This window comes from Mesorhizobium sp. M0615 (assembly GCF_040320805.1).
In the GTDB taxonomy this organism is placed as follows: Bacteria; Pseudomonadota; Alphaproteobacteria; order Rhizobiales; family Rhizobiaceae; genus Mesorhizobium.
Genome location: NZ_JAMYQI010000006.1, coordinates 228,817 through 285,056 on the forward strand (window position 1 = coordinate 228,817; position 56,240 = coordinate 285,056).

Annotated in this window: 56 protein-coding genes and 1 pseudogene (2 of these 57 only partly in view); 35 read left to right on the forward strand and 22 right to left on the reverse strand. The window is 62.7% G+C overall.

Going from position 1 to position 56,240, the window contains the following annotated elements; all coding sequences use genetic code 11:
* The 7 genes from ybeY to trmB all read left to right on the forward strand — a co-directional run.
* A protein-coding gene (ybeY, locus tag NKI46_RS12585) for an rRNA maturation RNase YbeY (RefSeq protein ID WP_023682012.1) crosses the window boundary here: on the forward strand, nt 1–255 show its 3' portion. 252 nt of this gene lie to the left of the window's left edge; 255 of the gene's 507 nt are visible here — the last part of the coding sequence; its start codon lies off the left edge, out of view; the stop codon is at nt 253–255.
* A 28-nt stretch (nt 256–283) separates the two neighbouring features.
* Nucleotides 284–1,378: a hemolysin family protein gene (locus NKI46_RS12590; protein WP_023682011.1), complete on the forward strand. Its 1,095-nt coding sequence runs from the start codon at nt 284–286 to the stop codon at nt 1,376–1,378.
* A 20-nt stretch (nt 1,379–1,398) separates the two neighbouring features.
* Complete coding sequence (locus NKI46_RS12595) at nt 1,399–1,869, forward strand: VOC family protein (RefSeq protein WP_023738178.1); 471 nt, start codon at nt 1,399–1,401, stop codon at nt 1,867–1,869.
* Nucleotides 1,870–1,946: 77 nt separating this feature from the next.
* Nucleotides 1,947–3,539 carry an apolipoprotein N-acyltransferase gene (gene lnt / locus NKI46_RS12600; protein WP_023715302.1) on the forward strand — a complete coding sequence of 531 codons (1,593 nt, stop codon included), beginning with the start codon at nt 1,947–1,949 and terminating at the stop codon, nt 3,537–3,539.
* A 136-nt stretch (nt 3,540–3,675) separates the two neighbouring features.
* A complete protein-coding gene (locus NKI46_RS12605; protein ID WP_023669550.1) occupies nt 3,676–4,095 on the forward strand; it encodes a helix-turn-helix domain-containing protein in 420 nt (139 codons plus the stop codon).
* Nucleotides 4,096–4,318: 223 nt separating this feature from the next.
* Nucleotides 4,319–5,584, forward strand: coding sequence for a methionine adenosyltransferase (metK, locus tag NKI46_RS12610; RefSeq protein ID WP_023669551.1), 1,266 nt, complete (start codon nt 4,319–4,321; stop codon nt 5,582–5,584).
* A 139-nt stretch (nt 5,585–5,723) separates the two neighbouring features.
* Entirely contained in the window at nt 5,724–6,425 is a 702-nt protein-coding gene (trmB, locus tag NKI46_RS12615; protein ID WP_023699459.1) for a tRNA (guanine(46)-N(7))-methyltransferase TrmB, read from the forward strand.
* Nucleotides 6,426–6,467: 42 nt separating this feature from the next.
* Here trmB and NKI46_RS12620 read toward each other — a convergent pair whose 3' ends face one another.
* A complete protein-coding gene (locus tag NKI46_RS12620) occupies nt 6,468–6,632 on the reverse strand; it encodes a hypothetical protein (protein WP_023669553.1) in 165 nt (54 codons plus the stop codon).
* Between the two features lie 335 nt (nt 6,633–6,967).
* Between NKI46_RS12620 and rimP the strand changes: the two genes are divergently transcribed.
* From rimP to NKI46_RS12670, 10 genes are all read left to right on the forward strand, one after another.
* Nucleotides 6,968–7,612 carry a ribosome maturation factor RimP gene (rimP, locus tag NKI46_RS12625; protein WP_352746437.1) on the forward strand — a complete coding sequence of 215 codons (645 nt, stop codon included), beginning with the start codon at nt 6,968–6,970 and terminating at the stop codon, nt 7,610–7,612.
* Between the two features lie 47 nt (nt 7,613–7,659).
* Complete coding sequence (nusA, locus tag NKI46_RS12630; RefSeq protein WP_023669555.1) at nt 7,660–9,255, forward strand: transcription termination factor NusA; 1,596 nt, start codon at nt 7,660–7,662, stop codon at nt 9,253–9,255.
* Between the two features lie 38 nt (nt 9,256–9,293).
* Nucleotides 9,294–9,944, forward strand: coding sequence for an RNA-binding protein (locus NKI46_RS12635; RefSeq protein WP_352746439.1), 651 nt, complete (start codon nt 9,294–9,296; stop codon nt 9,942–9,944).
* Nucleotides 9,941–12,505, forward strand: coding sequence for a translation initiation factor IF-2 (infB, locus tag NKI46_RS12640; RefSeq protein WP_023669557.1), 2,565 nt, complete (start codon nt 9,941–9,943; stop codon nt 12,503–12,505). The genes NKI46_RS12635 and infB overlap by 4 nt, the downstream gene beginning before the upstream one ends.
* A gap of 161 nt (nt 12,506–12,666) precedes the next feature.
* Nucleotides 12,667–13,086 (forward strand): 30S ribosome-binding factor RbfA, encoded by a 420-nt coding sequence (gene rbfA, locus NKI46_RS12645; protein ID WP_023669558.1) that lies wholly within the window; start codon nt 12,667–12,669, stop codon nt 13,084–13,086.
* Nucleotides 13,086–14,057 (forward strand): tRNA pseudouridine(55) synthase TruB, encoded by a 972-nt coding sequence (gene truB / locus NKI46_RS12650; protein ID WP_352746442.1) that lies wholly within the window; start codon nt 13,086–13,088, stop codon nt 14,055–14,057. The genes rbfA and truB overlap by 1 nt, the downstream gene beginning before the upstream one ends.
* Nucleotides 14,058–14,101: 44 nt before the next feature.
* Entirely contained in the window at nt 14,102–15,196 is a 1,095-nt protein-coding gene (gene corA, locus NKI46_RS12655) for a magnesium/cobalt transporter CorA (protein WP_023682006.1), read from the forward strand.
* A gap of 95 nt (nt 15,197–15,291) precedes the next feature.
* Complete coding sequence (rpsO, locus tag NKI46_RS12660) at nt 15,292–15,666, forward strand: 30S ribosomal protein S15 (protein ID WP_280790898.1); 375 nt, start codon at nt 15,292–15,294, stop codon at nt 15,664–15,666.
* 277 nt (nt 15,667–15,943) lie between these two features.
* The gene (gene pnp, locus NKI46_RS12665; protein WP_023682005.1) at nt 15,944–18,091 is read left to right on the forward strand and encodes a polyribonucleotide nucleotidyltransferase; all 2,148 of its coding nucleotides are present in this window, start codon (nt 15,944–15,946) and stop codon (nt 18,089–18,091) included.
* An 85-nt stretch (nt 18,092–18,176) separates the two neighbouring features.
* Nucleotides 18,177–19,190, forward strand: coding sequence for a class I SAM-dependent methyltransferase (locus tag NKI46_RS12670; protein ID WP_352746446.1), 1,014 nt, complete (start codon nt 18,177–18,179; stop codon nt 19,188–19,190).
* A 16-nt stretch (nt 19,191–19,206) separates the two neighbouring features.
* Here the strand turns inward: NKI46_RS12670 and NKI46_RS12675 are convergent.
* The 4 genes and pseudogenes from NKI46_RS12675 to fabA form a co-directional block, all read right to left on the reverse strand.
* Nucleotides 19,207–20,756 (reverse strand): annotated as a pseudogene (locus NKI46_RS12675) (putative bifunctional diguanylate cyclase/phosphodiesterase).
* 183 nt (nt 20,757–20,939) lie between these two features.
* Nucleotides 20,940–21,752, reverse strand: a complete 813-nt coding sequence (gene fabI, locus NKI46_RS12680; protein WP_023669564.1) for an enoyl-ACP reductase FabI — start codon at nt 21,750–21,752, stop codon at nt 20,940–20,942.
* 34 nt (nt 21,753–21,786) lie between these two features.
* Nucleotides 21,787–23,007 carry a beta-ketoacyl-ACP synthase I gene (gene fabB, locus NKI46_RS12685; RefSeq protein ID WP_352459197.1) on the reverse strand — a complete coding sequence of 407 codons (1,221 nt, stop codon included), beginning with the start codon at nt 23,005–23,007 and terminating at the stop codon, nt 21,787–21,789.
* 123 nt (nt 23,008–23,130) lie between these two features.
* Nucleotides 23,131–23,646, reverse strand: coding sequence for a 3-hydroxyacyl-[acyl-carrier-protein] dehydratase FabA (gene fabA / locus NKI46_RS12690; protein WP_023738185.1), 516 nt, complete (start codon nt 23,644–23,646; stop codon nt 23,131–23,133).
* Between the two features lie 345 nt (nt 23,647–23,991).
* On the opposite strand from fabA, the gene irrA reads away from it, so the two are divergent.
* Both irrA and NKI46_RS12700 read left to right on the forward strand, forming a co-directional pair.
* Nucleotides 23,992–24,423, forward strand: a complete 432-nt coding sequence (gene irrA, locus NKI46_RS12695) for an iron response transcriptional regulator IrrA (RefSeq protein WP_352459195.1) — start codon at nt 23,992–23,994, stop codon at nt 24,421–24,423.
* Nucleotides 24,424–24,433: 10 nt separating this feature from the next.
* Nucleotides 24,434–24,793, forward strand: a complete 360-nt coding sequence (locus NKI46_RS12700) for a DUF4260 domain-containing protein (protein ID WP_352459194.1) — start codon at nt 24,434–24,436, stop codon at nt 24,791–24,793.
* A gap of 13 nt (nt 24,794–24,806) precedes the next feature.
* Here NKI46_RS12700 and NKI46_RS12705 read toward each other — a convergent pair whose 3' ends face one another.
* Nucleotides 24,807–25,364, reverse strand: coding sequence for an SH3 domain-containing protein (locus tag NKI46_RS12705; protein WP_023669569.1), 558 nt, complete (start codon nt 25,362–25,364; stop codon nt 24,807–24,809).
* Between the two features lie 157 nt (nt 25,365–25,521).
* On the opposite strand from NKI46_RS12705, the gene NKI46_RS12710 reads away from it, so the two are divergent.
* Entirely contained in the window at nt 25,522–26,523 is a 1,002-nt protein-coding gene (locus NKI46_RS12710; RefSeq protein WP_352459193.1) for a 2-hydroxyacid dehydrogenase, read from the forward strand.
* A gap of 12 nt (nt 26,524–26,535) precedes the next feature.
* On the opposite strand, the gene NKI46_RS12715 is transcribed toward NKI46_RS12710, so the two are convergent.
* From NKI46_RS12715 to dnaA, 7 genes are all read right to left on the reverse strand, one after another.
* Nucleotides 26,536–26,949 carry an aconitase X swivel domain-containing protein gene (locus NKI46_RS12715; RefSeq protein WP_352459192.1) on the reverse strand — a complete coding sequence of 138 codons (414 nt, stop codon included), beginning with the start codon at nt 26,947–26,949 and terminating at the stop codon, nt 26,536–26,538.
* Nucleotides 26,946–28,199, reverse strand: a complete 1,254-nt coding sequence (locus tag NKI46_RS12720; protein WP_352746453.1) for an aconitase X — start codon at nt 28,197–28,199, stop codon at nt 26,946–26,948. The genes NKI46_RS12715 and NKI46_RS12720 overlap by 4 nt, the downstream gene beginning before the upstream one ends.
* Nucleotides 28,196–28,684 (reverse strand): GNAT family N-acetyltransferase, encoded by a 489-nt coding sequence (locus tag NKI46_RS12725; protein ID WP_023715306.1) that lies wholly within the window; start codon nt 28,682–28,684, stop codon nt 28,196–28,198. The genes NKI46_RS12720 and NKI46_RS12725 overlap by 4 nt, the downstream gene beginning before the upstream one ends.
* A gap of 4 nt (nt 28,685–28,688) precedes the next feature.
* Entirely contained in the window at nt 28,689–29,444 is a 756-nt protein-coding gene (locus NKI46_RS12730; protein ID WP_352609096.1) for a molybdopterin-synthase adenylyltransferase MoeB, read from the reverse strand.
* A 31-nt stretch (nt 29,445–29,475) separates the two neighbouring features.
* Nucleotides 29,476–30,621, reverse strand: a complete 1,146-nt coding sequence (gene recF / locus NKI46_RS12735) for a DNA replication/repair protein RecF (protein ID WP_023715308.1) — start codon at nt 30,619–30,621, stop codon at nt 29,476–29,478.
* A gap of 58 nt (nt 30,622–30,679) precedes the next feature.
* The gene (dnaN, locus tag NKI46_RS12740) at nt 30,680–31,798 is read right to left on the reverse strand and encodes a DNA polymerase III subunit beta (RefSeq protein ID WP_023669575.1); all 1,119 of its coding nucleotides are present in this window, start codon (nt 31,796–31,798) and stop codon (nt 30,680–30,682) included.
* Between the two features lie 301 nt (nt 31,799–32,099).
* A complete protein-coding gene (gene dnaA, locus NKI46_RS12745) occupies nt 32,100–33,644 on the reverse strand; it encodes a chromosomal replication initiator protein DnaA (RefSeq protein ID WP_031195619.1) in 1,545 nt (514 codons plus the stop codon).
* A 569-nt stretch (nt 33,645–34,213) separates the two neighbouring features.
* Between dnaA and NKI46_RS12750 the strand changes: the two genes are divergently transcribed.
* Nucleotides 34,214–34,465, forward strand: coding sequence for a hypothetical protein (locus NKI46_RS12750; protein ID WP_155921597.1), 252 nt, complete (start codon nt 34,214–34,216; stop codon nt 34,463–34,465).
* Between the two features lie 26 nt (nt 34,466–34,491).
* On the opposite strand, the gene rpsT is transcribed toward NKI46_RS12750, so the two are convergent.
* From rpsT to NKI46_RS12770, 4 genes are all read right to left on the reverse strand, one after another.
* Nucleotides 34,492–34,758, reverse strand: coding sequence for a 30S ribosomal protein S20 (gene rpsT, locus NKI46_RS12755; RefSeq protein WP_023681995.1), 267 nt, complete (start codon nt 34,756–34,758; stop codon nt 34,492–34,494).
* A gap of 159 nt (nt 34,759–34,917) precedes the next feature.
* Complete coding sequence (locus NKI46_RS12760) at nt 34,918–35,691, reverse strand: enoyl-CoA hydratase (protein WP_352459189.1); 774 nt, start codon at nt 35,689–35,691, stop codon at nt 34,918–34,920.
* A 41-nt stretch (nt 35,692–35,732) separates the two neighbouring features.
* The gene (mutM, locus tag NKI46_RS12765) at nt 35,733–36,623 is read right to left on the reverse strand and encodes a bifunctional DNA-formamidopyrimidine glycosylase/DNA-(apurinic or apyrimidinic site) lyase (protein WP_352459188.1); all 891 of its coding nucleotides are present in this window, start codon (nt 36,621–36,623) and stop codon (nt 35,733–35,735) included.
* Entirely contained in the window at nt 36,616–37,854 is a 1,239-nt protein-coding gene (locus NKI46_RS12770) for a phosphopentomutase (RefSeq protein ID WP_352459187.1), read from the reverse strand. The genes mutM and NKI46_RS12770 overlap by 8 nt, the downstream gene beginning before the upstream one ends.
* 175 nt (nt 37,855–38,029) lie before the next feature.
* Between NKI46_RS12770 and NKI46_RS12775 the strand changes: the two genes are divergently transcribed.
* Nucleotides 38,030–38,983 carry a PhnD/SsuA/transferrin family substrate-binding protein gene (locus NKI46_RS12775; protein WP_352746460.1) on the forward strand — a complete coding sequence of 318 codons (954 nt, stop codon included), beginning with the start codon at nt 38,030–38,032 and terminating at the stop codon, nt 38,981–38,983.
* A gap of 25 nt (nt 38,984–39,008) precedes the next feature.
* Here NKI46_RS12775 and NKI46_RS12780 read toward each other — a convergent pair whose 3' ends face one another.
* The 3 genes from NKI46_RS12780 to NKI46_RS12790 all read right to left on the reverse strand — a co-directional run bounded on the left by NKI46_RS12780 (nt 39,009) and on the right by NKI46_RS12790 (nt 40,865).
* Nucleotides 39,009–39,644: a TadE/TadG family type IV pilus assembly protein gene (locus NKI46_RS12780; protein WP_352459185.1), complete on the reverse strand. Its 636-nt coding sequence runs from the start codon at nt 39,642–39,644 to the stop codon at nt 39,009–39,011.
* Nucleotides 39,645–39,669: 25 nt separating this feature from the next.
* The gene (locus tag NKI46_RS12785; protein WP_031196259.1) at nt 39,670–40,287 is read right to left on the reverse strand and encodes a TadE/TadG family type IV pilus assembly protein; all 618 of its coding nucleotides are present in this window, start codon (nt 40,285–40,287) and stop codon (nt 39,670–39,672) included.
* A gap of 155 nt (nt 40,288–40,442) precedes the next feature.
* Nucleotides 40,443–40,865, reverse strand: coding sequence for a pilus assembly protein N-terminal domain-containing protein (locus NKI46_RS12790; RefSeq protein ID WP_023681988.1), 423 nt, complete (start codon nt 40,863–40,865; stop codon nt 40,443–40,445).
* A gap of 345 nt (nt 40,866–41,210) precedes the next feature.
* On the opposite strand from NKI46_RS12790, the gene NKI46_RS12795 reads away from it, so the two are divergent.
* The 9 genes from NKI46_RS12795 (at nt 41,211) to NKI46_RS12835 (ending at nt 50,320) form a co-directional block, all read left to right on the forward strand.
* Nucleotides 41,211–41,381 carry a Flp family type IVb pilin gene (locus NKI46_RS12795; protein WP_023681987.1) on the forward strand — a complete coding sequence of 57 codons (171 nt, stop codon included), beginning with the start codon at nt 41,211–41,213 and terminating at the stop codon, nt 41,379–41,381.
* A gap of 149 nt (nt 41,382–41,530) precedes the next feature.
* Complete coding sequence (locus tag NKI46_RS12800) at nt 41,531–42,049, forward strand: A24 family peptidase (RefSeq protein ID WP_023703464.1); 519 nt, start codon at nt 41,531–41,533, stop codon at nt 42,047–42,049.
* 205 nt (nt 42,050–42,254) lie between these two features.
* Nucleotides 42,255–43,067 carry a Flp pilus assembly protein CpaB gene (gene cpaB, locus NKI46_RS12805; RefSeq protein ID WP_023681985.1) on the forward strand — a complete coding sequence of 271 codons (813 nt, stop codon included), beginning with the start codon at nt 42,255–42,257 and terminating at the stop codon, nt 43,065–43,067.
* Nucleotides 43,064–44,596 (forward strand): type II and III secretion system protein family protein, encoded by a 1,533-nt coding sequence (locus NKI46_RS12810; RefSeq protein ID WP_023681984.1) that lies wholly within the window; start codon nt 43,064–43,066, stop codon nt 44,594–44,596. Before cpaB ends, NKI46_RS12810 begins: the two co-directional genes overlap by 4 nt.
* Nucleotides 44,597–44,610: 14 nt before the next feature.
* Nucleotides 44,611–45,348, forward strand: coding sequence for a CpaD family pilus assembly protein (locus tag NKI46_RS12815; protein ID WP_352746462.1), 738 nt, complete (start codon nt 44,611–44,613; stop codon nt 45,346–45,348).
* Between the two features lie 54 nt (nt 45,349–45,402).
* Entirely contained in the window at nt 45,403–46,686 is a 1,284-nt protein-coding gene (locus NKI46_RS12820; RefSeq protein WP_352746464.1) for a CpaE/TadZ family protein, read from the forward strand.
* 29 nt (nt 46,687–46,715) lie between these two features.
* Complete coding sequence (locus NKI46_RS12825; protein ID WP_023738191.1) at nt 46,716–48,221, forward strand: TadA family conjugal transfer-associated ATPase; 1,506 nt, start codon at nt 46,716–46,718, stop codon at nt 48,219–48,221.
* A 29-nt stretch (nt 48,222–48,250) separates the two neighbouring features.
* Nucleotides 48,251–49,264 (forward strand): type II secretion system F family protein, encoded by a 1,014-nt coding sequence (locus NKI46_RS12830; protein ID WP_023703461.1) that lies wholly within the window; start codon nt 48,251–48,253, stop codon nt 49,262–49,264.
* Nucleotides 49,265–49,303: 39 nt separating this feature from the next.
* On the forward strand, nt 49,304–50,320 hold the full coding sequence (locus NKI46_RS12835; protein ID WP_352746466.1) for a type II secretion system F family protein: 1,017 nt from the start codon (nt 49,304–49,306) through the stop codon (nt 50,318–50,320).
* A 113-nt stretch (nt 50,321–50,433) separates the two neighbouring features.
* Here the strand turns inward: NKI46_RS12835 and NKI46_RS12840 are convergent, their stop codons facing one another.
* Nucleotides 50,434–51,255, reverse strand: coding sequence for a tetratricopeptide repeat protein (locus tag NKI46_RS12840; protein ID WP_352746545.1), 822 nt, complete (start codon nt 51,253–51,255; stop codon nt 50,434–50,436).
* A 240-nt stretch (nt 51,256–51,495) separates the two neighbouring features.
* On the opposite strand from NKI46_RS12840, the gene NKI46_RS12845 reads away from it, so the two are divergent.
* From NKI46_RS12845 to NKI46_RS12855, 3 genes are all read left to right on the forward strand, one after another.
* Nucleotides 51,496–52,857, forward strand: coding sequence for a leucyl aminopeptidase family protein (locus NKI46_RS12845; protein WP_352746468.1), 1,362 nt, complete (start codon nt 51,496–51,498; stop codon nt 52,855–52,857).
* A 63-nt stretch (nt 52,858–52,920) separates the two neighbouring features.
* A complete protein-coding gene (locus NKI46_RS12850) occupies nt 52,921–53,271 on the forward strand; it encodes a MarR family winged helix-turn-helix transcriptional regulator (RefSeq protein WP_023669596.1) in 351 nt (116 codons plus the stop codon).
* A 29-nt stretch (nt 53,272–53,300) separates the two neighbouring features.
* Entirely contained in the window at nt 53,301–54,161 is an 861-nt protein-coding gene (locus NKI46_RS12855; RefSeq protein ID WP_352651314.1) for a C40 family peptidase, read from the forward strand.
* A 142-nt stretch (nt 54,162–54,303) separates the two neighbouring features.
* Here NKI46_RS12855 and NKI46_RS12860 read toward each other — a convergent pair whose 3' ends face one another.
* Nucleotides 54,304–54,498: a hypothetical protein gene (locus NKI46_RS12860; RefSeq protein ID WP_245260071.1), complete on the reverse strand. Its 195-nt coding sequence runs from the start codon at nt 54,496–54,498 to the stop codon at nt 54,304–54,306.
* On the opposite strand from NKI46_RS12860, the gene NKI46_RS12865 reads away from it, so the two are divergent.
* Nucleotides 54,406–56,240, forward strand: partial view of a ligase-associated DNA damage response DEXH box helicase gene (locus NKI46_RS12865; protein WP_352746548.1) — the 5' portion only. It continues 655 nt past the right edge of the window; the window shows 1,835 of its 2,490 coding nt (coding positions 1–1,835); the start codon lies at nt 54,406–54,408; its stop codon lies off the right edge, out of view. The two genes, NKI46_RS12860 and NKI46_RS12865, sit on opposite strands and share 93 nt — an antisense overlap.

The following is a 56,240-nucleotide window of genomic DNA, read 5'->3' on the forward strand; positions in this document are numbered from 1 at the left end:
TTCCCGGCTTTTCCGTTCCCCAGGGGTGGCAAGCTGCCGCCGATGCTGGGTGACATCGTGCTCGCCGCCGAGACGGTGGCGCGCGAAGCAGCCCTGGAAGACAAGCCCTTCGAGAACCATATCACCCATCTCGTCATCCACGGCCTGCTGCATTTACTGGGCTACGATCACGAGACCGATGCAGAGGCCGAGGAGATGGAAGCCATCGAGCGCTCAACGCTCGCAAGGCTTGCCATTCCCGATCCCTACACGTAATGACAAAAGACCAATTGACCGGACGACGATGAACGACAAACCAGAAACTGCCGCCCGCCCCGAGGCTGGCAGTGCGACAAAGCCTTCCGATACGACGGAAGAGGGATCGAGTCCGAGTCCCAGTTCCGGCAGCCCCGCTTCTGGTAGCATTGCCAGCGAGCCATCGCCTGCCGGTCCGTCCCTGTTCGACCGCGTCTTGGGCCTTTTCAGGCAGCGGAACGGCACCAGCCTGCGCGAGGAAATCGCCGGCGCGCTTGCCGAAACGACCAGCGATGCCGGGTCTTTCTCGCCCGGCGAACGCGCCATGCTCAACAACATATTGCGCCTGCGCGAGGTACGCGTCGAGGACGTCATGGTGCCGCGCGCCGATATTGAGGCCGTCGAGATCACCACGACGTTGGGCGATCTCCTCGGTCTGTTCGAGCAGTCCGGCCATTCCCGCATGCCGGTCTATTCCGAGACGCTCGACGATCCGCGCGGCATGGTTCACATCCGCGACGTGCTGGCCCACATCACCAAGGTCGCCCGGGTCAAGAAGGGCAGAACATCCAGGAAGACGCCGGCAACGACGCTTCTCGACCTCGCCCAGGTCGATCTCGGCCGCACCATCGGCGACCTCAATCTGATCCGCCCGGTGCTGTTCGTGCCGCCCTCGATGCTTGCCTCCGACCTGATGGGCCATATGCAGACGACGCGAACCCAGATGGCGCTGGTCATCGACGAATATGGCGGCACCGATGGTCTCGCCTCGCTGGAAGACATCGTCGAGATGGTCGTCGGCGATATCGAGGACGAGCATGACGAGGACGAGCCGCTGATCACCCAGACCGGCGAGGGCGTGTTCGTCGTCGACGGCAAGGCCGAGATCGACGAGGTCGCCAAGATGATCGGCGAGGACTTTACCGCCGGTGAGCATGGTGAATATGTCGACACGATCGGCGGCATGATTTTCAACACGCTCGGTCGCGTGCCCGCGCGTGGTGAGGTTGTGCAAGCCATTCCCGGCTTCGAATTCCACGTGCTCGACGCCGATCCGCGCCGCGTCAAGCGGGTGCGCATCGTCCAGAACCAGAAGGGCGAGCGTCGCCGCCGCGTGACCGCCCCCCGCACCGAGCAGGCCTAGGACAGAACGTTGCCCGGCCGATGACGATCGACGATCCCTTCAAGCACTCAACCTTTGGCTCGGGTGTCTTCTACAAGGACCCGCGAGCCGCATTGAAATGGCTCGAAACGGCCTTCGGCTTCGAGCCGAGCATGGTGGTCAGCGATGCCGACGGACGGCTGGTCCATGCCGAAATGCGCTTTGGCGACGGCTACATCATCGTCGATTCCGAATGGGCCGATCATATTGCCAGTCCGGTAAGCGTCGGCGGCAAGAACACTCAGTCGGTCTGTGTGCGTCTGAAAGACGGCCTGGACGTGCATTGTGAGCGGGCAATGGCGGCTGGAGCCCAAATCGTCGAGGAGCCTGCCGACCATTTCTACGGCGAACGGCAGTATCGGGCGCGCGACCCCGAAAGCCATGTCTGGACCTTCTCCCAGACCTTGCGCACCGTGCCGCGCGAGGAGGCCGAGCAACTGAGCGGGCTAACCATCGAGGGATGGCACCGATAGCGCAGCGATCGGCCGGTTCGCGTTTCAATAAATCTGATAAATCTTGGCTCCTGATTCGCGCGACCTGGGAAGTCTGTATGGAGCGCCTTGCCGGCCGGATAATTCTGCTTTGGGGCTGGCGGCGCGCGCTGGTGGCGTTTCTTGCCGGGGCGCTGGCGGTGCTCGCCCAGGCGCCTTACGATTTCTTCGCCGTCTGTTTCGTCTCGTTTCCACTGCTGGTCTGGCTGCTCGACGGCGCCACCGGCGAGGCTTCCGACGGCTGGCTCAGGCGCCTGCGGCCGGCTTTTGCCATCGGCTGGTGGTTCGGCTTCGGCTATTTCCTCGCCGGCCTGTGGTGGATCGGCGAGGCGCTTCTGGTCGAGGCCGACAGTTTCGCCTGGGCCTTACCCTTCGCGGTCGTAGGCATTCCTTTGGCGCTGGCATTTTTCTACGGCTTCGCCACCGTCGTCGCGCGGCTGTTATGGACCAACGATATTGGCCGCGTTGCCGCCCTTGCCTTTGCTTTTGGCCTGACGGAATGGCTGCGCGGCTTCCTGTTCACCGGCTTTCCCTGGAATGCCGTCGGCTATGCGGCGATGCCCGTGCCGCTGTTGATGCAAAGCGTGTCGGTGACCGGCATGGTCGGCATGAACGCGCTGGCGGTCTTTGTCTTCGCCATGCCGGCCTTGCTTGCAGCACGCCGGCATGTCCGTCTCGGTGTGGTCCTGCTTGCCATTCTCGTCGCCGCCCATGCCGGCTTCGGCTATGTCAGGCTCGCGACCCCCGACAAGCCGGCAACCCGCACTCTCGATGTCCGTATCGTGCAACCGGATGTCGACCTCAGCGAAAAATGGGACACTTCGGTGCGCGACCGCATCTTCGCCACGATGATGGGCCTGTCGGCCGCAGCGCCCGATCCCGGCCATAACAAACCGCAGTTGATCCTGTGGCCGGAGACCTCGGTACCCTTCCTGTTCACCGAGCGTCCGGACGCGCTGACCGCGGTCGGCGACATGCTGCAGCCTGGTCAGATGCTGATTGCCGGCGTCGTGCGCGAGGAGCGCGGATCCGGGGCGGATGCCGACAGCCGCTACTACAATTCGGTGGTGGCGATCGATGACAAGGGCGAAATCGCTGATGCCGTCGACAAGGTCCATCTGGTCCCGTTCGGCGAGTATCTGCCGTTTTCCGGTCTGCTCAGCCGCTTCGGCATCGGACAGCTCGTCGCCGGGCCGATGAATTTCGCCGCCGGCAACGAGCGCCATCCGATCGCTTTGCCCGGCGGCATCAGCGCCTTGCCGTTTATTTGCTACGAGGTGATCTTTCCTGATCTTGTGGCTGTTGACGCAACGTCATCCCAGCTTATTGTGAACGTCACCAACGACGCATGGTTCGGCGACACGCCCGGGCCGTACCAGCATTTCAGGCAGGCTCAGATTCGCGCGGTGGAAAACGGATTGCCGCTGTTGCGCGCCGCCAACAACGGCATTTCCGCCGTTGTCGATACGCGCGGACGCATCGTCGACGCATTGGCGGTCGATGCACGTGGCGCCATCGACGTGCGGGTGCCGATCTCCGGCCAAGCCTTCATCTCCGCCGCGCGGCGGCGCATTAACGGAATGCTGATCATGTTGGTGTTTGCCGCAATCGCCCTCAGCTTGAACGTAAGGCAACGGCTACGGGTGAATTGACAGTCGACACATTAGAAACTCATACTGTTACCGCCTAATTTTCTCGAAGTCGGTTGGTGTTTCTGTTGGGGCAGTTGGCTCCGGCTTCGTTGGGCGAGAAAAATAGAAAAGGCCGGAAAAATTCGGCGAGGAAAAAATGACAGAAGAAAACAAGAAGAAACCGAATCCGATCGACATCCATGTCGGAAGTCGCGTCCGCCTTCGGCGCAATATGCTTGGAATGAGCCAGGAAAAGCTTGGTGAAAATCTCGGTATTACGTTTCAGCAGATCCAAAAATATGAAAAAGGAACGAACCGCGTCGGCGCCAGCCGTCTGCAGGCAATAGCCTCGATACTCAGCGTGCCTGTCGCCTTCTTTTTCGAGGATGCGCCAGGGCAGGAGCCGGTGGGTAATAGAGGATTTGCCGAGGACACTTCGATGGCTTTCGCCGTCGAATTCTGCGGCAGTCCGGAAGGGCTTCAGCTCAACCGCGCGTTCGTCAAGATCGCGGATGTGAAGGTGCGCCGCCGGATTATCGACCTTGTGAAGTCCCTTTCTGCCGAAGATGCCGAGTGATTCGGTGGGTCGATTGACCCATTGGGCCCCAGTAATCCCCTGGGTCCGAGTAGCCCAGAGGCTCGACTGCCGGCGGCGCCAAGCCGCCGGTGGTACAAGATATATTGCTGCGGCACTCATGCCAGAACCGCGGCACCGCTTGACGAGCGGCGCCCGGCACCGTTAACACGTGGCGCGCCAAAATCGGCAGCCCTGCCGATCGTTTTTTCAAGAGGGGACACCCGTGACGCGGCAGAACTACTTCTTCACCTCGGAATCCGTGGCCGAGGGTCATCCCGATAAAGTCTGTGACCGCATCTCGGACGAGATCGTCGATCTGGTCTATCGCGAGGCCAAGAAGACCGGCATGGACCCATGGAAAGTCCGCGTCGCCTGCGAGACGCTCGCAACCACCAACCGCGTCGTCATCGCCGGCGAAGTAAGGGTTCCCGATACTCTGCTGAAGCGGGACAAAGCCGGCAACATCCTCAAGGACGCCGCCGGGCATTCGGTCGTCAACCCGGCCAAGTTCAAGTCGGTCGCCCGCAAGGCGATCCGCGAAATCGGCTACGAGCAGGCCGGCTTCCACTGGAAGACGGCAAAGATCGAGGTTCTGCTGCACGGCCAGTCGCCCGACATCGGCCAGGGAGTCGACAACGCCGCCGACCGCCAGGGCGAAGAGGGTGCCGGCGACCAGGGCATCATGTTCGGCTATGCCTGCCGCGAGACCCCGGACCTGATGCCGGCGCCGATCTATTACAGCCACAAGATTCTCGAACTGCTCGCCGCTGCCCGTCACGAAAACAACGGCGAAGCCGGCAAGCTCGGACCCGACGCCAAGAGCCAGGTCACCGTTCGCTATGTCGATGGCAAAGCCGCCGAAGCGACGCAGATCGTGCTGTCGACGCAGCATCTCGACGCGACCTGGGATTCCAAGAAGGTCCGCAAGGTCGTTGAGCCTTACATCCGTGAGGCGCTCGGCGACCTCAAGATCGCCGACGATTGCATGTGGTACATCAACCCGACGGGCAAGTTCGTCATCGGTGGACCGGACGGCGACGCCGGCCTGACCGGCCGCAAGATCATCGTCGACACCTACGGTGGTGCTGCCCCGCACGGCGGCGGCGCCTTCTCCGGCAAGGACACCACCAAGGTCGACCGCTCTGCCGCCTATGCGGCGCGCTATCTCGCCAAAAATGTAGTGGCGGCCAAGCTCGCCGACCGCTGCACCATCCAGCTGTCCTACGCCATCGGCGTTGCCCAGCCGCTGTCGGTCTATGTCGACCTGCACGGCACCGGCAAGGTCGACGAGGCCAAGCTCGAGGAAGCGCTGCGCACGGTGATGGATTTGTCGCCATCCGGCATCCGCAGGCATCTCGACCTCAACAAGCCGATCTACGCAAAGACCTCGTCCTACGGCCATTTCGGCCGCAAGGCCGGCCGAGACGGGTCCTTCTCCTGGGAAAAGACCGATCTGGCCAAGGCGCTCAAGGACGCGATCGCTGCTTAGGCATGATTCCAAAAAGTGGGTACCGGTTTTTTGGAAAAGATCATGCTCCAACAAAGGATTAGATTGAGATGAGATTTCAGCCAAATCTCATCTCAATCCCAAATCTCATCTCAATCTAAGCGCGGCGCGCGACCAGGCCATGGATCCACAGGACAGGCGGAGCCGGGCGACCGAAGGGTTCTTCGGCCGCCGGCACGGCAAGACCATTCGCCCGCAGCAGGCGGCGGCGCTGGAAAGCGGTCTTGGGGCCTATGGCCTCGACCTCTCCGTCCAGGCACCGGCAGAATTGCGCGCGCTATTCTCAGCGGATGTTTCAACGGTTCGGCTGGAAATCGGCTTCGGCGGCGGTGAGCATCTGCTGCACCGTGCCACGGAGGCACCGGCGACCGGCTTCATCGGTGTCGAGCCGTTCGTCAACGGCATGGCCAAGCTGATGATGGCGGTGCGGGAAAAGCCGCTTGCCAATCTTCGCGTTTATGACGACGACGCCACGCGCCTGCTCGATTGGTTGCCGCAGGCGTCGCTCGACGGCATCGATCTGCTCTACCCCGATCCCTGGCCGAAGAAAAAGCACTGGAAGCGGCGTTTTGTCAGCCCGCTCAACCTCGATCGGTTCGCGCGCGTGCTGAAGCCGGGCGGAAAATTCCGCTTCGCATCCGACATCGACACCTATGTGAACTGGACCTTGTTGCACTGTCGGGCGCATGGCGGGCTCCTCTGGCAGGTGCAAGATGGGGCCGACTGGCATCGGCCCTATGAAGGCTGGCCGGGCACACGCTACGAGGCAAAAGCCATTCGCGAGGGCCGACGGCCGGCCTATCTCACCTTCATCAGAAAATAGTTCGATGCGGGAAAGTGTCCCGCATCGACAGCCGGTCTGGCTTCAGAAACGGCCGATCTTGCCGAAAGCGGTCGGGTCCATGCCAAGCCGGCGCAGATCGTTGGCGCGCGGCTTGCGGCCGGCTTCGACGGCCCGCGAGGCGGCAACGGCGCTGCCGAACAGGGCAAAGGCGTCGCCTATGGCGGAAAACACGGTACGGTTGCTCATTGTCTTGACCTTTCGCGCGCCACCGCGCGCTCATCTTTGATTTGTGCAGTGCACCATAGATAGCGATGTGACATCCTGGATCACAGGGCCGTTACCGCATAGCCGGCATGCGCCCCGCGCAATCCTGCCAGCCGTCGCCGGCTGCACTCTGCCCGGCCCCTCAACAGACTTGAAACACTGGCCGGGATCGTCTATATCAGCCTCAAATTCTTGGTCGGTATGACGAAGAGTGGGTCCACCCGGTCCCGCTCTTTTTTATTACCTGCCGGTCAGCCATCAGCAAAGAGATGGTTCGGGACGACGATCATCCTGACCCATAGAACGACAGGAAACGCATGACTGCAACGGCAAGCGAAGCCGACGACCGCATCATCCGCGAAAGCGGTATCGATGCGCGCATCGCGCTGATCGTTCAGCCGGTGTTGCGAGGCATTGGCTTCCGTCTCGTGCGGGTGCATCTGTCGGGCCAGAACGGCCTGACGCTGCAGATCATGGCCGAACGCGAGGACGGCATCATGACCGTCGAGGATTGCGAAGAGGTCAGCCGCGCTGTGTCGCCGGCGCTCGACGTCGATGACCCGATCGAGAAGGCCTATCATCTCGAAGTGTCGTCGCCGGGCATCGACCGGCCGCTGGTACGCAAGTCGGATTTCGTCACCTGGACCGGCCATCTGGTGAAGATGGAAACCTCGGTGCCGGTCGCCGACCGCAAGCGCTTCAAGGGCAAGATCGCCGAAGCCGGCGAAGACGACATGCTGCTCGAGCGCGACAAGGCCGCCTACGGCGAAGAGCCGACGGTTCGCATTCCTTATGACGCGATCGCCGATGTGCGGCTGATCCTCACCGACGACCTTATTCGCGATGCCCTTTCGAAGGACAACCGGGAACGCAAGGAAGCCAAGAAACGCCGCGGCGAAGCTGATGATGCACCCGAAGGTGCTGAAGGCGGCGCGGAAGACGAAATCGAACAGGAACTATGATGAGCGGCCGGGCCTAAAAGCTCGGCAACAAGCTCGGGAGAAATAAGATGGTTGTAAGCGCCAACAGACTTGAACTGCTGCAGATCGCCGACGCGGTGGCGCGTGAAAAGTCGATCGACAAGTCGATCGTCATTGCCGCCATGGCTGATGCGATCCAGAAGGCGGCGCGCTCGCGCTACGGCCAGGAAACCAACATCCGCGCCGACATCAACGCCAACACCGGCGAGATGAAGCTGCAGCGGCTGATGGAAGTGGTCGAGAAGGTCGACGACTACGCCACCCAGATCGCCATTTCCTCGGCCCGCGAGCGCAATCCGGACGCCCAGCTTGGCGACTTCATCGCCGAACAGCTGCCGCCAATGGATTTCGGCCGCATCGCCGCCCAGTCAGCCAAGCAGGTCATCGTGCAGAAAGTGCGCGAGGCCGAGCGCGACCGCCAGTATGACGAATACAAGGACCGCATCGGTGAGATCGTCAACGGCACCGTCAAGCGCGTCGAATATGGCAACGTCATCGTCGATCTCGGCCGTGGCGAGGCGATTATCCGCCGCGACGAGCTGATCCCGCGTGAAAACTACAAGTACGGCGACCGCGTCCGCGCCTATGTCTACGACGTGCGCCGCGAACAGCGCGGCCCGCAGATATTCCTGTCGCGCACCCATCCGCAGTTCATGGCCAAGCTCTTCACCATGGAAGTGCCGGAAATCTATGACGGCATCATCGAGATCAAGTCGGTCGCCCGCGACCCAGGCTCGCGCGCTAAGATCGCCGTCATTTCGCGTGACTCGTCGATCGATCCGGTCGGCGCCTGCGTCGGTATGCGCGGCAGCCGCGTCCAGGCCGTGGTCGGCGAATTGCAGGGCGAAAAGATCGACATCATCCCGTGGTCGCCTTCGGCTGCCTCCTTCATCGTCAACGCGCTGCAGCCGGCGGAAGTCGCCAAGGTCGTGCTCGACGAGGATGCCGAGCGCATCGAAGTGGTGGTTCCCGATGACCAGCTGTCGCTTGCCATCGGTCGTCGTGGCCAGAACGTGCGTCTTGCCTCGCAGCTCACCGGCTGGGACATCGACATCCTGACCGAGGCCGAGGAGTCTGAGCGCCGCCAGAAGGAATTCGTCGAACGCTCGTCGCTGTTCATGGAAGCCCTTGATGTCGACGAGATGGTCGGCCAGGTGTTGGCCTCCGAAGGCTTCACCAGCGTCGAGGAAGTTGCCTACGTCGATTCGGGCGAGATCGCCTCGATCGACGGTTTCGACGAAGACACCGCTTCGGAGATCCAGACCCGCGCCCGCGAATATCTGGAGAAGATCGAAGCCGAGCATGACGACAAGCGCAAGGCGCTGGGCGTCACCGACGAACTGCGCGAGATCCCTGGCGTCACCACCGCCATGATGGTGACGCTCGGCGAGGATGGCGTGAAGACGATCGAGGATTTCGCCGGCTATGCCGCCGACGACCTGACCGGCTGGAAGGAACGCAAGGACGGCGAGACCAAGGTATTCCCGGGTGTGCTCGCCAATCACGGCGTGTCGCGCGCCGACGCCGAGCAGATGGTTCTGGCAGCCCGCCTCAAGGCCGGCTGGATCACCGAAGACGAGCTTGCAGCCGAACAGGTCCCGGCTGACGAAGCCGTTGGTGCGTGAGGTGAAACCGCATCGCACACAACCCGCCCCAGGACGAGATGAACGATCGCACCTGCATCGTCACGCGCAAGCAAGCCGAGCCGGATGAGCTGATCCGTTTCGTCGTCGGCCCGGATTCGGCCGTCGTTCCTGACCTGAAGAGAAATCTGCCCGGCCGTGGTTGTTGGGTGAGCGCCGACCGCCTACATATCGACAAGGCGGCGGCGAAGAACCTGTTTGCCCGCGCCTTCAAGGCGCAGGTCGTCGTGCCGCCCGATTTCGGCGGCATGGTCGACGGACTGCTTGCACGATCCGCTTTGGGTATGCTTGGCCTTGCCCGCAAGGCTGGCTCGATCGCACTCGGCGCAACCAAGGTCGAGAGCGCGGTGCGCTCGGGGTCGGCGCTTTTCGTGCTCCACGCGACCGAGGCATCCGACGATGGCGTGCGCAAGATCAGTCAGGCGCGGCGGGCAACTGTCCACCTCGGCGGGCCGGCAGTCCTTGCCTACAAACTTTTCTCCGAGGCCGAGTTGAGCTTGGCATTGGGGGGTACAAATGTGATACATGCTGCCGTTCTCGCGGGAGACGCGGGCAAGGCGGTTGAGAGGCGCATGGTTGCGCTCGACCGATATCGGGGCGGAACCCCCGACGATCTGGCAATGCTTGCGGCCGTTGCTGACGAAGATGATGCTGCAGAGGATATGGAATGAGCGATACGAAATCGGGCGACGATAAGACGTTGAGTGTTACACCGAAGAAGACCTTGACGCTGAAGCGCCCCGGTACAGAGCAGAGCGTCGTGCGACAGAATTTCTCGCATGGCCGCACCAAGCAGGTCCAGGTCGAGATCAAGAAGCGCAAATTCTCCATGCCCGGCGACAAGCCGGAGCCGGTGGCTGCACCCGTATTTACGCCCAAGCCCGCGGTAGTGGCAGCCCCCGTCGTGCAGGAAGCGCCTAAGGCGCCGCCTCCGCCGCCGCCGGCCGAACGCGGCGGCATGGTGCTGAACGAACTGTCGCGCAATGAAATGGAAGCGCGCCGCAGGGCGCTCGAAGGCTCCAAGGTTCGCGACGTCGAGGACCGCCAACGCGCCATCGAAGAGGCCAAGCGCCGCAACGAGGATGAGGAACGCCGCAAGCGCGAGCGCGAGGAATCCGCGCGCCGTCAGGCCGAGGAAGAAGCCCGCCTGCAGACCGAGGCCGAGTCCCGCCGCCGCGCCGAGGAAGAAGCGCGCCGCCGCGCGCCGCAGGCTGCCGAGCTTGTGGCATCGGACGACGAGGAAGAGGTCAAGCCGAAGCGCACCGCCGCCGGCGCCCCGGTACGCCGTCCGGTTACGCCCGAAGTGGCGCGCCCGGCCAAGCCGACCAAGGCCGAGGAAGACCGTCGTCGCGGCAAGCTGACCCTCAACACGGCGCTTTCCGACGAGGACGCGCGCGCCCGCTCGCTGTCGTCGATGCGTCGCCGCCAGGAAAAATTCAAGCGCGCGATGCATAATGAGCCGCGCGAGAAGGTTATGCGCGAAGTGATCCTGCCTGAAACCATCACCATCCAGGAACTGGCGCAGCGCATGTCCGAGCGCGCTGTCGATGTGGTCAAGTACTTCATGAAGCAGGGCCAGATCCTGAAGCCGGGCGACATCATCGACGCCGACACGGCCGAGCTGGTCGCCACCGAATTCGGCCACACGGTCCGCCGCGTCGCCGAGTCCGACATCGAGGAAGGCCTGTTCAACATTGCCGACAATGCCGAGGACCTGGTGTCGCGGCCGCCTGTCGTGACCATCATGGGCCATGTCGACCACGGCAAGACCTCGCTGCTCGACGCCATCCGCAATGCCAATGTCGTCTCCGGCGAAGCCGGCGGCATCACCCAGCATATCGGCGCCTACCAGGTCGAGAAGAACGGTCAGAAGATCACCTTCATCGACACGCCCGGTCACGCCGCCTTCACGGCGATGCGCGCCCGCGGCGCTCAGGCGACCGACATCGCCATCCTGGTGGTGGCGGCCGACGACAGCGTCATGCCGCAGACCATCGAATCGATCAGCCATGCCAAGGCGGCCGGCGTTCCGATCATCGTGGCGATCAACAAGATCGACAAGCATGATGCCGATCCGCAGAAGGTGCGGTCGGAACTGCTGCGCCATGAGGTGTTCGTCGAATCGATGGGCGGTGAAGTGCTGGACGTCGAAGTGTCGGCGACCAAGGGCACCAACCTCGACAAGCTGTTGGAAGCGATCCTGCTGCAGGCCGAAATCCTCGACCTCAAGGCCAATCCGGACCGTACCGCCGAGGGCGTGGTCATCGAAGCCCAGCTCGACAAGGGCCGTGGCCCCGTCGCCACCGTACTGGTGCAGACCGGCACTTTGATGCCGGGCGACATCCTCGTCGCCGGCAATGAGTGGGGCCGGGTGCGCGCTCTGGTCAACGACCGTGGCGAGCAGATCAAGGAGGCGCCGCCGGCTATGCCGGTCGAGGTGCTCGGCCTGCAGGGCACGCCGCAAGCCGGCGACCGCTTCGCTGTCGTCAACAACGAGGCCCGCGCCCGCGAGATCACCGAATACCGCCAGCGTCTGGCGCGCGAGAAGGCAGTGGCTCGCCATGCCGGCCAGCGCGGCTCGCTCGAACAGATGATGTCGCAGCTGCAGACAAGCGGGTTGAAGGAATTCCCGCTGGTCATCAAGGGCGACGTGCAGGGTTCGATCGAGGCGATCAACGCCGCTCTCGACAAGCTTGGCACCGACGAGGTGCGTGCGCGCATCGTTCATGCCGGCGCCGGCGCCATCACCGAAAGCGACGTGTCGCTGGCGGAGACCTCGGGGGCCGCGATCATCGGCTTCAACGTCCGTGCCAACGTGCAGGCACGTGCGGCCGCGGCGGCCGCGGGCATCGAAATCCGCTACTACTCGATCATCTACAACCTCGTCGATGATGTGAAGGCAGCACTTTCCGGCCTGCTGTCGCCGGAACGCCGAGAGACCTTCATCGGCAATGCCGAGATCCTCGAGATCTTCGACATCACCAAGGTCGGCAAGATCGCCGGCTGCCGTGTCACCGAAGGCAAGGTCGAGCGTGGAGCGGGCGTGCGCCTGATCCGCGACAACGTCGTCATCCACGAAGGTACGCTGAAGACCCTCAAGCGCTTCAAGGATGAAGTCGCGGAAGTTCCGGGCGGCCAGGAGTGCGGCATGGCCTTCCAGAACTACGAGGACATGCGCGTCGGCGACATCATCGAGTGCTTCCGCGTCGAGATGGTGACCCGGACGCTCTGAGTTCGTATACCGTCGATACGACCGGGCGGTGGTCGAAAGACCGCCGCCCTAACTTTAATGCCTGTCGCCCAAAAGTGCGGGATAAACGACATGCATAGAACAAATATGAGACATGGCGGCACGGTCCCATCCCGCGCCTCACGCTTTCCGGATTGAGAAAAATGCCCCGTCCAACCGCCTCCAGCCCATCCCAGCGCATGCTTCGCGTCGCCGAACAGGTGCGCCATGCGCTGTCGGAAACCTTGCAGCGCGGCGAGATTATCGACCCGCTGATCGAGAACACCGTGGTTTCGGTCTCGGAAGTGCGCATGTCCACTGATCTGAGGGTCGCAACGGCCTTCGTTTCGCCGCTCGGCGCCAAGGACACGGGTGCGGTCATCGACGCGCTCAACAAGCATGCGAAGTTCGTCCGTGGCCGCGTCTCCGGCGCGCTCCGCCAGATGAAATTCATGCCGGAGTTCCGCTTCAAGCTCGATACGTCCTTCGACAATTTCGCCAGGATCAACGATTTGCTGAAATCGCCCGAAGTCGCGCGAGACTTGGGTGCCGATGGCGAAGACAACGACAAGGACGAGAAATAGTGGGGCGCCGCGGCAAGAAGAAGGGCCGGCCGATCTCCGGCTGGGTGGTGCTGGATAAGCCGGTTGGCATGGGTTCGACCGAAGCCGTCTCCAAGATCAAATGGCTTTTCCAGGCCGAGAAGGCCGGCCATGCCGGCACACTCGACCCGCTGGCCTCTGGCATGCTGCCGATCGCGCTCGGCGAGGCAACCAAGACCGTGCCTTATGTGCAGGACGGCGCCAAGATCTACCGGTTCACCGTCGCCTGGGGCGAGGAGCGTTCGACCGACGATCTCGAAGGCCCGGTGGCGCAAAGTTCCGACCGCCGTCCGGCGGAAAACGACGTCAGGGCGCTGCTGCCGAACTACACCGGCGTCATCATGCAGACACCGCCGCAATTCTCGGCCATCAAGATATCAGGCGAACGCGCCTACGATCTCGCCCGTGGGGGCGAGGCGGTCGACATCCCCGCGCGCGAGATCGAGATCGGCCGTCTGGACATCGTCGAGCACGCTGCCGACCACACCTTGTTCGAGGTCGAATGCGGCAAGGGCACCTATGTGCGCTCGCTGGCCCGCGACATGGGCCGCGACCTCGGCTGCTTCGGCCACATCGCCGAATTGCGCCGGGTCGAGGTCGAGCCGTTCACCCAGGAGGATTTCGTCACCCTCGCCGAACTGGAAGCCGCCCGTTTCGGCGAACAGCGCGAAGCTGACGGAGAGGGCGACGCCGATGTTGCCGATGCGCCGATCGACTTTGGCGCCATCGATGCGCTGCTTGTCGACACGGCTGCCGCGCTCGACTGCCTGCCCCAGATCGCCATCAGCGACGAAGCGGCGACCAAGATCCGCCTTGGCAATCCCGTCATCATCCGCGGCCGCGACGCGCCCGTGGAAGCCGAGGAAGCCTGCGCCACCGCGCGCGGCAAGCTTGTCGCCATCGGCGCCATCGAGCAAGGCATGTTCAAGCCGAAGCGGGTCTTTGCCGGCTGACCACTCTCGTCTAGTCTTACGTCGACGTCACATCCGAGGGGCACATGGCAAAGGCTGAGGCGGTGAAGAAGCGGGCGCCGGTGACAACGCGGCGGCCGCCGGTTGGCGCCTCGCCCGGCACGCTGATCGCCGATCCGGCGGCGCGACGGTCCGAGCTGCGGCTGACGCTGATTTCGCCTGAAAAATTCAAGACCATCAACGATGCCAGCATCGACGATCTCAACACCCATTGCGACAACTGGCCGGTCGTCTGGCTGGACTGCACCGGTCTCGCCAACATCCAGCTGATCGAGGAGATCGGCCGGATCTTCAACCTGCATCCACTGGCTCTGGAAGATGTCGTCAACACCGGCCAGCGGCCGAAGGTCGACTTCTTCGAGGACCACGCCTTCGTCGTCATGCGCATGATCGACGACGTCAAGGTGCATCGCTATGAGCAGATCGCGGTGTTCTTCGGCAAGAAATTCGTCGTCACCTTCCAGGAGCGCGAAGGCGATCCGTTCGACCCCGTGCGCAAGCGCATCGCCGCAGCGTTGCCCAACCGCTTGCGGATGCGCGGCGCCGACTATCTGGCCTATGCGCTCATCGATTCCATCGTCGACAGCTATTTCCCGCCGATTGAGGCCGCTAGCGAGGAGGTCGATGGCATCGAGGACGAGATGCTCAACACGCCTCACAAGCATCAGATGCGCCAGCTGCACGAATTGCGGCGCGACGCCAATGTGCTCAAGGGCGTGCTGTGGCCGATGCGCGACGCGCTGGCGACGCTGATCCGCAACGACGTGCCCTATGTGAAGCCGGAGACGAAAATCTTCTTCAACGACACGCTCGACCACGCATTGCGGCTGATCGAGCTGGTCGAGAACCAGCGTGATATGCTGACCGGCTTGATCGAAATGCATTTGTCGCTGAGCCAGGCGCGCACGAACGATGTGATCTCTTATCTCACCATCGTCTCGGTGATTTTCATGCCGCTAACCTTCCTGGTCGGTATCTGGGGGATGAATTTCGATCCCGAGAGCTCGCCGTGGAACATGCCGGAACTGAAAGCCTACTATGGCTACCCGGCTTCGCTGCTGTTCATGCTGGCCGTTGCTGTCGGGCTGATCGTCTTCTTCAAAAGCAAAAAGTGGCTGTAAGCTTCAGGTGTCAGGGGGATCCTGGATTCCTGAGCAAAGGGCTGCGAGGAGCCGGCTTTATGAATGGGCTGGTGTTTTCCAGGGAATTGCCTTATATGCGCCGCAGCATCGCGCCATGTCGCTTTGCTTGCACCGGCCCCTGCTGGACGACATCCCGGCTGAGGGCGACCCGTTTCCTCAAACAGATAAGGAAAAACACGATGTCGATTACTGCCGAGCGCAAACAGGAATTGATGGGTGAATTCGCAACCGCCAAGGGCGATACCGGGTCTCCGGAAGTCCAGGTGGCCATCCTTTCCGAGCGCATCAAGAACCTGACCGACCACTTCAAGGACCACAAGAAGGATAACCATTCCCGCCGTGGTCTGCTCGCTCTCGTCTCCCAGCGCCGCAGCCTGCTTGATTATCTCAAGCGCAAGGATGACGCGCGCTATCAGACGTTGATCGAGAAGCTCGGTCTGCGCCGTTGACGAATTGACCGGCGGGCTTTCGAAGGAGAGCCCGCCGGTCGCGCATTCTGCCAGTCGCATCGATTGGCCAGACCGGTTTCGAGCGCGCAGAGGCCACTCGAAACCGCCCATGGACGGTCATGGGGCAGGATTGCAGGACGCTCGTGCGCTAACCAGCGCCGAAATCTACCCGAGCTTCCCGTTGTCTTGCCCGTGGCTGCCCGAGAAAGGAAGCCAGGGAAAGGGCATCCGCGCACCGTGAAACGGCGCGGCCCTTTCCGCTTATTAAGGACAAGATATGTTCAACTACCACAAAGTGGAAATCGAATGGGGCGGCCGTCCGCTCATCCTGGAAACCGGCAAGATCGCACGTCAGGCTGACGGCGCGGTGCTTGCGACCTACGGCGAAACCAAGGTTCTCGCCACCGTCGTTTCGATGAAGGAGCCGAAGCCAGGCCTCGATTTCTTCCCGCTGACCGTCAACTACCAGGAAAAGACCTACGCCGCCGGCAAGATCCCGGGCGGCTACTTCAAGCGCGAGGGACGTCCGAGCGAAAAGGAAACGCTGGTTTCCCGCCTGATCGACCGCCCGATCCGCCCGCTCTTCGCCGACGGCTACAAGAACGACACCCAGATCGTCGTCACCGTCGTCCAGCATGACCTCGAGAACGATCCCGATATCCTGTCGATCGTCGCCACCTCGGCCGCTTTGACGCTGTCGGGCGTTCCCTTCATGGGCCCGATCGGCGGCGCTCGCGTCGGCTACATCAACGGCGAATACGTGCTCAACCCGCATGTCGACGAGATGCAGGAATCCAGGCTCGACCTCATTGTCGCCGGCACCGCCGACGCCGTGCTGATGGTCGAGTCCGAAGCCAAGGAACTCGGCGAAGAGCTGATGCTCGGCGCCGTCATGTTCGGCCACAGGGGCTTCCAGCCGGTGATCGACGCCATCATCAAGCTGGCCGAAGTTGCCGCCAAGGAGCCGCGCGATTTCACAGCGCCGGACTACTCCGCGCTTGAAGCCGAAATGCTGAAGATCGTCGGCGACGAGCTCAGCAATGCCTACAAGAACGTCGATAAGCAGAAGCGTTACGCCGCCGTCGACGCCGTCAAGGCGAAGGTCAAGGCAGCGTTCGCTCCGGCCGAAGGCGAAGACGCCAAGTACACCTCCGAGCAGATCGGTTCGGTGTTCAAGGAACTCCAGGCCAAGGTCGTGCGCTGGAACATTCTCGACACCGGTTCGCGCATCGATGGCCGTGACCTCAAGACTGTCCGCAAGATCGTCTCGGAAGTCGGCGTCCTGCCGCGCACGCACGGTTCGGCGCTGTTCACCCGCGGCGAGACCCAGGCGCTGGTCGTTGCCACGCTGGGCACCGGCGAGGACGAGCAGTATGTCGATTCGCTGACCGGCATGTACAAGGAGAAGTTCCTCCTTCACTACAACTTCCCTCCCTACTCCGTCGGCGAGACCGGCCGCATGGGTTCGCCGGGCCGCCGCGAAATCGGCCACGGCAAGCTCGCCTGGCGCGCCATCCGTCCGATGCTGCCGAGCGCGGACCAGTTCCCCTACACGCTGCGCGTCGTCTCGGAGATCACCGAGTCCAACGGTTCGTCGTCGATGGCCACCGTCTGCGGCACATCGCTGGCGCTGATGGATGCCGGCGTTCCGCTGGCCAAGCCGGTTGCTGGTATCGCGATGGGCCTGATCAAGGAAGGCGAGCGCTTCGCGGTTCTGTCCGACATCCTGGGTGACGAAGATCACCTCGGCGACATGGACTTCAAGGTCGCCGGTACCGAAGGCGGCATCACCTCGCTGCAGATGGACATCAAGATCGAGGGCATCACCGAGGAGATCATGAAGATCGCGCTGGACCAGGCCAAGGATGGCCGCCAGCATATCCTCAGCGAGATGGCGCATGCTCTGACCGGCGCCCGCCCCGAACTCGGTGAGTTCGCACCGCGCATCGAGGTCATGCACATCCCGACCGACAAGATCCGCGACGTGATCGGCTCCGGCGGCAAGGTTATCCGCGAGATCGTCGAGAAGACCGGCGCCAAGATCAACATCGAGGACGACGGCACGGTCAAGATCGCTTCGTCGAACGCCAAGGAGATCGAGGCGGCCAAGAAGTGGATCCATACCATCGTCGCCGAGCCGGAAGTCGGCGAGATCTACGAAGGCACGGTCGTCAAGACCGCCGACTTCGGCGCTTTCGTCAACTTCTTCGGTCCGCGTGACGGCCTCGTCCACATCTCGCAGCTTGCCAACGACCGGGTCGCCAAGACCTCGGACGTCGTCAAGGAAGGCGACAAGGTCTGGGTCAAGCTGATGGGCTTCGACGAGCGCGGCAAGGTCCGCCTGTCAATGAAGGTCGTCGACCAGGCCACCGGCAAGGAAATCGCCCGCGACAAGAAGGCCGAAGGCGAAGAAAACGCCGCCTGAGCGCTCTGACAATAGAGTTGAACGGGCGCGGCTTATGTCGCGCCCGTTTTCGTTTAAGACCCGTCTACGACATGAGAATCGAAGAATGGCCGCTGAGCCGCTGAAGACACTGTTCCATCCCTTCGAGGCCGAGGCGCTCCCTCTGCCGCAAAAGGGCGAGCGTGTGTTGTTCCTGGGTGCGGAGCCCGGCTTCCGCTTGCCGGAAGGCTTCGAGGCAGAGCTCCATCTTGCACAGGGTTTCCGGCCGCATCTCCGAGCGCTGGAGCGTGCCGGTCACAAGGTAACGCCGCGCGCGGAAGGCGATGCATCCGATGCAGCGCTCGTGCTTGCCGGCCGCCATCGTGGGCTAAACGAGATGCGTATTGCCGAGGCGATCGAACGCGTCACGCCGGGCGGTCTGATCGTTGTCGCCGGCGGCAAGGACGAAGGCATCGCCAGCCTGCGCAAGCGCATCGACGAGCTTGTCCCCATCGAAGGGCATCTGCCGAAATATCACGGCATCGCCTTCTGGCTTCGCCGTCCGGTCGATCTGGCGCCTGCGGAAAAACTGCGCGTCGCCAATCCTGCTTTAGCCGTAGAGGGCCGCTTCCGCACCGCGCCTGGCATGTTCTCCTTCGACCGCATCGATGCCGGCTCGAAACTTCTGGTCGACAACCTGCCCAAAGACCTGCGCGGCAACATTGCCGATTTCTGCGCCGGCTGGGGTTATGTCGCCACCGAGGTCGCGGCACGTTCACCCGGCATAACAGGGCTCGACCTTTACGAAGCGGATTTCGACGCGCTTGAGGCGGCCAGGGGCAATATCGGCCAGACAGGCTTCGAGCCCGGCTTCTTCTGGACCGATCTGCTGAGCGAGCCGGTCGAGCGGCGCTATGATGCCATCGTCATGAACCCGCCCTTCCATCGCAGCCGGGCGGCCGAGCCGGAAATCGGCGCCGGCATGATCCAGGCGGCGGGCAAGGCGCTGAAGCCGGGCGGGCGGCTGTTCATGGTGGCGAACCGTCAGCTGCCTTACGAACCGGTTCTGAAGGCCGTCTTCTCCAGCCATGCCGAGCTCGCCCGCGACGGCATGTTCAAGGTTTTCTCCGCGCGCCGATAGGACGGTGCCGGTCGCCTCAATGCATGCTGACGATGCGCGCCGGCTCGTGGACGGGAATGGTCGCTCTGATATCGCCGGGCTTGATCTTGAGCGGCGCCGGCCTGCCGAACAGATAGCCCTGCACCATCTCGCAACCAGCTGCTCGCAAAAGCGTCGCCTGGTTCTCGGTCTCGACGCCTTCGGCGATGATGCCGACGCCGAGCGCCCGCGACAGGCCAACGATGGTGGAGACGACGGCGCCCGAATTGGAATCGGTGTCGATGCGGCTGACGAACGAGCGGTCGATCTTCAGCTTGCCGAAGGCGAAGTCGATCAGGTAGCTCAGATTGGAATAGCCGGTGCCGAAATCGTCGACCGCCACCGAGATGCCCATGTCGGCAAGCTGCTGCAGGATGATCGCGGCGCGGTCACGGTCCTGCATCATCGCCGTCTCGGTCAGTTCGAGCTCCAGGGCGACGGCTTGATGCCGGTGCTGGCCATCGTGTCGCGCACGATGCCGACGAAATCCTTGGTCATGAACTGGACCGGCGAGATGTTGACGGCAACGAAGCAGTCCTCGGGCAAATAACGGGCATCGCTGCAGGCCTTGTTCAGCACCCAATTGCCGATCGGGTGGATCATGCCGGTCTCTTCGGCGATCGGAATGAATTCCATCGGCGGGATCATGCCGCGTTCCGGGTGCTTCCAGCGGATCAGCGCCTCGTAGCCGACGATACGGCCGGTCGGCAGGTCGAACTGCGGCTGGTAATGAAGGTCGAAATCGCCACGGTCGAAGGCGATGTGCAGTTCGGATTCAATCCAGTGGCGGTAGTCGGCGACCTGGCCCATGTCGGAATGGAAGACCGACCAGTTGCCCACGCCGCCGGCGCGGGCATTCTGCAGCGCCAGGTTGGAGTGGCGCAGGATGAGGACCGGATCGACGCCATCCTTTGGCATCGCCACGATGCCGACCGACAGGCCGACCGACTGCAGGTGGGAATCGAGCTGGTACGGCTTCAGCATCTCCTCGATCATGGTTTCGACGGTGCTTTCCATGGACCTTTGGAGTTGGTGTTCCCAGACAAGGATAGCGAACTCGCCGGCGCCGATGCGCCCCATCACCGCGCCTTCGGGCATGCAGGCCTTCAACCGCTTGGTGAAGCCGCGGATCAGTTCGTCGCCATGGCTGTAGCCGATCGCGTCGTTGATCTGCTTGAAGCGGTCGATGTCGATGTCGATGAGGAACACCGGCTCACCGGTCCTGATCGTCGCGGACGCCGCGTCGGCAATCCTGCCGACCATCGCCGGCCGCGCAAAAAGCCCGGTCAGCTTGTCAAAATGGGTTTCGTTGAAAACGTAGTCCACCGATTCATCGACGCCGGCGAAGAAGGACAAGGCAGCACCGGCGGCCAGCGCGCATAGCGCCGACGCGATGCCGATCATGGTTTCCGCCTGCATGCCGGCAAAGCCGTCCCCGAAACCATGCCGGAGGCCCCAAAGCCCAAGGATGAAACTGCCAAGGCCCGAACTGGCGACGGTGAGCAGCCGGAACACAGGTGTCCGCTTCGGGTTGCTGACAGCAGGCATTGCTCAGTCCCTGTCGCATGATCCCGAAATCAACTCGACTTTCGGGAATATCAAGCGCAAATTCATAAAGGCTAAAGCATCCTTTGCGCCCAGCAAGAACGCGCAGAGCCCAAGCCTATAGGACTTCTAGCGGATATCTCCTTAAAATGAGTTTCCGCCGATGCATCTAATTTTACTGGTGAGTTAATCGCGTACGCTGTCGGTCTGCTTCAACTCATCCAGGGTTGGCATCGACACGATGTGATAGCCGGAATCCACATAATGGATTTCGCCGGTGACGCCTGACGAGAGGTCGGACAAAAGATAGAGCGCCGAGCCGCCGACCTCGTCGATGGTCACCGTGCGGCGCAGCGGCGAGTTGCGCTGCTGGTAGGAGTACATGTGGCGGGCGTCCGAGATTCCGGCGCCGGCCAAAGTACGCACCGGTCCCGCCGATATGCCGTTCACCCGGATGCCGCGCGGGCCATAATCGTTGGCGAGATACCGCACGCTGGCTTCCAGCCCGGCCTTGGCGACGCCCATGACGTTGTAGTTCGGCATGACGCGGACAGAGCCGGCATAGGTCAGCGTGATCATCGCGCCGCCTTCGCTCATCAGCGGGGCGGCATGGCGGGCGACCTCGGTGAAGGAGTAGCAGGAGATGACCATGGTGCGGACGAAATTGTCGCGGCTGGTGTCGGCGTAGAGCCCTTTGAGCTCGTTCTTGTCGGAAAAGCCGATGGCGTGGACGACGAAGTCGAGCCCGCCCCATTCCTTGCCGAGCGTCTCGAAGGTGGCGGCGACCGATGCGCTGTCCTCGACGTCACAGGGCACCACCAGAGACGCGCCAAGCTTCTCGGCAAGCGGCTTGACGCGGCGCCCGAATGCGTCGCCCTGATAGGTGAAGGCAAGCTCCGCTCCGTGTTCGGACAATTTCCTGGCGATGCCCCAGGCGATCGAATGATCGTTGGCGACGCCCATGACAAGCCCGCGCTTGCCCTTCATCAGTCCGTCCATGGCCGGCAATCCCCCTACAAAAAAAACGCTGGCCTTATGCGGAATAGCGCTGGAAAATCAGCGTTGCGTTGGTGCCACCGAAGCCGAACGAGTTGGACAAAACCGTGTCGATCCTGGCGTCGTCGATGCGCTTGCGCACGATCGGCATGCCCTCGAATTCGGGATCGAGGTTTTCGATATGGGCGCTCTCGCCGATGAAGCCGCCTTGCATCATCAGGATCGAGTAGATCGATTCCTGTACGCCGGCGGCACCCAGCGAATGGCCGGTCAGCGACTTGGTCGAGGTGATGAACGGCATCTTCTCGCCGAACACCTCTCGGATGGCGCCCATTTCCCGGGAATCGCCGACCGGCGTCGAGGTGCCGTGGGTGTTGATGTAGTCGACCGGCGTGGACACCGTCGCCAGAGCCTGGCGCATGCAGCGCACCGCGCCTTCGCCCGACGGCGCCACCATGTCGTAACCGTCCGACGTCGCGCCATAGCCGACGATCTCAGCGTAGATCTTGGCCCCGCGCGCCTTGGCGTGTTCGAGCTCCTCCAGGATGAGGACGCCCGCGCCACCCGCGATGACGAAGCCATCGCGATTGGCGTCATACGCGCGTGACGCTGTTGACGCCTTGTCGTTATACTTCGACGACATCGCCCCCATGGCATCGAACAGGTCCGACATCGTCCAGTCGAGGTCCTCATGGCCGCCGGCAAACATCACATCCTGCTTGCCCCACTGGATCAGTTCGTAGGCGTTGCCGATGCAATGCGCCGAGGTCGAGCAGGCCGACGAGATCGAATAGTTGACGCCGTGGATCTTGAACCAGGTGGCGAGCGTCGCCGACGCGGTCGACGACATCGCCTTCGGCACCGCGAACGGACCGATGCGCTTGGGGCTGTTGTTCTTGAGCGTGGTCTCGGCCGCCTCGACGATGGTGCGGGTCGAGGGGCCACCCGAGCCCATGACGATGCCGGTGCGCTCATTGGTGATGTCGCTTTCGCCAAGCCCGGCGTCGGCGATCGCCTGGTCCATCGCGACATGGTTCCAGGCCGCGCCCTGGCTCAGGAAGCGCATGGCGCGCCGGTCGATCATAGGGGTCGGGTCGAGCGTCGGCGCACCCCAGACCTGGCAGCGGAAGCCGTGTTCGGCGAAGGAATCTGAGAAGCTGATGCCTGATTTGGCATCATGGAGCGAGGATTGCACCTCGTTGGCGTTGTTGCCGATCGACGATACGATGCCGAGGCCTGTGACGACGACCCTTCTCATTCGCAACTCCTTCCAGCGGATGATCCCGAAACCCTAGTCGGTTTTCGCCGGCGATCATACGCAAAATCAAAATGCCGCAGCGGCGTTGCGTCTCGGAAGAACGCGCCGCTGCAGTGGCGCCGGTCAGGCGGCCGATTGCTTGGACAGCCCCACCTTGAGGTCCGTCGCAGCGTATATGGGTTCGCCGTCGGCCTTAAGCCAGCCATCGGCGATACCGAGCACCAGGCGTCCACGCATGACGCGCTTGAAATCGATGCCGTATTCCACCTTCTTGACCGAAGGCGTCACCATGCCCTTGAACTTGACCTCGCCGGTCGACAGCGCCATGCCCTTGCCCGGCTCGCCGAGCCAGCCGAGGTAAAAACCCGTCAATTGCCACATGGCGTCAAGGCCCAGGCACCCCGGCATGATCGGATTGCCGATGAAATGGCAGGCGAAGAACCACAGGTCCGGCTTGATGTCGAATTCGGCACGGATGAAGCCCTTGTCGTAGGCGCCGCCGGTCTCGCTGATCTCGGTGATGCGGTCGAACATCAGCATGGGCGGGTAGGGTAGCTGGGCGTTGCCGGGCCCGAACAGCTCGCCGCGGGCGCAGGCGAGCAATTCCTCATAACCGTAGCTGGATTTCGAACCCGCCATATGTCTCGTCCCCATAATCGTCCCGGGCGGTGGGGCGCCCTTGTCGTTGGTTTCCTAACACAATCCCATTCGGGCCGGAAACCGGCGTTTGCGCTTAACCCGCCCGTCTGCCCGGGTCAATGCGCGCTCTCGCATCGGCCTGGAAATCGATTCCGATTTCCAGAAAGCACGATGCTACGCCAAAAGTGATAGAGCGCATTTGGTGCGTCCAACTGGCCGCACGTCGCTCTATTGATCGTATTCCGCCAACAGAATATATGTCGGGAGGTATCCAGTTTCGGCCGATGACGTTTTTTCGCCACTCTGGGCGTGTCTTGAGGCAGAACTGTGGGCTTGGACGGATAGATGGATCGGGGCTGCCGGAAGGAAAATGTCGCTGTGGACAAGCGGGTTCGCGAAGCCGGCCTCAGGCCGACACGCCAACGCATTGCGCTGGCCGATCTGCTGTTTGCCAAGGGCGACCGCCACCTTTCGGCCGAGGAACTGCATGAAGAGGCGGTCGCCGCCGGCGTGCCGGTCTCGCTCGCCACCGTCTACAACGCGCTTCACCAGTTCACCCAGGCCGGCCTGCTGCGCATCCTGGCAGTCGAGGGGTCCAAGACCTATTTCGACACCAACACCTCCGATCACCATCATTTTTACATCGAAGGCGAAAACAGGATCTTCGATATAGAAAGCGGTCCGGTGACCGTCTCCAACCTGCCGGAGCCACCCGCAGGCATGGAGATCGCCAATGTCGACATCGTGGTGAGGCTGCGCCCGAAGCGCAGCGTTTAAGCCCCAACCCGTGAAACCTGTCGATTTTGCAATCCGGCTCGAATGGGTTGCGGTCGCGGTCGTGGCTATAGTCGCCTATGCCGCGTCAGGCGTTTCCTGGTGGCTGTTCGCCCTGCTTATTCTGGCGCCCGACCTGGCGATGCTGGGCTATCTCGCCGGGGCACGGATCGGCGCTGTCGCTTACAACGCGTTGCACATATTGATCGTCCCGCTGTTGCTGGCCCTCGCCGGATATTTTCTGGCCAATTCGACGGCGACCGCGATTGGTCTGATCTGGATCATCCACATCGCCGTCGACCGCGCGCTCGGCTACGGTCTCAAACTGTCGACCGGTTTTCAGGACACCCATCTCGGCCGTATCGGCCGTTAGGCCTCCAGCAATTTCAATTCTTGACGTGCTCGCCGGGATAGGCGCCCCACACCTGCGACTGGGCGATCCAGCCGGTGTGGCCGTCGAAGGTCATTTCGCACCACTGGCCATCGCAGGTTTTGATCGTGCCCGTAACGCCCGGCTCGATGATGGCGATGACGCTGGCGTCCTTATCGGCATCGTCGAGCAGATTGATTCGGCCACCTTTGGTGCGTTGCCAAGGGGCGACGATCGCGGTCCGTCGGCCCGACAGCAGCGACTGGTTGATCCAACCCTCCGAGCCATCGGCATCGCGCACCCGCCGCCAGGTATCGAATTCCTGGATGATTTCCATCGGCAGGCCGGCCTTTGTGTACATCCAGTCGACGGAATAGTTGGCGCCGGGGCCAACGCGCGAGTTGACGCGAGCCGATTTCAGGCTGACGAAACGCGGCAGCGGCAGGCCGCTCGGCCCGAGCGTGACCGTCTGCACAGGTGCGGCGGCACCTTGCGCCGCGGCTTGCGGGGAATGCAGGAGAGCGCCGAGAAGCGCTGCGCTGAGGATCAGGCGAAGCGACGCGAAACCAGACACTTTCATTCCTTTCGGCGCGTGCCCTTTGGCCCGGGCGCCCCTTTTTCTTTGTCTTCGGCGGCACCGCTTGTTACAGGAGTGGCAGGCACCGCGACCGGTATTCAGTTTCGCCTGTCTTGGTTAAAGAGGTCTCAACGAGATCGGGTTCGAGGAAACAATGGCAGGCAAAAAACGGCCTCTCGTCGTCATCACGCGCAAGCTGCCCGATCCGGTCGAGACCCGCATGCGCGAACTCTTCGACGCCAGGCTGAATGTCGAGGACCGCCCGATGACGCAGCCGGAGCTGGTCGCGGCGATCAAGGAAGCCGATGTGCTGGTGCCGACCATCACCGACCAGATCGATGCGGCGCTGATTGCCCAGGCCGGCGACAATCTCAAGCTGATCGCCAATTTCGGCAATGGCGTCGACAAGATCGACGTGGCGGCGGCGGCCAAGAAAGGCATCACCGTCACCAACACGCCGAACGTGCTGACCGAAGATACGGCCGACATGACCATGGCGCTGATGCTGGCCGGCCCGCGGCGGCTGGCCGAAGGCGCCAATGTGCTCACCAGTGACAAGAAATGGGCCGGTTGGTCGCCGACCTGGATGCTCGGCCGGCGCATCTGGGGCAAGCGCCTCGGCATTGTCGGCATGGGCCGCATCGGCACCGCTGTTGCCAAGCGCGCAAAGGCTTTCGGCCTGTCCATCCACTACCATAACCGCCATCGCGTGCTGCCGGCGGTCGAGGAAGGGCTGGAGGCGACCTATTGGGAAAGCCTCGACCAGATGCTTGCCCGCATGGACATCATCTCGGTCAATTGCCCGTCGACGCCGGCGACCTTTCATCTGCTTTCGGCGCGGCGCCTGGCTCTGCTTCAGCCCACCGCCTATTTGGTCAACACCGCGCGCGGCGACATCATCGACGAGGAAGCGCTGGTCAAGCTTATCCAGGACGGCAAGATCGCCGGTGCCGGCCTCGACGTCTATGAGCACGAACCGGCGCTGAACTCGAAACTGCTGAAGCTTGCCGCCAAGAACAAGGTCGTGCTTTTGCCGCATATGGGCTCGGCCACGATCGAGGGCCGCATCGACATGGGCGAGAAGGTGATCATCAACATCCGCGCCTTCTTCGACGGCCACCGGCCGCCGGACCGCGTGCTTCCGCTACGGACTTGAAGCGGGCCGCGTTCAGGCTGCGGTTGTGAGGGCCCCATCCGCCGCGACACTCACACGCTTGCCGCGATAGGCCTCAAAAGCGTCGCGCCTGAGCCTGAGCGCTACCGGCGTCCGCCAGCCCATTTCCCTGGCCACAATCAAGCCAAGCAGCAGGATCGCGTCCGGCTCGTGCAGCACGAGTGCCGTCGGCGCATGGCCATTGTGGACGAGTTCCATCAGCACGGCTGACGCTGAGGACGAGCCGATCGTGCCGGGCAGGAACAGCACACGCCCGGAAATGGTCTCGCCATGCTGCGGGTGACGGACATCGGCGATGCGGCCACTCTTCGGGTCGACGCCGCCCCAGAAGCTGATCGGCGCGGTCAGCACCAAGGCCAGCCCTTCGCCTCCGCTGCCCGGCACCAGGATTTCATCGACGGCGCTCATGCGGCGATATCCGTAAACCTCGGCTTACCCAAAACGGCGCTTTCGACGCAGTCGGCCAGCGAGCCGTAAAGCACGGCGTAGCCGGTATTGCCCGGCGCGTAGTGCGCGAACTTTCCCGAATTGGTCATCAGCACGCCGTCGACCAGATCCGGCAGGATCGGCGTCACCACCACGCAGGTGTCGGCGACGATGATGACGCCGCTGGCTTCGAGCATCTTGCGGTTGCCGTTCTGCTCCAGCCTGGTGAGCACGTGGCGGCCGGTGCAGGCGTAAATCGGCACGCTGAGCCGCCGCCCACCAATCAGCCGCTCAAGTGCATCGAATTCGGCCAAAGACAGATGCGGACTGCCGATCGCCACCGCATCGATGGCGGTTTGCGTGGCTGCCGTGGACAGGCCTGCGCGGGCCTTCATGGCCATCTCCGGCGTTACGCGGATCATCGTTTCCGGCCTGCCGCCCACCAGGATGGTCTCGGCGTCGGGCGCCTCGGGCGTCACGCCGGCAATGTGGAACAGGCCGACGGCGCCCGACGATGCCGCCGCCGCGCCGAAGGCCTTCAGCGCATCCTCGCCGGGATGGCTGGATATGCCGGTGACGACGCCGACCGCATTGCCGACCTCACGGCCGTAGAGGTTGCCCAGCACCGGCCAGGCGATCTCGGAGCCAAGGAACGAGGCGGATAGGCCGGACACATCGAACAACAGCCGTGCCTGCCGGTTCTCGGGGCGATGCAGGCCGTAATCCGGCGCGCGGCCCGATATGGCGCAGGCGATGTCGAGGAAGTCGCCATAGCGGTTGGTGCGTGCCCCCAGAACCGAATTGCAGAACACCACCGCGTTGGATTCACCCCAGGCGACATCGCTGCCAAGCGCCGGCCTGTGGCCGGCCTGATAGGGCGCGCAGGTCCAGCTCTGCTCGCAGCCCAGTTTGCGGTAGGCCTCCATCATTCGTCGCGCCATGCCGCGCGCCGGCTCTTCGAGGCGCACGCGCGAGCAGCCCATCAGGTCGAGCGCGCCGACATTGAGCGTCGAGCGCACCGCGACCCTGGCGCCGCCATCGACCAGCCTTTCGGCAAACAGCGTGCCGGAATCGCCGTGATAGAGCGCGCCGTCTATATGCGTCGAGGCGATCGGGATCAGTCGCGGCGCGCCGAGCAGCGCAGCGCTTTCGGCAACGATGCGCATCGCCATCGCCGCCCCGTCATGGCCGGAGGCGATTGTCTGCTCCTGTGCGCTGAGGGCGAGGCTCACGCGAACTCCTTGCGCATGGTGATCGAGGTCGGCCGGTCATAACCGTCATGCGCCGTGCGCGCGGTTTCGCGGAAGCCGAGACGCGCAAAGGTTGCGTGATTTGCCGTGAGCTCGACCCGCGTCTGCAGTTCGATGGCGGGTTTGTTGCGGTTGCGGGCAAGATCCTCGACAGCCTGCATCAATCGTCTGCCGATGCCTTGGCCCTGAAGCCCGAGTTCGACGGCGAGCTTGCCGACATAGAAATCATAGGGTCTCTCCAGCGCAAAAATGCAGCCTGCGATCTGGCCGCCCTGCAGAGCCACGAACACCGTTTCCCGCCCAGCCTTGTCCCTCAGGCTTTCGACGCTCAGCAGATGCGCAGAGGAGGGCGGATCGATGACGCCGTCCATCGGCGCAAAGGAATGCATGATCAGGCTGAGCAGTTCATCCCAGCGCTCGAAATCGGAGGCGAGCTGCGTAACAAGGACGCTGGTGGACTGATCCATGCGGTCAGTTTTTCTTGTAGCGGATCGTGTCGAAGCGCGCCGACAGCGCATCGTAGAGCAGCAGCCGGCCGACCAGTGGTTCGCCGATGCCGGTGATCAGCTTGATGGCTTCCATCGCCTGCAGCGTGCCGACGACGCCGGTCAGCGCACCGACGACCCCGGCCACCGCGCAGGACGGCACCAGCCCCTCTGGCGGCGCTTCAGGAAAGAGGTCGCGATATCCAGGGTTCGGTCTGCCGTCGGCGCCGGTCCCGAACGGCATCAACACCGTCACCGAGCCGTCGAAGCGGCCGACGGCGGCATGCACGAGCGGCCGCTTTTCCGCCGCGCAGGCATCCGCCACCACATAGCGCGTCTCGAAATTGTCGGAGCCGTCGACGACCACGTCGTAGCGCGCGACGAGAACGGCAGCATTGTCGGCCGTCAGCCTGAAATCGTGCAATTCCACCGCGACATGGGGATTGATCCGGGCGATCGCTGCTTTGGCGCTCTCGGTCTTCGCCGTGCCGACCGTATCGGTGGCGTGGATCACTTGCCGCTGCAGATTGGACAGCGAGACAATATCGTCGTCGACGATTCCAAGCGTGCCGACGCCGGCGGCAGCGAGATATTCCAGCACCGGCGCGCCGAGCCCGCCGGCGCCGATGACCAGTACCCGGGCCCGCTTCAGCCTCTGCTGGCCGGCGCCGCCGATCTCCGGCAGCACGATATGGCGCGCATAGCGTTCGAGCTCTTCGTCGGTGAGGGCGGCAGGGGTCATTGCCGGACCATATAGCGGAGCAAAAAGCTTGTCAGGTCTCTTCGGTTGGCCCAACCGTGCCTTGGTCGACGGTGAGGAACTGCGCGCGTCCCCTCAGGCTGGAAAACAGCGCGGCGTCGGTTCCGGTCATGAAGGCCTGGCAATTCAGCTCCTCCAGGATCGAGAACAGCGCGGCGCGCCGGCCGGCATCGAGATGCGCGGCAATCTCGTCGAGCAACAGGATCGGCGTCATCCCCGACATCTCGCCGGTCAGCCTTGCGTGCGACAACACGATGCCGACCAGCAGCGCCTTCTGCTCTCCGGTCGAGCAGAGTTCGGCCGGCATCGCCTTGGGGCGGTGGCGCACCAGTAGATCCGAACGGTGCGGGCCGTCGAGCGTGCGTCCGGCGGCGCGGTCGCGCTCGCGGCCGTCGGCAAGGGCGTCGCGATAGCGTTGCTCGACATCCACAGCGGGTGCTGAGGCGACATGGCTTTCAAGGTCGCCGAAGAGGCTGATGTCGGCTTGCGGAAACGGCCCGCTGGACGGCAACATGTCGATCATGGCGGTAAGCAGGCGCACCAGCTCGGCGCGCGCCGCGGCAATCGCCACGCCGGTTTCGGCCATCTGCATCTCAATGGCGTCGAACCATGCGCCGTCTCGCGAACCTTCCGTAAGCAATCGGTTACGTCCGCGCATCGCCTTCTCATAGTCGAGCGCGCGCTGGCCGTGGCCGGGATCGATCGCAAGCACCAGCCTGTCGAGAAAGCGCCGCCGGTCCGCGGCAGGTCCGGGGAACAGGCCGTCCATGGCCGGCGTCAGCCAGACCACGCGCAGCCATTCCAGCATGGCGTCGGCCGACCGTGCCGGCGCGCCATTGATGCGCACCTTGCGACCACCCTCGCCGGCCGCTTCACCCCCGGTGATGCCGGTGCCGATCTCGACCTGTCCCTCCGGCCCGTCGAGCCTTGCGTGGAGCGCAAAGCCGCCATCGCCGCCTTCGCGGGCCACGTCGACATAGGGCGCGCGGCGCAGGCCGCGGCCAGGCGTCAGCAGCGAGATGGCTTCCAGGAGATTGGTCTTGCCGGCGCCATTGTCGCCGGAAAACACCACCGCGCCGGGTGAAAAGCCGATCGACAACGCCGCATAATTGCGGAAATTCGTAAGTGTGAGCTTACTTATGTGATTTTGTTCCGGCAACCGCTATCCGCCTATAGAAGTCGCCGCAATCACTATGCTGCAGTGTGCCGCAGTGCGGCTACACCCGCATCGGCATCAGCACGTAGAGCGCGGTCTCATCGGCCATGTCGTGGATCAGCGTCGGCGAGCCGGCATCGGCCAGCATGAACTTGGCTTCCGTGCCGGTGAGTTGAGCAGCGACGTCGAGCAGATATTTGGCGTTGAAGCCAATCTCGATCGGGTCGGACGAATAGTCGGCCGCCAGTTCCTCGGTGGCGCTGCCCGAATCCGGATTGTTGACGGCAAGCGTCACCTGGCCTTCGGTGATCGAAAGCTTCACCGCGCGGCCGCGCTCGGAGGAAATGGTCGAGACGCGATCGACGGCGGCGGCGAAGCTCTGGCGGTCGATGATCAGCTTCTTGTCGTTGCCGGTCGGAATGACGCGCTGGTAGTCCGGGAAAGTGCCGTCGATCAGCTTCGAGGTCAGAACCACGCTGCCGATGGTGAAGCGGATCTTGGTGTCGGACAATTCGGTGGTCACCGCGACATCGGGATCGTCGACCAGCTTCTGCAACTCGCTGACCGTCTTGCGCGGAATGATGATGCCCGGCATGCCTTCGGACCCGGCCGGAGCGTCGATCTCGGCGCGCGCCAGGCGGTGGCCGTCGGTCGCCACCGAACGCAGCTTCAGCTTGCCGCCAGTTTCATGCGTGTGCAGGTAGATGCCGTTGAGATAGTAGCGCGTCTCTTCGGTGGATATGGCGAACTGGGTCTTTTCGATAAGGCCTCTCAGGGCGACGGAATCGAGCCGGAAGATGTGTGAGAAGGATCCCGCCGAAAGCTCCGGGAAATCGGACTGCGGCAGGCATTGCAGGCGAAAGCTCGAGCGGCCCGACGTTACCGTCATGGCGTTGCCGTCCTCGTCGGTCTTCAGCATCACTTCGGCGCCGTCGGCCAGCTTGCGCACGATGTCGTAGAGCAGGTGCGCCGGAACCGTCGTCGCCCCGCCGCGCTCGACCTTTGCCGGCGTCGCTTCGGTCACTTCGAGGTCGAGGTCGGTGGCTTTCATTTCAAGGCTGGCGCCCTCGGCGCTGAGCAGCACGTTCGACAGGATCGGTATGGTATTGCGCCGCTCGACCACGCGATGAACGTGGTTGAGCGACTTCAGGAGATTGGACCGTTCCAGGATAACACGCATGACGAAACAGGCTCGCTTGAATGAATGGACGGGTCACCAGTGGGCGGCGCCCCGCGAAAGGTCTGAACAGGCTCAGAATCTATGCAAACTGACAGGAAAAAGCCAGCAAACGCAAGTCCGGGCCACCGGTTCGCGCCGGTCAAGCGGGCTTTCTGGGGATAAAGCGGACGTTGGCCGGCAACCGATGCATGTCGCCGAAAACTGCGCAGCGGTTTTGGGACAAAGACATGCATCAAAACAAGAAAATTTAAAGCGCGACGACCGAATACTCTAACCCGGCGCGCTCCGTTTGCCGCGCCGATCAGGCTTGGTCGTTGATCAGCCTGCGCAACAGTTCCAGTTCCTGCGCCAGCGTGTTGTCGACGCCGGAAAGGTCCTCGATCTTGCGCACCGCATGCAGCACCGTGGTGTGGTCGCGCCCGCCGAACCGCCGGCCGATCTCCGGCAGCGAGCGCGGCGTCAATACCTTCGACAGGTACATGGCGACCTGCCTGGGCTTCACGATGGTGCGCGTGCGCCGGTTGGACAGCAACTCGGTCTTCGACACATTGTAGTGGCGCGCCACGATGCGCTGGATGTCCTCGATGCGCACCCGCTTCGGCTCGCCAGAGCGATAGATGTGCCCCAGGATCTCGTCGATGCGGTCGATGGTGATCGCCGGCTCGAACGACTGACGAAACAGCAGTTGGTTGAACGCGCCTTCCAGCTCACGCCCGCTGCCGGTGACGGTACGGGCGACATGGTTGAGGATCTCCTCCGAAATATTGAGCGACGCATCGTCGACCTTGGCCGTGGCAAGCCGCAGCTTGAGCATGCCGATGCGCATGGCGAAGTCCGGCGCCGACATTTCCAGCGCGACACCGCCATTGAGGCGCGAGCGCACCCGCGGTTCCAGCGATTCCAGTTCCGACGGCGGCCTGTCGGCGGCAACCACCACTTGCTTGGCGCTGTCGAGCAGCATGTTGATGAGATGGCAGAATTCGTGCTGGATCGACTTGCCCTGCAGGAACTGCATGTCGTCGATGATCAAGAGGTCGATGTCGCGCAGCTGTTCCTTCAGCGTCAGCGCATTGTTGTCGCGGATCGCGGTGGCGAAGCGCCACATGAAATATTCGGCCGTCAGATAGACGACGCGCGATTTCGGGTTCTGTTTCAGGGATTCGGCCGCAATCGCCTGCAAAAGGTGCGTCTTGCCGAGCCCGACGGTTGCATGAAGGAACAGCGGGTTGAAGCGCACCGCGCTCGACTGCGATTCCGCCACGGCTTTGGCTGCGGCGAAAGCCACCCGGTTCGACGGGCCTTCGATGAAGGAGCCGAACGTGTAGCGCGGGTCGAGCGGCGACCCCAGCACATTGTGCCGGAATTCGCTCTCGATCGGCGTGCCGGGACGAGGGGCGGGCGCCCGCTCCACCCTGCCGGGGCCGACCGTGCCGGCCGCCAATGCGGTCTGCGTATGCTTGGTCATCTTGCGCGCCGGCACGGCCTCGGGTTCGACGCCATTGCGGGCAGGACGGGTCGCGGTGCGCACGACCATCTCGATCTTGAGGATTTCGGGATCCTCGTGCTTCCACAGATCGGCGATGAGATCGAGATAATGGCCATTGATCCACGAGCGCAGGAAGGCCGTGGGCACCGAGATGCGTACAATGCCCCGGGAAGCCTCAGCCACCTTCATACGGCCGAACCAGCTCGAATAGACCTCGGTTCCCAGGCGCGCCTTCAACTGGGCCTTGACCCGGTCGAACTTCTGTTCCGCGTCGCTGGAAGCCGCCATGTCGTGCGCTCCGACCAATGTTCCGGGAAATGGCAGGTCGCCCGTAAGCTCCCGCTCGATGCCGCTCTGCATGATTGTGCGTCCCTTTTCCTTTGTACCTTTTTTCCGCCGGGAGTGCGCCTCCTGCACCCATGTTTCCGGCGACCGTATCTTCGCTACAACACCACCGCCGCCGCCGGCGGATGACGTTGCCTCGTCAGAATGGGATCGGTCCCGGCTGCTTAAGGCCAGTCCGTCTGACATGTTCGGGCAAAGCGGTGCTACCCGGCGAAAACGCCGGTGCGCCATCAAGCTGCCATGTACAATTACGCCAGTCCCCTATCGTATCGAAAAGGCAAGCCATACCCGTTCGCGGAATTGATCCACGTCATGAATTCTGCCACTGTTAGCTGGCCGATTCAGGCTGGGTTAAGGGCTAATGGCCCGTCCCTTTCGATAGATCGACATTACCGAAATCGCTGTGGATAGGGCAAGGCCACCTCTAACGGATTTTTAAGAAATCTGGTTAGTGAACAACGGTTCGGGCTCCGTGCTGGAAGCGCATATTTTGACAAAGCCATTGGGATTCAAACCCTTTTGCCGCGAATATGAAAATGGCTGTGCGGTTTGAAATTTTCTGAAATAATTCGCTTGACACCAACTTGCTGCCTATCGCCCACAGGCGATGTGAACAAGCTGTGGATCACTTCCAGCAAGTCGTTGAAAAATATCAGCAATTTGTGACAGCCAAATTTATTGGCGTGGGCCGTTTCGGCGGATTGGAATATCAGTGGGAGTGTATGTGCCGGCAAAGCATTCCAGACTCTGGAATGCGGCTCGGGCGTGCTTTGCGGCCGTTCTTTTTAAGTGCTTGCCGGCAAACGAAAAAACCCGGCGCGATTGGCCGGGTTTGAAAGAACGACAGTTCAGGAACGGTCGATCAGGCCGACAGCACCTTGAGGCGGTGAGCCAGACGCGACACCTTGCGCGATGCCGTATTCTTATGGATCACGCCCTTGGTCGCGGCGCGCATCAATTCCGGCTCTGCGGTCTTGAAGGCTTCCAGCGCGGCTGCCTTGTCGCCGGCAGCCAGTGCCTCTTCGACCTGGCGAACATAGGTACGCACGCGCGAGCGGCGGTTCTTGTTGATCGCTGCGCGGCGGGCGATCTTGCGCGTTGCCTTTTTGGCCGAGGATGTATTGGCCATGATGCCTCTCTTCTGATCTGGTGGGCGCATGCGGGATGCCGCAGGGCGCAAAAAACAAACGGGCAGCCAACGGCCGCCTCGGTTGGAGCGGCTTATAGTTCAGCTTTTCCGGCGCGTCAACGCCGCTTTGGCTTCTTTTTGGTCCTCGCCGCCGCCACTCTAGCGATTGGTGAAATTCGGCTTCCGCTTCTCGGCAAAGGCGGCCATCCCTTCCTTCTGGTCATCGAGCGCAAACAGCGAGTGGAACAGCCGGCGTTCGAAGCGCAGTCCCTCGGCCAGCGTCGTCTCGTAGGCGCGGTTGACTGCCTCCTTGGCCATCATCACCGATGGCAGCGAAAACTCTGATATCCTGGCCGCGGCCTTCATCGCCTCCTCGATCAACTCGCTGGCCGGTACGACGCGCGACGCCAGGCCGCTGCGCTCGGCTTCGGCGGCATCCATCATCCGTCCGGTCAGGCACATGTCCATGGCCTTCGATTTGCCGACAAAGCGGGTCAGCCGTTGCGACCCGCCCATGCCGGGAATGACGCCGAGCGTGATTTCGGGCTGGCCGAATTTCGCCGTGTCGGCGGCAATGATGAAATCGCACATCATCGCCAGTTCGCAGCCGCCGCCCAGGGCATAGCCGGCGACCGCCGCGATCATCGGCTTGCGCGCGCGGGTAAACTCTTCCCAGCCGACGAAAAAATCCTGCACATAGGCTTCGGCGTAGGTGACGGCCTGCATTTCCTTGATGTCGGCGCCCGCCGCAAAAGCCTTCTCGGAACCGGTGATGACCATGGCGCCGATGCCGGGATCGGCGTCGAACCCCTTTGCCGCCGTCAGCAAATCCGCCAGCACCTGCGCGTTCAGCGCGTTGAGCGCCTTGGGCCGGTTCAGCGTGATCAGGCCGACCTTGCCGCGCGTCTCGACGATGATGGTTTCATAGCTCATGGGCTGGCCTCCTGATTGCGGCACTGAAGGACCTGTCTAGCTTACCGCTGACAGGTCCGGCAATAAAAGGTCGAGCGGCCGCTTTGCACGATGCGCTCGATGTGGCCGCGACAGCCGGGCGTCGGACAGGGCCCGCCTTCGCGATCGTAGACCGCGAAGGAATGCTGGAAATAGCCCAGCGACCCGTCTGTGCGCACATAGTCGCGCAGCGAAGACCCGCCGGCGGCGATCGCATCGGCGATCACCGAACGGATTGCCTCGGCCAGTCGTTCGCTCTGTTCCTTGGCCTTCTTGCTGGTCCCGGCGATGGTGCCTGCCTCGCGCAATGGCGAAAGGCCGGCGCGCCACAGCGCTTCCGACACATAGATATTGCCGAGCCCGGCAATCAGCTTCTGGTCGAGCAGCGCCGCCTTCAACGGCGATCTGCGGCCCTTCAGCAGCGAGGCGAGCAGGGCGCCTTCCAGCGCATTGCCGGTCGGCTCGACGCCCAGTCCCGCCAGCATCGGATGCGCGTCAGCCAGGCCTTCCGCAAACAGCATGAAGCCGAAGCGACGCGGGTCGTTGAAGACCACGCGAGACTGGACGCCGACAGGCGACACGACATGGAACACCACATGGTCGTGCTTGGCATCCTTCGAGCGCTCTTGATAGAACGTGCCGGGCGTCTCTTTGTCATCAGCGGTCTCAATGCGGAACGAGCCCGACATGCCGAGATGGCAGATCAGCACCGGGCCACCGTCCAGGTGTATGGTGAGATATTTGGCGCGGCGGCCAAGCGCGGTGACGGTCTTGCCGGTCAGCCGCTGCGCAAATTTCGCCGGAAACGGAAATCTGAGATCGGGCCGGCGCGCCTCGACGCGCACGATCCGCGCGCTTTCCAGAACCGGCTGCAGGCCGCGCCGGACGGTTTCGACCTCGGGCAGTTCAGGCATGGCCGCCTATCGCCGCATGGAAGGAAGCGCCGTGGCGGCCGCGCGCCAGCTTGAGGTGTTCGGCGACCGTCTCGCCGATATCGGCGAAGGTGGTCCTGAGCCCGATGTCGCCGCCCGTGAGACCCGGTGCGATGCCGATGACCGGGATGCGTTCGCGCGTGTGGTCGGTGCCACGCCATGTCGGATCGTTGCCATGGTCGGCGGTGAGGATGAGCAGATCGCCCGGCTTCAGCTTTGCCAGTGCCTCGGGCAGCCGGCGGTCGAAGGCTTCGAGCGCCGCGGCATAGCCGGCGACGTCGCGGCGATGGCCGAACTCGGTGTCGAAGTCGACGAAATTGGCGAACACCAGGTCGCCGTCGCCGGCATCGTCCATCGCGCCCAGCGCCTTGTCGAACATTGCCATATTGCCGGGCGCCTTGCGTACTTCCGAGATACCGCGGTGGGCGAAGATGTCGCCGATCTTGCCGACCGCGATCACCCGGCTGCCGCGCCCGGTCAAGCGGTCGAGCAGCGTCGGCTCAGGCGGCGGCACGGCGTAGTCATGGCGGTTGTAGGTGCGCTCGAACGTGGCTGATGTTTCGCCCAGGAAAGGCCGTGCGATCACCCGTCCGATCTTCAGCGGGTCGACCAGCCGGCGTACCGTCTTGCAGAACTCGTAGAGCCGCTCCAGGCCGAAATGAACTTCGTGCGCTGCTATCTGCAGGACGGAATCGACCGAGGTGTAGCAGATCGGCTGGCCGGTGCGGATATGCTCCTCGCCAAAGCGCTCGATGATCTCGGTGCCGGGTGCATGGCAGTTGCCGAGAATGCCCGGCACCTTGCCCTCGCGGATCATCGCTTCGGTCAGTTCGGCAGGGAAGGCGGGCACCTTATCGGGGAAATAGCCCCAGTCGAACCGCACGGGCAGCCCGGCGATTTCCCAGTGACCCGACGGCGTATCCTTGCCGCTCGAAATCTCCTGCGCGGCGCCGTGGAAAGCGGAGGCTGAAACAGCGGCTTTGCTGTCGAATTGGAAGCCGGTTGCGGTTTCTGCTGCGCGGCCGAGACCGAGCGAAACCATGGTGGGCACCTTCAGCGGTCCCTCGCGCAGGCCCTCGCGATCGGCGCGGGCTTCCGCGCAGGCCAGCGCGATATGTCCGAATGTGTTCGAGCCGGCGTCGCCATAGCGTTCGGCATCGGCGGCGCCGCCAATGCCGAAAGAATCGAGAACGAAGAGGAAAGCGCGTGCCATCGGTGCCGTCATTGCCAGTCTGGTTGACCAGACATAAGGTCCCGTCGCGGCATTGGCAAATCGTAAACCAGGCGGCAACGGCCTGGCGCGATAGTCGCGAAGTCGGGCAGGCGTGGTGTACGCATCCTTGAGACATGCGATGCGCTTCAAGGAACGGCGTGCGGGGCATGGATCGATGAGACGGGCTGACCTCGGTTGGAGTGCACTGGCGACCACTGTAGCGCTGCTGGCCTCGCAGCTCGCCGCGCACGCCGACTGGCGCGACCAGATCGGCACGTTTCGGATCGGCATCGTTGCCGAGCCGGGCGCTGGCAACACGGTTCCGGGTCTGGCCTTGCTGACTGACGCCTACGGCAAGGCGCTCGGCATGAAGGTGGAATTCGTCGTCGCGCATGACTATCCGGCGCTGATAGAGGCACAGGCCAATGGCCGGATTCAGTACGCGGTCTATTCGGCGACCGCCTACGCCACCGCCTCGGAGCGCTGCGGCTGCGTCGAACCTCTTGTGGCGCCGGTCGATGCCGACGGTGCCACGGGCATCCGCTCCGTGCTTTTGACGCGCGACGGCAGGCTTTCCGATCTCGCGGCCCTGGAAACGCACAGCATCGCCATGGCGCCTTCCGACAATGTCGGCGGTTCGCTTCTACCGCTCGCCGGGCTGGCGGCCGACGGCATCAAGATCAGCCAGGATGCGCCATTCCTCGCTCATGCCGGCTCGGCTGCCGCCGCAGAAACTATGCTGGTCGATGGCCAGGCCGATGCCGTGTTCGGCTGGGAGCGGGCCACGGCGGAAAACTGGACGGCGATTGCTGGCGATCAGCCGGCTGATCCGGACGGCACGGCGGCGCGACTGGAGGCGGCGGGCATTCCAGAAGCCGCGCTCCAGATCATCTGGACCTCCGGCGTGCTCAGATACGGCCCTCACGCCGTCCGCAGCGATCTTGACCCCGAAGCCAAACGCCGACTGACGGTCTTCCTCACCAATCTCAGATCGCAGTCGCCGGAAATCTACGATTTCGTGGAATCGAAACATGCGGGAGGGTTCACGCTCGCCGCTGCGAGTGACTATGCGATGGCCGCTTCCATCGTGCGCCTGGTGTCGGGCAGCACGGACAGCAGCGCGCAATGACCCGGGTTGAATGGGTAGAACTGCTTCAGCAATTGCTGCAGGGGATCGAGGTGGCCCGGCGCGGCCTGAGATAGTAGGTTTCGCTCATCGTTATTTTGCCTTCGTTGAAGGCCGAGATAAATCCGAGCGGCTTTTCGGCGCTTTCCGACCAGGAGATGATCGGTTCATATTTGAGAGTGGTTTTGACACGAATAAGGAAAGTCCCCGCAACGTTGAGCGTCGCCGGAACAGTTGTGGAGCTTGTCGGGTTGGAGTCGCGGCTCGTGACCCCATTCAGCACGCGCCAGGACCACGCCACCTTCGCCTTCGGTGTCGGTTTGCCCGGATCGGCTTCGATGTCGATTGCTGTGATGAAGATATCGGCGACTGAGCGGTTATAAGGCTGAAGGCTGGAGTTTCCGATTTTCATAATGTCGGTGAGATCTGCATTGACCACCGACGTTTGCTGCGTGACGAGGTCGGCAACCATGGAGCTGATGCGGCTGACCTTCTTGCTGGTCTCGATGGCTTGCGAGGCCTCCATGGTAACGAAATACATGATCAGCAAGACGGGCACGATGAGGGCAAACTCGACCGCCGCTATGCCCCGCCGATCGGCACAAAACCGCGCCGCTCTCTTCCAGATAACCGATATCCACGGATGTGCCCCCGCACGAGACATGCCCTTTTCCTTTGCTACACGTGCCTCAGTTGTCGAATGGCTCGTTTTGCCACGTTGCCGTTGCGTAATGCAGCGTCTTGCCGCCATCCATATTCGACATGTATTGAGCCATGAAATCGGTCATGACCGGCCAAGGGTAGAAAACCCGCAGCATGTTCTTTGATTCTGCCGGACCTATTGTGGGGGTCCCGAAAGCCGGGTCCTTGCCTGTATCCGGATCCTTGCCCGTCAGCGTGATGGTCGAGCCGGAAATCTTGAAACCCGCACTGGCTGCCCCGGCAAAGGTCTTGAACGGGCGCAGATCAACCAGCAAACCGGGGCAACCCTTGGCGACAATGATCTCGAGTCTGGCGCAGACCCTACCCTTTAGCTTCTCTTCCGTCACATCGGCTTGCCTCAACTGGCCAGTACGCAATTGACGGGCGATATCATCGGTGATGTTGGCCATCACCTCCTGTCCGGCAAATGAAATGCAGCTCTCGAGGATGGCGAAGACGAGAGCCGCAAACGGTAACGCAAGCATGGCGAATTCTATCGCCGTGCCGCCGCGCCGATCACCAAGGAAACGACGGGCAAACGTCACGCGCCCTGCCTTGGCCTTGCAGATCTTGCGTCTTGAATCCTCGTCCAAAACGTCGCCCATATCCCGTTCCTGCCGATCCTGATGCGGTACCGTCGGCACCACTATCAAGAACCCATTTAGCTCCGGTTTGAATGACCGTTAAATTCGACCAGGCGACATTAACCGGCCGCTAACCGACGCGGCTCTCCCCCAGACAATCAAGTCACCTGAGGCGCTTACTGCCCAGCGCTCATCTCGGCCTCGGACGACTTTTCCGAGTCGCTCTTATACGAGCTTTCGCAATAGGGCGTGCAGGACATGGTCTGGACCGAGGCGCGCCTGTAGATACGCACCGACGACGCGTCCTGGCGCACCACGGTCACCTGCTCGTCGACGATCGGGCTGCCATCGTGGTCGAGGACAACCAGATTGGTCACGCCGAACCCCTTGCCCGTCAGCACGATCGTCGATGCATCCTGGACGGAGGCGTCGGCGATCGCCGGATTGCCGACGACGATGGTGTCGGCGGGGCGTGTCAGTTTGACGATCTTGGCCTGGTTCATCGTCACTTCGATGCCGGCTCCGGCCTTGGCCGGCAGCACGAAAGCCGGGACGGCGAGAAGCGCGACAAGCAGGAATGACGATTTCATGGCGGTCATCGAGGCGCTCCACAGCGGCAAAACTTGTTCACGGAACATGAAGGAGATTGGTGAACCAACGGTTAAACCCTTGACCGGCGCCGGGTATTCGCTCCAATCTTGCTGCCAGCTAATATAACAATGCGTCCTGCCGATAGCCGTGAAATTACAGCTTTTCACGGGCAGGCGAGCTACTGTCCAGCGTTTAGTTTACGGTTAACCACGCAAGCTGTTCGAAGCGGGAAAGGAATCGGTAAGGCTGTTTATTAAGCCGATTGAAAGAGCTTCTCCGTAGATTAGCAGCATCCGATCAACCACCACAGAAGTTGACGGAAGTGCTGTAACACGTGGAGTAGGAGCTCTCGAATGTCTAATCTCATCGCACGTTTCGCGAAGGACGAATCCGGCGCGACCGCTATCGAATACGGTCTGATCGCCGCTCTCATCGCGCTTGCCATCATTTTTGGCGCTGGTCAGCTCGGCAACGCCCTGAACAACAAGTTCATCGCCATCGCCGGTAAGGTGAGTGGTTCGTAATACCCTGGTTGCCTTAGAGATAGGGGCCGCCTGACTGGCGGCCCTTATTTCATCGCGTCGGGTGGTTTTGAGTAACCCAGTCTCATCGATCGTTAATCATATATGTCTAGGCTGAGGCTGGATACAGTTGGCAACAGGGTGTCGCGCCCATGCTCGAAGCGTTGATCTTCGTCATCTTTCCTTTTTGCATGCTCTTCGCCGCGATCTCCGACATGCTGTCGATGACGATCGCCAACCGCGTACCGGTGCTGCTGCTGGCGGTGTTTGCGCTGGTTGCGCCGCTGACGGCCATGGACTGGGCAACCTATGGCTGGCATTTCGCCGCCGGCGGCCTGGTGCTGGCCGTGACGTTCGGTCTGTTTGCACTCGGCGGCATGGGTGGCGGCGACGCCAAGCTGCTCGCCGGCACCGCCGTCTGGATGGGGTTCAACATTCACCTTGTCGAGTATCTCGTGATATCGACGTTCATCGGCGGACTGCTGACGCTCGCCATCCTTCTCTACCGGAAATCGCCGCTGGCGATTTACACCAGCCACAATCTATTCCTGCGCCATTTCGCCGACGACACGACTGGCGTTCCCTACGGCATTGCACTCGGCATTGGCGGGCTGCTGACCTATCCGGATTCACCCCTGATGGTTTGGGCACTGGCAAAGCTGGCGAACTGAAACAGCAAGCAACCTTTGCCGCTCCGACATCGGTCTGAAAAGAGGCCGCTGGTCGCCCTTTCTGTCGTCGGAGCACGGGTCCGTCCAATTTATGTAAACCTTAAATTAATCACGATCGTAAGCATTGCATTAACCTTGTTTTGACGATTGCCGCTGCAAAGTCCGGCCTGGCTAGGTGGTTGCCTAAAGGCGAGGGTTCGGACAGATGCCAGCATCCCGACTGATTATTCTGGGCGTGGCGGTGGCTGCGGCGGGTGGTGCAGGTTATGTCGCCAAGAATATGGTGGCGGTCCCGCCCCAGCAGGTCGTCGCCGATGCCCCGCAGGCGCCGGCCATTGCCTTGCAGGATGTGCTCGTGCTTTCCGGCGACGTGCCGATGGGCAGCCCACTTGAGAACAATCTCAGCTGGGAGTCCTGGCCGTCCGATGGCATCAATGCGAATTTCATCACCCGTGCCGCCGAACCCGAAGCGCGGGAGAAACTGAAGGGCTCCGTCGCCCGCATGGCGATGTACACCGGTGAGCCGCTGCGGCGCTCCAAGCTGATCGGCGAGGGGCAAAGCTTCATGTCTTCGATCCTGCCCACCGGCATGCGTGCCGTCGCCACCGCGATCTCGGCTGACACGTCGGCAGGCGGGTTCATCCTGCCCAACGATTTTGTCGACGTCATCATGACCCGCAGATCCGACACCGGCAACGGCGGCAGCGGATTCACCACCGAGACCATCCTCAAGAACATCCGCGTCCTGGCGATCGATCAGACCATCCAGGAGGACGAGGAAGGCAAGAAGACCAGGGTCGGACAGACGGCGACGCTGGAGCTGACGCCGCAGCAGGCCGAGATCATAACCGTCGCCCAGCAGATGGCCGATCGCCTGACGCTGGCGCTGCGCTCGATCACCGACAACAAGGAAAAGGGTACCGATGAAGCCGACTACCTCGTTTCCGGCAGTGGGCGGCGCGGAACGGTGCGGTTGATCAAATCGGGCGAAGTTTCCGAAGTAGGGGCAAGGAAATGAGGTTAGTCGCTAAACTGCCGGTCACCATGGCTGCAGCCGTCGGCCTGCTTTTCCTCGGAGCCCATGCAAGTGGCCTCGGCGACGCCAAGGCCGCCGGAAAGAGCGTCGGGGTCACGGCCTCGACCGCCACGCAACGTGTCAAGCTCGGCCTCAACAAATCGGTCGTCATCGATCTGCCGAGCGACGCCTACGACATCCTTGTCGCCAATCCCGCGGTCGCCGATGCGGTGACCCGCACCGCAAGGCGCATCTATCTGTTCGGCAAGTCGGTGGGCGAAACCAACATCTTCGTCTTCGGTCCCAATGGCGAGCAGATTGCCAGCCTGGATCTGGCCGTCGAACGCGACGTCGCCGGATTGGAAGACTACCTCAAGCGCTTCCTTCCAAATGCCGAGATCAAGGTCGAATTGCTGAACGACAACGTCGTCCTGACCGGGACGGTGGATACGCCGCTCGATGCCAAGCGCGCCGTCGATCTGGCAACCATCTTCGTGTCCGGAGGTGAAGCGACGACGGGCCAGTATTCGCAGACCGCGGCCGGCGGCAATGCCAATGGCGGCGTCGACATCAACAACCCGGATGCCGAACGCCGGGTCTCGAAGATCGTCAACCTGCTACAGATCATCGGCGACGACCAGGTGACGCTGAAGGTGACCGTGGCCGAAGTCAGCCGCTCGGTGATGAAGCAGCTCGGCGTCAACATGGTTGGCAGCGGCAGCATGGACGGCATCGCCTACGGTGCGCTGAGTTCGCCCAACTACGGTTTGGGAAAGCCGCTTTCGCAGAATTCAGGCTTTAACTTGGGCGGCAGTGGCCTCAAAGCCTACATCAATGCCATGGAGCAAAGCGGCGTCATGAAGACGCTTGCAGAACCGACCCTCACCGCGGTTTCGGGCGAGAAGGCAACGTTCAGGGTCGGCGGCGAATTCAATCTCATCACGGCACGTACGAACAACGTTTCGACCGACAACCAGACCGGCCAGGTCACCTACACCAACGAAAAGCTGGAATACGGCATAGGCCTCGAGTTCCAGCCCGTTGTGCTGTCGGCGGGTCGGATCAGCCTCAAGGTCAGAACATCGGTTTCGGAGCCGACCTCGGAAGGTGCTACCACCCTGGAAGGCGGCGGCAGCTTGCCCGGCCTGACGCTTCTGTCGATCCGCAAGAGACTTGCCGACACCACCGTCGAATTGCCGTCGGGCGGTTCGATGATGATTGCCGGCCTCGTTCGCGACGACGTCCGCCAGGCTGTATCGGGCTTGCCCGGCCTGACCAAGATCCCGGTGCTCGGCACGCTATTCCGCAGCCGCGATTTCGTCCGCAATGAAACTGAACTGGTCATCATCATCACGCCTTATCTGGCTCGGCCGGTGGCGCGCAACGACCTGGCTAAGCCGGACGACAATTTCAATGCCGCCGGCGATGGTCCGGCCATGTTCCTTGGCCGCGTCAACCGCGTCTACGGCACCATGCAGACCGACAAGCCCAACGGCCGCTACCACGGCGTTGTCGGCTTCATCTACAAGTAAGCGGGGAAGCGGACATGTCTCAGTCAGCATCAAAGGTACTGGCGATTGCCGCAACGGCATGGTCTGGCCGTGGCCGGATCCGCCGATCGGCAATGCCGATCCTGGCGATCGCGATCGCCGCCTCGCTTGCCGGTTGCGCTAAGCGCGACAGCATCACGGTTGGGGCGATTCCCGATGATTATCGCACCACGCATCCGATCGTAATTGCTGAGAAGAACCAGAAGCTCGACCTCCCGGTCGGCGCCGGCGATCGCGGCATGACCGGCTCGCAGCGCGACACGCTTCTGGGCTTCCTCGACGGTTACGACAAGAGCGCTGCCCCGGCGCTGACGATCGCAACCCCGATCGGCTCGGCTAATGAGGTCGCGGCGACTGCCGCGGCGCGCGATTTCGCAAGGCTGGCGGTTGCCAGCGGCATCAAGCTAAACCGGATCGTGGTGACCTCCTACCAGTCGGTTTCCCCGGAAGCGTCGGCGCCTATCCGCGTTTCCTATGTTTCGGTGAGAGCCCAGACCGACAAATGCGGGCGCTGGCCCGAAGACATCCTCGAAACCTCCGAAAACAAGCACTACGCCGATTACGGCTGCTCGTCTCAAAACAACCTCGCCGCGCAACTCGCCAATCCGACCGATCTGCTCGGGCCAAGAAAGTCGTCCGACATCGACGCCGAGAACCGCGGCGCGGTGATCGACGTCTACCGCGGCAGAGGTATTTCGGACGAGTTCCTCGGCAATTCGGAAGTGACGTACTAGGAGCGCCGGTCCCGCGTAGAGACCGGAAGAGAAGTCACGGAAAAGAGCATGACAATGAGCAATCTTGCCTACGATACGCCCGTAGACGGCGGCGACAGCTCGCAATTGGATATTGCCGCGATGCAGGCGCTGCGGCCGGTTCCGCGTATTTCCATCCAGGCATTTTGCGAGACGGAAGGTGTCGCGCATCCGGTGGAGCGGGCCGGCGAGGATCGCCGCATGGCCAAGGCGCATCTGAAAGTGCATATGGGCGGCATCGCCACGGCGATCGAATTCTACCAATCCGCGCCGACGCCGAACCTCATCCTTCTGGAGTCGCGCAGCGAACCGAAGCAGTTGCTGGAGCAGCTTGCCCAGCTTTCAGAATATTGCGATCCCTCCTCTAAAGTCGTGGTGATCGGCCACTACAACGATGTCGGTCTTTACCGCGAACTCATCCGCTTCGGTATTTCCGAATACGTCATCGCGCCCGTGTCGATGGCCGATATTGTCTCGGTGGTTTCGTCGATCTTCGTCGATCCGGAAGCCGAGCCGATCGGCCGCTCGATCGCCTTCGTCGGCGCCAAGGGTGGCGTCGGCTCCTCGACCATCGCCCACAATGTGGCGTGGGCGATGTCATCGCTGTTCAAGTCGGAAGTGGTCGTCGCCGATCTCGACCTGGCTTTCGGGACGGCCAACATAAATTTCGACCAGGACCCTGCGCAAGGCATCGCCGAGGCCGTGTTTTCGCCCGAACGCGTCGACGAGGTTTATCTCGACCGTCTGCTTGCCCAGTGCGCCGAACATCTGTCGCTGCTCGCCGCGCCCTCCACCCTCGAACGTGTCTATGATTTCGATCCCGATGCCTTCACGCAACTCATCGATACCGCCCAGCGCAGCGTGCCGCTGCTGGTGCTCGACGTCCCCCATATCTGGACGGGCTGGACCAAGAACACACTGATCAAGGCCGACGAGATCGTCATCACGGCGACGCCGGAATTGGCCAATCTGCGCAACACCAAGAATCTGGTCGATATGCTGACGCGGCTTCGCCCGAACGATCCGCCGCCGAAACTGATCATCAATCAGGCCGGCGTGCCGAAACGGCCCGAGATTTCCGCTTCCGACTTCGCCGAGCCGCTCAGCCTCACGCCGATGTCGGTCATCGCCTTTGACCCGTTGTTGTTTGGAAATGCCGCGAACAACGGCCGCATGCTGGGCGAGATGGATCCCAAGAGCCCGGTCGTCGGCATGATCAACGAAATCGCGCACGTGCTGACCGGTCGCAGCGAAATCAAGGCCAGGAGGAAGGCAGGCCTTGGCGGCCTCCTCGGCAAGCTCTCGCGTAACAAGAAATGACGCTTCTCAAGCGAAATTGGTAGTCGATCATGTTTGGAAAAAGAGGCTCCGACGACGGCGGCCGGTTCACCCCGGAGTTCCGTCAGCCAGCGTCAGCGGCGCCGGCTGCTGCAACGCCTGCGGACATGGCGGTACTTGCCCGACCCCCGGCAGCGCCGCCGCCGGGAGCGCTGGCAACGCCGCCAACTCGCCGTGCCGTTGAGGCGCCGTCGATGGCGCCGGAGCCGCCAAAAAAGATCCAGCGCGAAAAAAGCGAAACCTACTACGACACCAAGAGCCAGGTCTTCTCCGCACTCATCGACACCATTGACCTGTCGCAACTTGCGAAACTCGATCCCGAGAGCGCGCGCGAGGAAATCCGCGATATCGTCAACGACATCATCGCCATCAAAAATTTCGCAATGTCGATCGCCGAGCAGGAAGAGTTGCTCGACGACATCTGCAACGATGTGCTAGGCTACGGGCCGCTGGAGCCGCTGCTCGCCCGCGACGATATCGCCGACATCATGGTCAACGGCTCCAAGAACGTCTACATCGAAGTCAACGGCAAGGTCGAACAGACCGGCATCCGCTTCCGCGACAATCAGCAGCTGCTCAACATCTGCCAGCGCATCGTCAGCCAGGTTGGCCGCCGCGTCGACGAATCGAGCCCGATCTGTGACGCCCGTCTTCCTGACGGGTCTCGCGTCAACGTGATCGCGCCGCCGCTCTCCATCGACGGCACCGCGCTCACCATCCGCAAGTTCAAGAAGGACAAGCTGACGCTCGATCAGCTGGTCAAGTTCGGCGCCATCTCGCCGCAGGGCGCCGAGATACTCAAGATTATCGGCCGCGTCCGCTGCAACATCGTCATCTCCGGCGGTACCGGCTCCGGCAAGACGACGCTGCTCAACTGCTTGACCAACTATATCGACCGCGAGGAACGCGTCATCACCTGCGAGGACTCGGCCGAACTGCAACTGCAGCAGCCGCACGTGGTACGTCTCGAAACCCGCCCGCCCAATCTCGAGGGCGAAGGCGAGGTGACCATGCGCGACCTGGTCAAGAACTGCTTGCGCATGCGGCCCGAACGCATCATCGTCGGCGAAGTGCGCGGACCGGAGGTTTTCGACCTGCTGCAGGCGATGAACACCGGCCATGACGGGTCGATGGGAACGATCCACTCCAACAGCCCGCGCGAATGCCTGAACCGTATCGAATCGATGATCGCCATGGGCGGCTATTCGCTGCCGCAGAAGACCGTGCGTGAAATCGTCGTCGGCTCCGTCGATGTCATCATCCAGGCAGCACGCCTTCGCGACGGCTCGCGCCGCATCACCCACATCACCGAGGTGATCGGCATGGAAGGTGACGTCATCATCACGCAGGACATCGTGCTCTACAACATCAAGGGCGAGGACTCGAACGGAAGGCTGCTTGGCGAGCATGTGTCGACCGGCATCGGCCGTCCGCATTTCTGGGATCGCGCCCGCTACTATGGCGAGGAACAGCGCCTCGCCAATGCTCTGGAATCGATGGAGAAACGCGCTGACTAACGCATATCCAGGCGTGGAGACTGAGGTCGATGTTCGGAATTGATACCACCGTACTGGCCTTCATCGTGCTCGCCGGCTTCAGCGCCGGTGCGGTCGCCTATGCCTTCCTGTTCACCAAGATGAGCAACGAGAAGCAGGCCGGCAAGCGGCTCGAGACGATCAAGGCCGCCGAGACCGATCGTTCGGTCGTCAAGGCTTCGCGCGACCGTGTCGCGGAGGCGGTCAAGCGGCGTAAATCTGTCCAGGACACGCTGAAACAGCTCGACGAAAAGCAGAAAACCAACGAACTCGCCGTCAAGAAGCCGCCGTTGAAGGCCCAGATTCGTCAGGCCGGCATGCAGGTCTCGATCGAGCGTTTCTATATCTACTCCGTCATTTGCGGCATCGCGCTGACGGTGCTCGCCTATCTCGCCGGCGCGCCGCTACTTGTCCTGCCGGGTACGCTTCTGGCCGGCGCGCTCGGCCTGCCGCGCTGGTTCGTCTCGTTTCGCCGCGCGCGCCGGGTCAAGGCATTCCTCAACGAATTTCCCAACTCCCTCGACATCATCGTGCGCGCCGTCAAATCCGGCCTGCCGCTCAACGACGCCATTCGCCTGATCGCCAATGAATCGCCGGAGCCGGTCAAGACCGAGTTCCGCCGGATCGTCGATTCGCAGCAGGTTGGCATGTCCATCCCCGACGCCACCTTGCGCATGGCTGAGACCATGCCGTGCAGCGAGGCAAGTTTCTTCGGAATCGTTATCCAGATCCAGTCACAGGCCGGCGGTAATCTCTCCGAGGCGCTAGGCAACCTTTCGCGCGTGCTTCGCGATCGCAAGAAAATGAAGGCCAAGGTCCAGGCGCTGTCCATGGAAGCGAAGGCGTCGGCCGTCATCATCGGCGCGCTGCCTATTGTCGTCGCCCTTCTCGTCTATCTGTCGAGCCCGAACTACATCATGCCGCTGTTCACCACCAGCACCGGCAATCTGATCCTTGGCTGTTCCGGCGTGTGGATGTCGATCGGCATTCTGGTGATGCGCAAGATGATGAACTTTGAAGTTTAGGCCCACCTTGGAAAGCTCGAACGAAAAGACTGAAAACGGATGACCGACCAAGTCGTAAAATCGCTGACCGATCCTGCCTTCCTGATCGCATTGCTGGTCGGCGTTGCGGTGTTCGCGACCGTCTTCACGTTGCTGCCGGCGCTTGGCGGCAATCAGCTCGAGGCGCGCATGAAATCGGTGGCGCTGGAGCGTGACGAATTGCGCGCCAAGCAGCGCTCGCGGCTTGCCAACGAAGCCGATCGCCGCCGCAAGGGGCTGCGCGAAGAGCAGTCGATCGGCATGCGCAACATCGTCGACAGGCTGGACCTGCGGCGTGCGTTGGCCGATGAAGGCACGTTGCAGAAGCTCAAGGTGGCGGGCTTTCGTGGCCAAAACCCGCTGACGCGCTTCCTGTTTTTCCGCCTGATCCTGCCGTTTGTGGGTTTCGCGCTGGCAGCGATCTATCTGTTCGTGCTCGGCGGACTGCCTGACCGGCCGGCCTTCGCGAAACTGTTCGTCTGCATTCTCGTCGCCTACGCCGGCTTCTACGCGCCGATCCTTTACGTCAACAACCGTGCCGCCAAGCGCAAGCAGTCGATCCAGGCGGCGTGGCCGGATGCGCTCGACCTGATGCTGATCTGCGTCGAGTCGGGTATGTCGGTCGAGGCTGCCTTGCGCAAGGTCTCCGAGGAGATCGGTTCGCAATCGGTGGCGCTGGCGGAGGAATTCGTGCTGACCAATGCCGAACTCTCTTACCTGCAGGAACGCAAGCAGGCTTATGAAAACCTGTCGGCTCGTACCGGCCTGGAATCGGTGAAGTCAGTGTCCCAGGCACTGGTCCAGGCGGAACGCTACGGCACACCCGTGGCGCACGCATTGCGCGTGCTGGCCGCGGAAAGCCGCGACATGCGCATGAATGCAGCCGAGAAGAAGGCCGCCGCCCTGCCGCCGAAGCTTACCGTGCCGATGATCCTGTTCTTCCTGCCGGTTTTGTTCGCCATCATTCTGGGCCCAGCCGGCATTCAGGTCAGCCAGCGCGGCATCTTCGGCGACCAGCACAATTCCTCAAGCCAGTAGGCCTCGTTGCAGCCATACAAAGAGCCGCACTGCCAATGCAGTGCGGCTCTTGGTTTTCAGCGTTGATGCGTGGACGGATTTTGCGCTGTGCGGAGCCGGCGCCCATGCGGCGCTCAGTTGGTCGCCGCCTTTGCCTTGTCCTGATCCTTGAGCTGGCTCCAGGCGTTCTGCTGGGCAAGCATCTGGCGAAGATAGGCTACATTGGCTTGCGCCTGTTCCGGCGAAAGCTCCTGCGAGGCGATCTTCTCGGCCTCGTCGAAGCGGCCCTGCAGTCCCACGACCAGCGCAAGGTTCTGGCGCACCCGGCTGTCGGCATTCGGTTGCTGGGCTGCCGAGCGCATATAGGTCTCGGCGGTGCGCAGATCGCCTTCCAGCACATAGGACATGCCGAGATTGGAAAGGATCGAGGGTTCGTTCGGCTTGAGGTCCAGCGCCTTGCGGTAGTTCTGGCGCGCTTCATCCTTCTGGTCAAGCTGGTCGAGAATGGCGGCCTCGGCCGACATCAGCCGCCAGTCCGGATATTCCGGCGTCTGCGCCCGGCGCACGGCGTCGAGCGCCGGCTCGAACTGGCCGTTGGCGGCCAGCGCCTTGCCGTAGGCGGCAAGCACGTCGCGATCCTTGGGGTAGGCGATCGCCAGCTTGCGCATCACGGCAAGCGACTGGTCGGCATCGCCGTCCATCTGGAGCGCCGCCGCAAAATTTGTCGCCAGCCGCTTGTCGTTGGGGTTCTTTGCGTAGGATTCGCCGAGCCGCCCGGTTGCCCCGTGCAACTCGCTGGCCGACATGGTTTCCAGCGGTTTGCCGCTGGTGCGACCGATCGAGCCGGTCGTGAGCTTGCTGGTTCCGCACCCGGCAACACCGGCTGCAAGCGCCATCAGCAACGCTGTGGTGACCAACCGTTTGCCCGTGACGTTCATCCTGCGGTTGGTGGGCATCGGCACGGGGCTCTCCATTCCTGCGCGTGGCCATTCACGTGGCCATCTTCATCCCCGCAGAAATATTCTGTTAACCCTAACGGACAGTTAAAAAGCGAGCCGTCTGATCGGCGAACGGCCCGCCGGAAGCCATTGGCCTGGCATGTCCAATGTCTGGTCTCTGTGCATAGATGTTGAAATCATCCGACGTCCCTGTCACTTGACTGGGGACGATCTGCAAGCCTTCCCGGAGACCATCGAATGCCCGTCGAACTCATCGAGACACTAAACACTGCCTTGCCGGTCCATCTGGTCGCGAGGGATGGACTGGAGGCCTTGGGGCTTTCGCCTTCCACGATCGCATGGGCGGCCGCCAACGGCTTTTCCGGCGAAGCCGGCAGGACGCTCGCCGTCGCCGGCGACAACGGTTCCCTTGCCGGCGCCTTGTTCGGCGTCGGTGATGGCGAGGGGGCGCTGGCCGTCGGCATGCTGGCGAGAGCCTTGCCGGAAGGCGACTGGCATTTTGCCGCCGCTCCAGCCGAGCCGGAACTCGCCGCCATAGGCTTGGTGCTCGGCGGCTATGTCTTCACTCGCTACGGCAAGAAATCAGGCAAGGCGTTGCGTTTTGCGCTGCCGTCCGGCGCCGATGCGGGTCGTGTCCGGCGCATCGCCGACGGCGTCTTCCTGGCGCGCGACCTCGTCAACACGCCGACCAGCGACATGGGACCGGACGAGTTGGAGAAGGCCGTACGGACCCTGGCGGCCACTCACAAGGCCGAGGTATCGGTGATCAAGGGGGATGATCTCCTAAAGCAGAATTTCCCGATGATCCATGCGGTCGGCCGGGCCTCGGTCGGAGTGCCGCGCCTGATCGATATGGTTTGGGGACCGGAAGGCGCGCCGAAGGTGACGCTGGTCGGCAAGGGTGTCTGTTTCGACACTGGCGGCCTCGACATCAAGCCTTCGTCGGGCATGCTCTTGATGAAGAAGGATATGGGCGGCGCCGCCAATGTGCTGGGCCTGGCCTCGATGATCATGGCTGCCGGGCTGAAGGTCCGGCTGCGTGTCCTGATCCCAGCAGTCGAGAATTCGATTGCCGGCAACGCCTTTCGGCCTGGAGATGTACTGACCAGCCGCAAGGGCCTCACCGTCGAGATCGGCAACACCGACGCCGAAGGGCGGCTGGTGCTGGCCGATGCGCTGGCGCTGGCCGATGACGAGGAGCCGGAACTGCTGATCGACATGGCGACGCTGACCGGGGCAGCGCGTGTCGCGCTCGGCCCCGATCTGCCGCCTTTCTACACTGGCGACGAAGTGCTGGCGGCCGAACTGGCTGCGGCCTCCATGGCCGTCGAGGATCCGTTGTGGCGCATGCCGTTGTGGCGGCCCTATGACGCCAGACTGGCGTCGAAGATCGCCGACATCAACAACGTCACCACGGACGGTTTCGCCGGCTCGGTCACCGCGGCGCTGTTCCTCAAGCGCTTTGTCGAACGGACAACGGGCTGGGCGCACTTCGACATCTTCGCCTGGAACCCGTCCGATCGCCCCTATGGACCCGCCGGCGGCGAGGCGCAAGGCATCCGTGCACTGGAGCGGGTCATTTCGAGGCGCTATGCCTGAGGCCCTGAAACCGGCCACCAAAACTGAAACGGAACCGAAACAATTTCCCGTCATGCTCGGTCGATGTCGATTTCGATGCGTCCGAGCCAGGCGATGCGACTGTGGCAGCAGGTGATGCTGTCGCAGGTGCGCGCCGGCGCGCCAGATCTCACCATGCGCCAGACGGCGATCCTGTTCACCATCTATCTCGACCCGCCGCCGCACACGGTGCGCGGTCTAGCCGCCCGCCTCAATGTCACCAAGCCGGTTATCACCCGCGCGCTCGACACGATGGGTGCGCTGAAACTGGTGTCACGCCATCGCGACGAGCTCGACAAGCGCAATGTGCTGATCCGGCGCACGGTCGAAGGCGCGCTCTTTGTCGAGCGCTTCGGGGATGGTATCGTTGCCAGGGCTCATGAACTGCCCATCTGATCAATCCATGAATTAGAACGAGTACCGATTTGACTGCCAGGGATGCCCGCCTCCACGCCTTCCGTTCCGACCTCGCCGATGCCAGGCTGAAAGGGGAGGTGTCGGCCGATCGCTTCGTCACCGGCCGTCCGGCCCGGATCACAGCCTCCGTGGCTGACGTGCGCAAGGCACCGCGCCCGGATGCCGGCGTCAACACGCAAATTCTGTTCGGCGACGATGTGCTTGTCTTCGAGGAAGCCGAGGGATGGGCCTGGGTCCAGGCCGAACGTGACGGCTATGTCGGCTACGTCGGCGCCACCATGCTGGGCGCACCCGAGCATGCGCCAACCCACATCGTCACGGCGCCGCGCACCTTCCTCTATCCTGGCCCGGATCTGCGCTTCCCGATCAGCGGCCAATTGTCGATGGGCTCGACGGTGACGGTAACCGGTGCCGCCGAAACGCGCGGCACGCACTATGCGCTGTTGCCCTCCGGCGAGGCGCTGATCGCCGGCCATATTTGCCCGGTCAGTGACATCGCCGCCGACTATGTCTCGGTCGCCGAGATGTTTCTCGGCACGCCCTATCTCTGGGGCGGCACCGCCGGCTTCGGCATCGACTGTTCGGGCCTTGTGCAACTGGCCATGCGCATGGCCGGCCGCAATGTGCTGCGTGATTCCGACATGCAAGCGGCAGGCCTCGGCGAGCCGCTCGATCCGGGATTCGATTATGCCGGACTGAAACGCGGCGACCTGGTGTTCTGGAAGGGCCATGTCGCGATCATGACCGACGCCGAGACAATGATCCACGCCAACGGCCACACCATGCTGGTCTCGAGCGAAGGGCTGAAGGATGCGGTTGATCGGATTGGGTATCTGTATGGCGGGCCGACTGGGTTTCGGCGGCCCTAGCGCCTCTTCCTCGCCCGTTCACGGGGAAAGGTGCCCGAAGGGCGGATGAGGGGCGACGCCAGCGACTGAAAGGTCGCGCTGCGCCTCACTTGCCGGCCGGCATCCCTCTCCCCGTAAACGCGGCGAGGGATAGCTCGGCCGATCACCTTTTGTTCCGATTTTCCTTGGCGATCGCGCGCCGTCGCGCTACCTCTTTCGCGTGACCGAGCAGCCGCGCCTTGCCAAACAGAATGCCGCCGTCCTTCTGCCCGAGCCATTCATCAGATGGTTTGGCGAAAAAGGCTGGTCGCCGCGCGCTCACCAGATCGAGCTGCTGGCGAAGGCTCAAGCCGGGCAATCGGTGCTCTTGATCGCACCGACCGGCGCCGGCAAGACGCTGGCCGGCTTCTTGCCATCGTTGACCGAACTGGCCAACCGCCCCAGACGCAAAGCCAGTATGGCACGGCGCGGCATCCATACGCTCTACATCTCGCCGCTGAAGGCGCTGGCCGTCGACATCGAGCGCAACCTCGGCAAGCCGGTGGAGGAGATCGGCCTGCCCGTCACCATCGAGACGCGCACCGGCGACACGCCTTCCCACAAGCGACAGCGCCAGAAGCTGGCGCCGCCCGATATCCTGCTCACCACGCCCGAGCAATTGGCGCTGCTGATTGCGGCGGGCGATGCCGGGCGCTTCTTCGAGGATCTGCGCTATGTCGTGCTCGACGAGCTGCATTCGCTGGTGACATCGAAACGCGGCCATCTGCTGGCGCTCGGGCTGGCGCGGCTGCGCAGCATCGTGCCCGGCCTGCAGACGATCGGTCTGTCGGCAACGGTGGCCGAGCCCGACGAATTGCGGCGCTGGCTGGTCAGCCAGAATCCACCGGGAGACATGGCTGAACTCATCGTCGTCACCGGCGGCGCGAAGCCCGAAATCTCGATCCTCGATTCGGAAGAGCGCGTGCCATGGGCCGGCCATTCGGCGCGCTATGCGACGCCGGAAATCTATCGCGAGATCAAGCGCCACAAGACCACCCTGCTGTTCGTCAACACCCGCAGCCAGGCCGAGCTGCTGTTTCAGGAATTGTGGCGGGTCAACGAGGATACCTTGCCGATCGCGCTGCATCACGGCTCGCTCGATGTCGCCCAGCGCCGACGCGTCGAGAAGGCGATGGGGGAAAACGCGCTCCGTGCCATTGTCGCCACCTCGACGCTCGACCTTGGCATCGATTGGGGCGATGTCGATCTGGTCGTCCATGTCGGCGCGCCCAAGGGCGCCAGCCGGCTGGCGCAGCGCATCGGCCGTGCCAACCACCGCATGGACGAGCCGTCGAAGGCGATCCTCATCCCGGCCAATCGTTTCGAGGTGCTGGAGTGCCGGGCAGCGCTGGACGCCAACTATCTGGGCGCCCAGGATACGCCGCCGCTGGTCAATGGCGGGCTCGATGTGCTGGCCCAGCATGTGCTGGGCTGCGCCTGCGGAGCGCCGTTTCGCGCCGACGATCTCTACGAGGAAGTGCTGACAGCAGCGCCCTATGCCAGCCTCGACCGGCCGACATTCGACCGCGTCATCGATTTCGTCGCCACCGGCGGCTACGCACTGAAGAACTACGAGCGCTACGCCCGCATCCGCCTCAACAAGGACGGCATGTGGCGGGTCTCCAATCCCCGCGTCGCGCAGCAATATCGGCTGAACGTCGGCACCATCATCGAGGTGCCGGCGCTCAATGTGCGTTACGTCAAGGCCGGCAGCAAAGGCTCGGCTTCGCACGGCGGCCGGGCTCTGGGCAAGATCGAGGAGGCCTTCCTCGAAACGCTGACGCATGGCGACACCTTCATGTTTGCCGGCAAAGTGCTGCGCTTCGAAGGCATCCGCGAGAACGAATGCTTCGTCTCGAATGCGCCGGGAAGCGACGCCAAGGTTCCTTATTATGGCGGCGGCAAATTTCCGCTTTCGACTTACCTCGCCGAGCAGGTGCGCGCCATGCTGGACGACCCGCAGCGCTGGAAGAAGCTGCCCGAGCAGGTATCGGACTGGCTGCGGTTCCAGGCCGACAAATCGGTATTGCCCAAACGCGACGACCTCTTGATCGAGACCTT

Bases quoted from the DNA above. Each gene is read 5' to 3' on its own strand.
- irrA (WP_352459195.1), top strand. From the start codon at position 23,992: ATGGATCGGGGCTGCCGGAAGGAAAATGTCGCTGTGGACAAGCGGGTT.
- NKI46_RS12635 (WP_352746439.1), top strand. From the start codon at position 9,294: ATGAACGATCGCACCTGCATCGTCACGCGCAAGCAAGCCGAGCCGGAT.
- NKI46_RS12845 (WP_352746468.1), top strand. From the start codon at position 51,496: ATGCCCGTCGAACTCATCGAGACACTAAACACTGCCTTGCCGGTCCAT.
- NKI46_RS12770 (WP_352459187.1), bottom strand. From the start codon at position 37,854: ATGGCACGCGCTTTCCTCTTCGTTCTCGATTCTTTCGGCATTGGCGGC.
- fabB (WP_352459197.1), bottom strand. From the start codon at position 23,007: ATGAGAAGGGTCGTCGTCACAGGCCTCGGCATCGTATCGTCGATCGGC.
- NKI46_RS12620 (WP_023669553.1), bottom strand. From the start codon at position 6,632: ATGAGCAACCGTACCGTGTTTTCCGCCATAGGCGACGCCTTTGCCCTG.
- mutM (WP_352459188.1), bottom strand. From the start codon at position 36,623: ATGCCTGAACTGCCCGAGGTCGAAACCGTCCGGCGCGGCCTGCAGCCG.
- rbfA (WP_023669558.1), top strand. From the start codon at position 12,667: ATGCCCCGTCCAACCGCCTCCAGCCCATCCCAGCGCATGCTTCGCGTC.
- NKI46_RS12850 (WP_023669596.1), top strand. From the start codon at position 52,921: ATGTCGATTTCGATGCGTCCGAGCCAGGCGATGCGACTGTGGCAGCAG.
- NKI46_RS12590 (WP_023682011.1), top strand. From the start codon at position 284: ATGAACGACAAACCAGAAACTGCCGCCCGCCCCGAGGCTGGCAGTGCG.
- NKI46_RS12810 (WP_023681984.1), top strand. From the start codon at position 43,064: ATGAGGTTAGTCGCTAAACTGCCGGTCACCATGGCTGCAGCCGTCGGC.
- NKI46_RS12725 (WP_023715306.1), bottom strand. From the start codon at position 28,684: ATGGATCAGTCCACCAGCGTCCTTGTTACGCAGCTCGCCTCCGATTTC.
- NKI46_RS12835 (WP_352746466.1), top strand. From the start codon at position 49,304: ATGACCGACCAAGTCGTAAAATCGCTGACCGATCCTGCCTTCCTGATC.
- NKI46_RS12830 (WP_023703461.1), top strand. From the start codon at position 48,251: ATGTTCGGAATTGATACCACCGTACTGGCCTTCATCGTGCTCGCCGGC.
- NKI46_RS12815 (WP_352746462.1), top strand. From the start codon at position 44,611: ATGTCTCAGTCAGCATCAAAGGTACTGGCGATTGCCGCAACGGCATGG.
- lnt (WP_023715302.1), top strand. From the start codon at position 1,947: ATGGAGCGCCTTGCCGGCCGGATAATTCTGCTTTGGGGCTGGCGGCGC.
- dnaN (WP_023669575.1), bottom strand. From the start codon at position 31,798: ATGCGTGTTATCCTGGAACGGTCCAATCTCCTGAAGTCGCTCAACCAC.
- NKI46_RS12605 (WP_023669550.1), top strand. From the start codon at position 3,676: ATGACAGAAGAAAACAAGAAGAAACCGAATCCGATCGACATCCATGTC.
- NKI46_RS12785 (WP_031196259.1), bottom strand. From the start codon at position 40,287: ATGGGCGACGTTTTGGACGAGGATTCAAGACGCAAGATCTGCAAGGCC.
- NKI46_RS12800 (WP_023703464.1), top strand. From the start codon at position 41,531: ATGCTCGAAGCGTTGATCTTCGTCATCTTTCCTTTTTGCATGCTCTTC.
- trmB (WP_023699459.1), top strand. From the start codon at position 5,724: ATGGATCCACAGGACAGGCGGAGCCGGGCGACCGAAGGGTTCTTCGGC.
- infB (WP_023669557.1), top strand. From the start codon at position 9,941: ATGAGCGATACGAAATCGGGCGACGATAAGACGTTGAGTGTTACACCG.
- rpsO (WP_280790898.1), top strand. From the start codon at position 15,292: ATGCGCCGCAGCATCGCGCCATGTCGCTTTGCTTGCACCGGCCCCTGC.
- corA (WP_023682006.1), top strand. From the start codon at position 14,102: ATGGCAAAGGCTGAGGCGGTGAAGAAGCGGGCGCCGGTGACAACGCGG.
- nusA (WP_023669555.1), top strand. From the start codon at position 7,660: ATGGTTGTAAGCGCCAACAGACTTGAACTGCTGCAGATCGCCGACGCG.
- NKI46_RS12715 (WP_352459192.1), bottom strand. From the start codon at position 26,949: ATGAGCGCCGTCGATGAAATCCTGGTGCCGGGCAGCGGAGGCGAAGGG.
- NKI46_RS12730 (WP_352609096.1), bottom strand. From the start codon at position 29,444: ATGACCCCTGCCGCCCTCACCGACGAAGAGCTCGAACGCTATGCGCGC.
- pnp (WP_023682005.1), top strand. From the start codon at position 15,944: ATGTTCAACTACCACAAAGTGGAAATCGAATGGGGCGGCCGTCCGCTC.
- NKI46_RS12790 (WP_023681988.1), bottom strand. From the start codon at position 40,865: ATGACCGCCATGAAATCGTCATTCCTGCTTGTCGCGCTTCTCGCCGTC.
- NKI46_RS12780 (WP_352459185.1), bottom strand. From the start codon at position 39,644: ATGTCTCGTGCGGGGGCACATCCGTGGATATCGGTTATCTGGAAGAGA.
- rpsT (WP_023681995.1), bottom strand. From the start codon at position 34,758: ATGGCCAATACATCCTCGGCCAAAAAGGCAACGCGCAAGATCGCCCGC.
- rimP (WP_352746437.1), top strand. From the start codon at position 6,968: ATGACTGCAACGGCAAGCGAAGCCGACGACCGCATCATCCGCGAAAGC.
- cpaB (WP_023681985.1), top strand. From the start codon at position 42,255: ATGCCAGCATCCCGACTGATTATTCTGGGCGTGGCGGTGGCTGCGGCG.
- fabA (WP_023738185.1), bottom strand. From the start codon at position 23,646: ATGGCGGGTTCGAAATCCAGCTACGGTTATGAGGAATTGCTCGCCTGC.
- NKI46_RS12710 (WP_352459193.1), top strand. From the start codon at position 25,522: ATGGCAGGCAAAAAACGGCCTCTCGTCGTCATCACGCGCAAGCTGCCC.
- NKI46_RS12670 (WP_352746446.1), top strand. From the start codon at position 18,177: ATGGCCGCTGAGCCGCTGAAGACACTGTTCCATCCCTTCGAGGCCGAG.
- NKI46_RS12795 (WP_023681987.1), top strand. From the start codon at position 41,211: ATGTCTAATCTCATCGCACGTTTCGCGAAGGACGAATCCGGCGCGACC.
- NKI46_RS12760 (WP_352459189.1), bottom strand. From the start codon at position 35,691: ATGAGCTATGAAACCATCATCGTCGAGACGCGCGGCAAGGTCGGCCTG.
- fabI (WP_023669564.1), bottom strand. From the start codon at position 21,752: ATGGACGGACTGATGAAGGGCAAGCGCGGGCTTGTCATGGGCGTCGCC.
- NKI46_RS12775 (WP_352746460.1), top strand. From the start codon at position 38,030: ATGAGACGGGCTGACCTCGGTTGGAGTGCACTGGCGACCACTGTAGCG.
- NKI46_RS12820 (WP_352746464.1), top strand. From the start codon at position 45,403: ATGAGCAATCTTGCCTACGATACGCCCGTAGACGGCGGCGACAGCTCG.
- NKI46_RS12595 (WP_023738178.1), top strand. From the start codon at position 1,399: ATGACGATCGACGATCCCTTCAAGCACTCAACCTTTGGCTCGGGTGTC.
- NKI46_RS12825 (WP_023738191.1), top strand. From the start codon at position 46,716: ATGTTTGGAAAAAGAGGCTCCGACGACGGCGGCCGGTTCACCCCGGAG.
- dnaA (WP_031195619.1), bottom strand. From the start codon at position 33,644: ATGCAGAGCGGCATCGAGCGGGAGCTTACGGGCGACCTGCCATTTCCC.
- NKI46_RS12840 (WP_352746545.1), bottom strand. From the start codon at position 51,255: ATGCCCACCAACCGCAGGATGAACGTCACGGGCAAACGGTTGGTCACC.